47 protein-coding genes and 3 pseudogenes (2 of these 50 cut by a window edge) are annotated in these 57,671 nt (G+C 42.4%); 22 read left to right on the top strand and 28 right to left on the bottom strand.

The features are described from left to right. The 11 genes from RMZ95_RS10275 to RMZ95_RS10225 form a co-directional block, all read right to left on the bottom strand. A protein-coding gene (locus tag RMZ95_RS10275) for a glycosyltransferase family 2 protein (RefSeq protein ID WP_322686781.1) crosses the window boundary here: on the bottom strand, positions 1-955 show its 5' portion. Its footprint begins 218 nt before the window's first position; 955 of the gene's 1,173 nt are visible here — the first part of the coding sequence; its start codon is at positions 953-955; its stop codon lies beyond the left edge, outside the window. 26 nt (positions 956-981) lie between these two features. Further along, positions 982-2,118, bottom strand: a complete 1,137-nt coding sequence (locus tag RMZ95_RS10270; RefSeq protein WP_322686782.1) for a glycosyltransferase family 1 protein — start codon at positions 2,116-2,118, stop codon at positions 982-984. 69 nt (positions 2,119-2,187) lie between these two features. After that, complete coding sequence (locus RMZ95_RS10265; RefSeq protein ID WP_322686783.1) at positions 2,188-3,381, bottom strand: hypothetical protein; 1,194 nt, start codon at positions 3,379-3,381, stop codon at positions 2,188-2,190. A gap of 2 nt (positions 3,382-3,383) precedes the next feature. After that, entirely contained in the window at positions 3,384-4,580 is a 1,197-nt protein-coding gene (locus RMZ95_RS10260; protein WP_322686784.1) for a hypothetical protein, read from the bottom strand. A gap of 5 nt (positions 4,581-4,585) precedes the next feature. After that, positions 4,586-5,854: a hypothetical protein gene (locus tag RMZ95_RS10255; protein ID WP_322686785.1), complete on the bottom strand. Its 1,269-nt coding sequence runs from the start codon at positions 5,852-5,854 to the stop codon at positions 4,586-4,588. 16 nt (positions 5,855-5,870) lie between these two features. After that, on the bottom strand, positions 5,871-6,566 hold the full coding sequence (locus tag RMZ95_RS10250) for a carbohydrate deacetylase (RefSeq protein WP_322686786.1): 696 nt from the start codon (positions 6,564-6,566) through the stop codon (positions 5,871-5,873). Between the two features lie 56 nt (positions 6,567-6,622). After that, on the bottom strand, positions 6,623-8,434 hold the full coding sequence (locus RMZ95_RS10245; RefSeq protein WP_322686787.1) for an ABC transporter ATP-binding protein: 1,812 nt from the start codon (positions 8,432-8,434) through the stop codon (positions 6,623-6,625). Next, complete coding sequence (locus RMZ95_RS10240; protein ID WP_322686788.1) at positions 8,431-10,221, bottom strand: ABC transporter ATP-binding protein; 1,791 nt, start codon at positions 10,219-10,221, stop codon at positions 8,431-8,433. The genes RMZ95_RS10245 and RMZ95_RS10240 overlap by 4 nt, the downstream gene beginning before the upstream one ends. 96 nt (positions 10,222-10,317) lie before the next feature. Next, positions 10,318-10,884, bottom strand: coding sequence for a hypothetical protein (locus RMZ95_RS10235; RefSeq protein WP_322686789.1), 567 nt, complete (start codon positions 10,882-10,884; stop codon positions 10,318-10,320). Between the two features lie 24 nt (positions 10,885-10,908). Beyond that, a complete protein-coding gene (locus tag RMZ95_RS10230) occupies positions 10,909-12,960 on the bottom strand; it encodes a glycosyltransferase (protein WP_322686790.1) in 2,052 nt (683 codons plus the stop codon). A 434-nt stretch (positions 12,961-13,394) separates the two neighbouring features. After that, positions 13,395-15,734, bottom strand: a complete 2,340-nt coding sequence (locus RMZ95_RS10225) for an NACHT domain-containing NTPase (protein ID WP_322686791.1) — start codon at positions 15,732-15,734, stop codon at positions 13,395-13,397. Between the two features lie 1,098 nt (positions 15,735-16,832). Between RMZ95_RS10225 and RMZ95_RS10220 the strand changes: the two genes are divergently transcribed. From RMZ95_RS10220 to RMZ95_RS10205, 4 genes are all read left to right on the top strand, one after another. Then, positions 16,833-17,300: a DUF4870 domain-containing protein gene (locus RMZ95_RS10220; RefSeq protein WP_322672471.1), complete on the top strand. Its 468-nt coding sequence runs from the start codon at positions 16,833-16,835 to the stop codon at positions 17,298-17,300. Between the two features lie 169 nt (positions 17,301-17,469). Next, positions 17,470-18,567: a Gfo/Idh/MocA family oxidoreductase gene (locus tag RMZ95_RS10215; RefSeq protein ID WP_322672472.1), complete on the top strand. Its 1,098-nt coding sequence runs from the start codon at positions 17,470-17,472 to the stop codon at positions 18,565-18,567. A 7-nt stretch (positions 18,568-18,574) separates the two neighbouring features. Further along, entirely contained in the window at positions 18,575-18,820 is a 246-nt protein-coding gene (locus RMZ95_RS10210; RefSeq protein ID WP_322672473.1) for an HNH endonuclease, read from the top strand. A gap of 35 nt (positions 18,821-18,855) precedes the next feature. Beyond that, complete coding sequence (locus RMZ95_RS10205; protein WP_322672474.1) at positions 18,856-19,101, top strand: hypothetical protein; 246 nt, start codon at positions 18,856-18,858, stop codon at positions 19,099-19,101. Between the two features lie 70 nt (positions 19,102-19,171). Here RMZ95_RS10205 and RMZ95_RS10200 read toward each other — a convergent pair whose 3' ends face one another. Then, positions 19,172-21,913, bottom strand: a complete 2,742-nt coding sequence (locus RMZ95_RS10200) for a DUF3536 domain-containing protein (protein WP_322686792.1) — start codon at positions 21,911-21,913, stop codon at positions 19,172-19,174. 532 nt (positions 21,914-22,445) lie between these two features. On the opposite strand from RMZ95_RS10200, the gene cax reads away from it, so the two are divergent. After that, positions 22,446-23,537 (top strand): calcium/proton exchanger, encoded by a 1,092-nt coding sequence (cax, locus tag RMZ95_RS10195; RefSeq protein WP_322686793.1) that lies wholly within the window; start codon positions 22,446-22,448, stop codon positions 23,535-23,537. A 305-nt stretch (positions 23,538-23,842) separates the two neighbouring features. Continuing rightward, on the top strand, positions 23,843-24,979 hold the full coding sequence (locus RMZ95_RS10190; protein WP_322686794.1) for a serine/threonine-protein kinase: 1,137 nt from the start codon (positions 23,843-23,845) through the stop codon (positions 24,977-24,979). Between the two features lie 426 nt (positions 24,980-25,405). On the opposite strand, the pseudogene gndA reads toward RMZ95_RS10190, so the two are convergent. Further along, a pseudogene (gndA, locus tag RMZ95_RS10185) lies at positions 25,406-26,827 on the bottom strand (NADP-dependent phosphogluconate dehydrogenase); the annotation flags it as partial. 215 nt (positions 26,828-27,042) lie between these two features. Here gndA and RMZ95_RS10180 point away from each other — a divergent pair. After that, a complete protein-coding gene (locus RMZ95_RS10180; protein WP_322686795.1) occupies positions 27,043-27,780 on the top strand; it encodes a Ycf66 family protein in 738 nt (245 codons plus the stop codon). A 53-nt stretch (positions 27,781-27,833) separates the two neighbouring features. On the opposite strand, the gene RMZ95_RS10175 is transcribed toward RMZ95_RS10180, so the two are convergent. From RMZ95_RS10175 to RMZ95_RS10155, 5 genes and pseudogenes are all read right to left on the bottom strand, one after another. Beyond that, positions 27,834-28,253: a hypothetical protein gene (locus tag RMZ95_RS10175; RefSeq protein WP_322686796.1), complete on the bottom strand. Its 420-nt coding sequence runs from the start codon at positions 28,251-28,253 to the stop codon at positions 27,834-27,836. Next, entirely contained in the window at positions 28,246-28,464 is a 219-nt protein-coding gene (locus RMZ95_RS10170) for a hypothetical protein (RefSeq protein ID WP_322672480.1), read from the bottom strand. The genes RMZ95_RS10175 and RMZ95_RS10170 overlap by 8 nt, the downstream gene beginning before the upstream one ends. Positions 28,465-28,760: 296 nt before the next feature. Further along, positions 28,761-29,342, bottom strand: a complete 582-nt coding sequence (locus RMZ95_RS10165) for a pentapeptide repeat-containing protein (RefSeq protein WP_322688085.1) — start codon at positions 29,340-29,342, stop codon at positions 28,761-28,763. A gap of 285 nt (positions 29,343-29,627) precedes the next feature. Further along, positions 29,628-30,653, bottom strand: a complete 1,026-nt coding sequence (locus RMZ95_RS10160; RefSeq protein WP_322686798.1) for a diguanylate cyclase — start codon at positions 30,651-30,653, stop codon at positions 29,628-29,630. An 887-nt stretch (positions 30,654-31,540) separates the two neighbouring features. Continuing rightward, positions 31,541-31,773, bottom strand: a pseudogene (locus tag RMZ95_RS10155) (heavy-metal-associated domain-containing protein). 272 nt (positions 31,774-32,045) lie between these two features. On the opposite strand from RMZ95_RS10155, the gene alaS reads away from it, so the two are divergent. From alaS to RMZ95_RS10120, 7 genes are all read left to right on the top strand, one after another. Continuing rightward, positions 32,046-34,688: an alanine--tRNA ligase gene (gene alaS, locus RMZ95_RS10150; RefSeq protein WP_322686799.1), complete on the top strand. Its 2,643-nt coding sequence runs from the start codon at positions 32,046-32,048 to the stop codon at positions 34,686-34,688. 435 nt (positions 34,689-35,123) lie between these two features. After that, positions 35,124-36,359, top strand: coding sequence for a tryptophan synthase subunit beta (gene trpB, locus RMZ95_RS10145; protein ID WP_322686800.1), 1,236 nt, complete (start codon positions 35,124-35,126; stop codon positions 36,357-36,359). Between the two features lie 31 nt (positions 36,360-36,390). Next, positions 36,391-37,548, top strand: coding sequence for a class I SAM-dependent methyltransferase (locus RMZ95_RS10140; RefSeq protein ID WP_322686801.1), 1,158 nt, complete (start codon positions 36,391-36,393; stop codon positions 37,546-37,548). A gap of 135 nt (positions 37,549-37,683) precedes the next feature. Continuing rightward, complete coding sequence (locus RMZ95_RS10135; RefSeq protein WP_322672486.1) at positions 37,684-37,965, top strand: hypothetical protein; 282 nt, start codon at positions 37,684-37,686, stop codon at positions 37,963-37,965. A gap of 434 nt (positions 37,966-38,399) precedes the next feature. Further along, entirely contained in the window at positions 38,400-38,930 is a 531-nt protein-coding gene (locus tag RMZ95_RS10130) for a CAP domain-containing protein (RefSeq protein ID WP_322686802.1), read from the top strand. Positions 38,931-39,557: 627 nt separating this feature from the next. Then, positions 39,558-40,106, top strand: coding sequence for a CAP domain-containing protein (locus RMZ95_RS10125; RefSeq protein WP_322672488.1), 549 nt, complete (start codon positions 39,558-39,560; stop codon positions 40,104-40,106). An 89-nt stretch (positions 40,107-40,195) separates the two neighbouring features. Beyond that, positions 40,196-40,825, top strand: a complete 630-nt coding sequence (locus tag RMZ95_RS10120) for a ribonuclease H-like domain-containing protein (RefSeq protein WP_322672489.1) — start codon at positions 40,196-40,198, stop codon at positions 40,823-40,825. A 577-nt stretch (positions 40,826-41,402) separates the two neighbouring features. Here RMZ95_RS10120 and RMZ95_RS10115 read toward each other — a convergent pair. Both RMZ95_RS10115 and RMZ95_RS10110 read right to left on the bottom strand, forming a co-directional pair. Then, positions 41,403-41,849, bottom strand: a pseudogene (locus RMZ95_RS10115) (rhodanese-like domain-containing protein); the annotation flags it as partial. Positions 41,850-42,934: 1,085 nt separating this feature from the next. Then, positions 42,935-43,072: a hypothetical protein gene (locus RMZ95_RS10110; RefSeq protein WP_322672490.1), complete on the bottom strand. Its 138-nt coding sequence runs from the start codon at positions 43,070-43,072 to the stop codon at positions 42,935-42,937. Positions 43,073-43,113: 41 nt separating this feature from the next. Here RMZ95_RS10110 and RMZ95_RS10105 point away from each other — a divergent pair, with 41 nt between their 5' ends. Further along, entirely contained in the window at positions 43,114-43,818 is a 705-nt protein-coding gene (locus tag RMZ95_RS10105; protein WP_322686803.1) for a response regulator transcription factor, read from the top strand. Between the two features lie 217 nt (positions 43,819-44,035). On the opposite strand, the gene pdxA is transcribed toward RMZ95_RS10105, so the two are convergent. Next, entirely contained in the window at positions 44,036-45,169 is a 1,134-nt protein-coding gene (pdxA, locus tag RMZ95_RS10100) for a 4-hydroxythreonine-4-phosphate dehydrogenase PdxA (protein ID WP_322686804.1), read from the bottom strand. Positions 45,170-45,374: 205 nt separating this feature from the next. Here pdxA and RMZ95_RS10095 point away from each other — a divergent pair, with 205 nt between their 5' ends. The 6 genes from RMZ95_RS10095 (at position 45,375) to RMZ95_RS10070 (ending at position 50,239) form a co-directional block, all read left to right on the top strand. After that, on the top strand, positions 45,375-45,479 hold the full coding sequence (locus RMZ95_RS10095) for a PetM family cytochrome b6-f complex subunit 7 (RefSeq protein ID WP_094344256.1): 105 nt from the start codon (positions 45,375-45,377) through the stop codon (positions 45,477-45,479). Between the two features lie 281 nt (positions 45,480-45,760). Next, complete coding sequence (locus RMZ95_RS10090) at positions 45,761-46,759, top strand: SDR family oxidoreductase (protein ID WP_322686805.1); 999 nt, start codon at positions 45,761-45,763, stop codon at positions 46,757-46,759. 128 nt (positions 46,760-46,887) lie between these two features. Further along, on the top strand, positions 46,888-47,805 hold the full coding sequence (locus RMZ95_RS10085; RefSeq protein ID WP_094352564.1) for an NAD(+) kinase: 918 nt from the start codon (positions 46,888-46,890) through the stop codon (positions 47,803-47,805). A 352-nt stretch (positions 47,806-48,157) separates the two neighbouring features. Continuing rightward, complete coding sequence (gene nblR, locus RMZ95_RS10080) at positions 48,158-48,844, top strand: response regulator transcription factor NblR (RefSeq protein WP_099103317.1); 687 nt, start codon at positions 48,158-48,160, stop codon at positions 48,842-48,844. A gap of 151 nt (positions 48,845-48,995) precedes the next feature. Then, positions 48,996-49,502, top strand: a complete 507-nt coding sequence (locus RMZ95_RS10075; RefSeq protein WP_322686806.1) for a DUF192 domain-containing protein — start codon at positions 48,996-48,998, stop codon at positions 49,500-49,502. A gap of 509 nt (positions 49,503-50,011) precedes the next feature. Further along, a complete protein-coding gene (locus RMZ95_RS10070) occupies positions 50,012-50,239 on the top strand; it encodes a DUF2949 domain-containing protein (protein WP_292736094.1) in 228 nt (75 codons plus the stop codon). 311 nt (positions 50,240-50,550) lie between these two features. Here RMZ95_RS10070 and RMZ95_RS10065 read toward each other — a convergent pair whose 3' ends face one another. The 6 genes from RMZ95_RS10065 to RMZ95_RS10040 all read right to left on the bottom strand — a co-directional run bounded on the left by RMZ95_RS10065 (position 50,551) and on the right by RMZ95_RS10040 (position 57,057). Continuing rightward, a complete protein-coding gene (locus RMZ95_RS10065; RefSeq protein WP_322671398.1) occupies positions 50,551-51,705 on the bottom strand; it encodes an alanine--glyoxylate aminotransferase family protein in 1,155 nt (384 codons plus the stop codon). A gap of 1,212 nt (positions 51,706-52,917) precedes the next feature. Continuing rightward, positions 52,918-53,067, bottom strand: a complete 150-nt coding sequence (locus RMZ95_RS10060) for a hypothetical protein (protein WP_322686807.1) — start codon at positions 53,065-53,067, stop codon at positions 52,918-52,920. A 58-nt stretch (positions 53,068-53,125) separates the two neighbouring features. Then, positions 53,126-53,257, bottom strand: coding sequence for a DUF5615 family PIN-like protein (locus tag RMZ95_RS10055; protein WP_322686808.1), 132 nt, complete (start codon positions 53,255-53,257; stop codon positions 53,126-53,128). A gap of 3 nt (positions 53,258-53,260) precedes the next feature. Continuing rightward, entirely contained in the window at positions 53,261-53,587 is a 327-nt protein-coding gene (locus RMZ95_RS10050) for a DUF433 domain-containing protein (protein ID WP_322686809.1), read from the bottom strand. A gap of 183 nt (positions 53,588-53,770) precedes the next feature. Next, on the bottom strand, positions 53,771-56,416 hold the full coding sequence (gene leuS, locus RMZ95_RS10045; protein WP_322686810.1) for a leucine--tRNA ligase: 2,646 nt from the start codon (positions 56,414-56,416) through the stop codon (positions 53,771-53,773). Between the two features lie 263 nt (positions 56,417-56,679). Next, positions 56,680-57,057 (bottom strand): hypothetical protein, encoded by a 378-nt coding sequence (locus tag RMZ95_RS10040; protein WP_322686811.1) that lies wholly within the window; start codon positions 57,055-57,057, stop codon positions 56,680-56,682. A gap of 122 nt (positions 57,058-57,179) precedes the next feature. Here RMZ95_RS10040 and RMZ95_RS10035 point away from each other — a divergent pair, with 122 nt between their 5' ends. Then, a complete protein-coding gene (locus RMZ95_RS10035) occupies positions 57,180-57,368 on the top strand; it encodes a hypothetical protein (RefSeq protein ID WP_322686812.1) in 189 nt (62 codons plus the stop codon). 17 nt (positions 57,369-57,385) lie between these two features. On the opposite strand, the gene RMZ95_RS10030 is transcribed toward RMZ95_RS10035, so the two are convergent. Beyond that, positions 57,386-57,671: the 3' end of an alpha-ketoglutarate-dependent dioxygenase AlkB gene (locus RMZ95_RS10030; protein WP_322686813.1), read on the bottom strand. It continues 386 nt past the right edge of the window; 286 of the gene's 672 nt are visible here — the last part of the coding sequence; its start codon lies beyond the right edge, outside the window; its stop codon occupies positions 57,386-57,388.

Raw genomic sequence — 57,671 nt, 5'->3', positions numbered from 1 at the left:
TAAAGGGGATTGTTTGAAAACCTTTGATGATTTCGTTACCGTTCAGGCGGTCTTCATCGACCAAGATAAAAGATTCCTGTGGCAATATCAGAGTTTTGAGTTTTTCTCTTACCTCGTACAGATGACCAATGTGATTTCGCTCTACGGCAAAACTTAAGTCTCCGTACAGTGAAACCAAGTTCCATTTTTTTTGAATACGCTCGAGGCTCTTGGCGGATTGTTCAAGATCCCATCTCATGAAAAAATAATCGAGGTCTTCTGGATGAGGAGGATAAGGGTGCCAGAAATGAACAACAGATTTCGGCTCAAAGACAACTGGAATTTTGGCATTATATAAAGCCAAACTAGAATCGAAATGATCTAGAAAAATAACATCTTCATCGAAAGGAGAGACTCGATCAAAAACACTTCGACGGTAGAGCCGACAGTGAGCCTCTCCAGCTAACTGTATCGTCCGGCGATAAGTTCCGCGATCGAGTTGCTGCTCGCTCGTGGCTGGAAGGACTTCCCATTTAACGCCGTCGGCTGTTTGTACTGACCGAACCTGACCCTGGTTTGGGTCCCAATGAACGTTTGTCGCTCCTAAAGGCCCCTCAATAATCCGGGGCACAGCTACATCAGCTGGTTGTTCTTCGCAGGCAGCGATCAGATGGGATAACCAACCTTCCTCAACAAGAACATCATTCTCAACGAAGCACAAAAAATCATCGTTAGCTTCCTGAATTACCAAGTTTCTTAATTGGTTGGGCTGCAAATAACAATCTTTGTAAATGACTTTGACATTACTGCGACCTTCTAATACCTGTTCCATCTGCTGCCAATACACTTTCGGAGTATTGCAGTTTACTACAATCAGGTTAAACGGGATGTGGGTGTAGTTGAAAATTCGCTGTAAAGATTCAGCTGCTAAGGTAAATTGTTCGCGAGGAAAGAATCCGATAGTTACTGTTGACATAATATATCTCCTATACTCAATGACAGTTAATTCATTGCCGCCTCTAGCAGAGACGAAAGAACTTTATCTGAGTCAAAATATTCCTCTGCTAACCTGCGTGCTGCATACTTGTGTCGCTCATAGTCAGCGTTGATGGCTTCTACACCTTTGACTGCCTCCTGTTGGTCGCAAAAAGTTAAAATCCCTTCTTCGATCGGCAACCAATCGCTTAAACCTGTGTCTTGAACTAGAATTGGCTTACCGGAAGCGAGATAACAAACGCTGCGATCGCTAAACCAGCCACCTTTGGTAGCAACATAACCCTGTTTTGCGACTCCAAACTCAGCGCGGGATGCTTGGACAAATTTCTGGTAAGATTCTGGTGTAAAGGAGGCAATCCATCCGGGAATCACCTCCCAGCCATACTGTGATAGTTCATCGGGAAAGCCACCGCTTAAAGCAATCCGAAATTGCTGTTTGGTGAGTTGCGGTATATCTATAAATTTTAAAAACTCTTTATCCTTATTGCCGTAGGTGACTCCTTCGTATACCACCTCTCGATAACTGTGCCACTGCATAATCGAACTGAAGTGGGTGTTATCGTTTTGAGTCACTGGCCAGTAAGACAGTGCGACTGGAGGTAATGTCTTTTGCCAATGCCTACCGTTTGTGGGAATAAGACAGTCCTCAGCACCAATGCGTTGCCCAATCGTGAAGAGGCGATCGCAACGTTCAATTGTCTCTACTAATTCCGAATTACCGCTAGCAATCTTAATCTGCGTAAAACCTGGATCGGCGTCAATGTAGATGCGGCGCTGCGGCCATCCATACTCATCTCTCCAAACAGAAAGTGGAGAGCCGCGAACAATCATTAAATCAGCTTGGGAACAAACATCGTTAAACTCGTCAACTGCCATCCCTATTGAGCGAGAGCCAGCGCGATAAATCCATTGGTTTGCAAAGCCAAGCGGTTCCAGGCAGTTTGTCACATAATTGCTGGGATAGTCTAACTCGGTTGTGAATTCTTCAGTCTGCCAGTTATAAACCCACGACTCTAACCCGCATTCTTCTAAGTAGAAGATATCATGTCCAAGCGCACGCAGACCCAGGAGGTATTGCAGGTCAGACCAGGCGTTGCCTCCTATGGGAAACCGACCAATAGCACTAGCAAAAATAATAATCATCCTATTTTAAATTTGTTATATGTTTTCATTAGATTTATTAGCTGATGATTTTTCCTTCTCCAGAGGCAGTCAGACTCGAAATTGAGATAGATGCGTGCTTAAAACTGTTTCCAGTAGTCGAGGTAGCACCACTTTGTAACTAAAGAATTGTTCGGCTAATTCCCTTGCTGCCTGACAGTGAGCTAGATAATTTGTATTGACGCGCTCGATGCAATCTACCGCTTCCTCCAAAGATGAAAACGCCAACACACCTTGCCCCGTCGGCAGCCAATCGCTAAATCCGGTATCTTGTAAGATGGTGGGACGACCAGCAGCGAGATAACAAACACTGCGATCGCTAAACCAACCGCTACGGGTTTTGACATAAGCTTGTTTGGCAACGCTAAATTCTCCACGGGAGCCAGTCAGATAAGTTATGTAGATTGACAGACTAGCGCTAATTTCCTTGCCATCTCGAACTAACCAACCTGCTGCCTTTAAAGATTTCGTAACCTCTGCTATTTCTGCATCCTTGCCAGCAAGAGCGAGTTCGAGTTTCTGCGAACAGTGGCTAGGGAGTTCCAGCAAACGCATGAATTCTCGATCTTTCTGCCCATAATCCTCACCTTTGTAAGTCACACCCCCATAAGCATTCCAATTGGCAATTGTCGTGAATGGTAAATCTGCGCGTTCTGCGCCACTATCTTCGGGAATAAGTATCGAACTTTTCCATATCTCTGGTACAACGGGCGGTACAGTGGGGAGCCATTCAATTCCATCACTCGGTATGCCGCAATCCGGTTGTCCAATATTAACGCCATAACTAAAGTAGGCGTGATACTCGTTGCGACCTTCGGCAGCGAACGTCCCAATCTGGGTAAAGAATGGGTCCATATCGATTAATACTCGATGTTTGCATAAAAGAAATTCAGATAACCAGCAAACTCCACCGATATTTAATAACAGATCCGCCATCCTGAGCATCTGCTTTATTTCTTGCCAATCTGCACCGTAGACATCTCCTGTATCCCGATTTACATAGCAAACTGTTGCATTCACGCCATAACTGTGTATTAGCGTTTGGACTGCGTGAAGTCCAAAGCCTGGGTCATCAGTGTAATTGTGGGCGATGGGGTTATAGCAAGACCCAGCCCAGCCGCTTTCCTCCAGGTATAAGACTTCATGTCCCAAATGATGTAGCCCTAAAACATAATGAAAGTAGGCTAAGAGATTGCCAGCGACTGGATGTCGAATCATATATCCGCAAACAACAATGCGTGCCATGCTTAGAACCCCGCTCGTTCCATGAGACTGCCAATCACTTTCTCTGCGGCAAAGTACTCTGAGGCAATTTCACGAGCTGCCCGACAATTGCCTTGGTAGTCGCTTTCGATCGCATCCACTGCCGCGAGAATATCTTCCATAGTGTTGAATGCAAATAATCCCTTCCCTGTAGGCAAGAACTTGCTAAATCCTGTTTCTTGTGTTATTACAGGACGACCTGCCGCTAAATAGCAGACAGAGCGATCGCTGAACCAGCCAGTGCGAGGACGAACATACTGATCCTTTGTCACAGTGAACTCGCCTAGAGAGGCACAAATATAGTTACGATAGGCGATCGGATCGGATAATGCCCTAGCACAAACAATCCGCCAACCGTGATTAATCATTTCAGCTTCCTCTTGAACATTAATACCTTCAAGAGCAAGCTCAAGCGGTAGCAAAGATTTTGTTGGAAGGTCTATGAAACGCCGGAATTCTCGGTCTTTGCGCCAGTAATACTTCTCTCCCTGCCAAAGGATATCATTGTCCCAATGCTCCCAGTTTGAGATAGTTGTCAGAGCTGAGTCCAAAATTGGTGGACTATCGGTAAACCACCAATCGAGGCAAACTGGCGGTCGCGTCGGATGCCACTGGTATCGATCGACGGGTACAAGACAGTCGGGCGCTTCAAGATTCTCGCCATAGGTGAATAAGTAATTGTAAGCATCAAGTTGCTCAATCTTTTGAGCGTCATTCTCAGCTACTTTAATCTGATCGACCATCGGATCGGTTTGTAAATATATAAGACAGGCTATATCGTCGTGCTCACTACGTAGGGGATGGTATCCACATAGATTGATGACTGCATCCGCTTCCTTGTATAATTTTGCCAATCCCATTAAGTCACGTGCTCCCAGGGTTGCATCTCGCACTCCTGGAGGACGGAAAATCCAACGATCGCCCAAACCGATACTATCCATGTATTGGGCAAGATAGCGCACATTTGCTGAATATTCTGATGTATGCCAGCAGAAGGTAATGGGATCTAATAGTTCGCTATCAGTATCCTCGACGTACCAGACATCGAAACCTAATCGCCGCAAGCCTGCTAGATAGTGGAGCACTTGCCAAGTCATGCCTCCAAATGGGAAGGATGCTAGCATTCCCCAGACGACGACTATTCCCCGATTAGCAGGCGGATAGTCAAAAGAAAGGATCATTGGGTTCACTCCATCGATCGTTGAAATTTAAGAGCATAGTTAAGGATGCCATTCAAAGTTTGTTTAGCTTCAAAATATGTTTCAGCAATTTCCCTTGCTGCTCGACAGTGCTTTTCATAATTGGTATTTATTGTTGCTAAAGCATCAGCTGCTTCACTAAGCGTCGAGAACCGGAACATCCCCTCGCCATCGGGTAGAAAGGAACTCGATCCAGTATGTTGAACAACAACAGGTTTCCCGCTTGCTAAATAGCAGAGGGTGCGATCGCTAATCCAGGCATTTTGAAACTTCATGCATGAAGGTTTAGCGCAACTAAACTCTCCTCGCGACATTTGGATGTAAGATTGATACCTATCTGGACTGCTAGCCATTTTGTAGGCATGACCCACCCGCCAACCATAGCTCTCCAGCACTTCTCGATCCTCTGCGTCTCCTTTATAATCAGTAACATCAGACGGTACGGTATTGTTAGCTTGCCAGCTTTGCTCTTTTCTGCTTTGGTCATCTTCCACGTCTCCCTCACCCAGGCACAGCGCCAGCTCAAGCACTTGGTCGGTTAAGCGCGGTAGTTCCACAAATTGCATGAAGGAAACTCGCTTGTTGTTCTCGTAGCAGATATCCTGCCCGTCCGTAATCCATTCCCCTTTGCCACCATTGCCCCACCAACCGGAGACAGTCGTAAATGCTTCGCTGTTGGGATTGTAAACGTATGGCCACAATTCAAGACATACTGGTGGTCGAATTCGCATCCAAGTCAAACCACAATCCGAAAACTTAGCGCTAGGTGTGCCGACAGTTTCACCAGTACTAAAGTAATAATCGTGTGGGGGTACGACGAGCTGTCCAACTGTTATCCAAAATTGTAATAAACCTGGATCGATATCTATTAAAGCAGTCCGTCGAAAACATGAAAGCAAAGCTGGATGAATACCATAGTAAAAATTTAGTAAAAGGTCTGCTTGCCGAAAGATTGCCTGTGCCTTTGATGACCAAACTCCGACGTATTCATACTCGCTGCCACGATCCGATATCGCCTTCTGGTCTGAATAAAGGATGACCTTTCCACTCAGTCCATAGCGTTCCATACGTTGATAAAACGTAGAAAGCATAAGTTTATCCTGCTCTCGATCGCCGCTGCTGTGGAAGCGCTCTAGCCAATACACCTCACATCCCAACTGGCGCAGCCCCTGCACATATTGCATATAAACCCAGAAATGACCCCCTCCTTCTGGAAAGGTCACGACGTTTGATGGGGAGATGACAACGACAGACATAATACTTCCCTCCCAACTAAGCTGATAGGTTTGCTAGAAAATTGGCGAGTTCTCGAAAGCCTATAAGTTGGATCTGGAGTTCTGTGAGCTTGCTTCTGATGATTGGGCTGCAAAGCGTTTGTAATTCCGTTTCTCGCTCGATCGCATAGGTTGATGAAAACTCTGGATCGACGTAACCTGGATGGCAGCTCAATTCAGTAAACCCTTCCTGAACTTCGGTTTCTAGCATTTGGACTAAATTTTCCACACTAATCTGCTCCAGGTGCGTCTCTCCATCCCATTGCCCATAAAAGCTGGGGAAATAACGAACCGGAGAGTGTTCTCTTAGTGGCAATCGATATTGCTGCGCCAAATTAAGGAAGTGGGGCAGTAATTGAGGAGAGCGATGGATGTTATGATGCGAGTCAAGATGAGTCGGTAGACGCCCTGTTAGCTCTTGAAAGCGTTCCAATTGGCGATTTAGTTCGGCACGGCATCGATCCAAAGTCGTGAGATCGAGTGCTAATTCTCCATCCTCGGTTGTGATATTTATATGCAAACCAACGCTCAGTTCGGGTAGTTTACGGCTTAAGATAGCTGCTTCCTCACTCGCTGGCATATTCACCATTAAGCTCGTGCTAGTTAGGACTCCCTTACAGTGGGCTTCAACAATGCCACTGTTAATTCCTTGACTAGCACCAAAATCATCTCCATTAACAATGCAATACTTCATGGATCAAACTCTTTAAACAGAAATCTTGCTAGTTTTCTAACCACCTGTTTGCGAATTCACGATCGCAGATCGCATGGTTGAGTTGAGCCGAAGTGTAATTTATACAGCTTCTTGTAATAACCATTTACCGCTAGCAACTCCTCGTGAGTTCCCATCTCTACTACTTTCCCCCGCTCCAAAACTACGATTCGGTCAGCTCGTTGAATTGTTGAGAGGCGATGGGCAATGATAAACGTAGTCCGTCCTGCCATCAGTCGCTCTAATGCCTCCAGCAGCAGAAACTCCGTTTGAGCATCTAGGGCAGAGGTGGGTTCATCCAGAATTAGCACTGGAGCATCCTTGAGCAGGGCGCGGGCGATCGCTAACCGTTGTTTCTCGCCTCCTGAAAGTGTCGCTCCGCGTTCACCAATTACCGTGTCATAACCTTGAGGTAATCGTTGAATAAAGCTGTCAGCATTGGCAACTTGAGCGGCTTTGACGATCGCTTCCCGGCTAGCATTAAAGCAGCCATAGGCAATGTTCTCAGCAATAGTTATCGGCAGTAAAAACGGCTCTTGCAGTACCAGGGCAATCTGCTCGCGCAAGTTTTTGACTGGCACGCTTTGGACATCCACCCCATCAAAGAGGACTCGTCCCTGCCAAGGATCAAAAAACCGGAGAATCAGGGAGACTAGGGTAGTTTTGCCAGCACCCGTTGCGCCTACGAGTGCGATCGTTTCTCCCGGTCGCGCTTCTAGGGTAATTTCTTGAAGGACGGGATAGTTCGGTTCGTAACCAAAGGTGACTTTCTCTAAACATACGTGTCCGCTTCCTCCGACTGGACGAACTGGCAATGGTCTAACATTAGGAGCATCCTGCACCCCATCTTGAGCATCTAAAACCTCTAGCACTCTCCTAGCGCTAGCAGCTGCCGCCGCAAAACTCGACGACATATAAGCTAGAGTTGCCATCGGCACGTACAAGGAGGCGAGATAAGAGAGGAAGACCAGTAAAGAACCAATTGAGAGCGATCCATCCAAAACCTGGAAGCCACCATAAGCCATGATTGCTGCTGTTCCAACTGCGGTTACGCCACCCACCCCAACTTTGAATTGCATTTGGGCAAGGATAGAGCGTACATAAGCTTGCAGGGCTTTTTGAGACAGGTAGCGAAAGCGCTGATCTTCGTATGCTTCACGTCCGAATGCTTGAATAATCGGTATTGCTGTCAAGGTTTGCTCGCTGAGTGCGACGATCTCACCTTCAAACTGTTGATACTGATAGGTTCGTTCAGTCATGGGCTGGTTAAAGACCCAAATTAGTAAGACTATTAAAGGAGCGATCGTCAGCGAGAGCAGTGAAAGCAGTTGATTAATCTGCCACATCACGCCGAACATTGCGACCAAATTCACCAGAGAAGTAAGCACGGGCAGAAAAACCCCCATTGCCAGATTCTGAATACAGATGCTGTCAGTCATTACCCGCCTGACCAGATCGCCAGCACGTTGTTGGTTGTGGAATCTCAAAGAAAGATGCTGTAAGCGATCGAATAGTGCTGCTCCCAAGTCATAAACCATCTGGCTGCCAACACCAGCTCCAACATATTCCTGTATCAGCCGAACTCCCTCACTGGATAAAAATAAAACGATTGTGGCAGCTGCTAACCAACCGAGCAACTGCATATCGGATTCACTACCAGGCAAGGTTTTGAGCCAAACAACGTTATTTGGTAGCGATTGATTGTTCAAGACGCAATCAACGATCAACTTCAAAGGCCAGGGTTTGAGTACATTTAGCCCGACATTAATCAGCATTAGCAGCATGACAAAGGTGAGTTTGCGCCAACGAACCAGGGCGTAACGCGCCAGTCGCAGCCACCACAGTTTCATAGAACGGCCTCCTGCGGCGGTTTGGAAAACTGCAAGGAGTGCAAACGCTGGTAGAAACCACCGATAGCCAGCAACTCTTGATGCGTTCCCATTTCCACAACCTTTCCCTGCTCCAGAACTACAATCCGATCTGCTCGTTGAATCGTGGAAAGTCGATGGGCAATGATAAATGTAGTCCGGCCTTCGATCAGGCGATCTAAAGCTTCTAGGAGTAAATTCTCAGTCTGGGCATCCAGGGCAGAAGTGGGTTCATCGAGAATCAGTACTGGCGCATCCTTGAGCAGGGCGCGGGCGATCGCTATTCGCTGTCTCTGTCCCCCAGAGAGGAGCGCTCCTCTTTCACCGATCGGGGTATCATACCCTTGGGGCAACTGTTGGATGAAGTCGTCTGCCTTAGCCGCTTTGGCTGCTGCGACAATCTTCTCTAGGCTTGCTTCTGGACATCCGTAGGCAATGTTCTGTGCCACCGAGAGCGGCAGTAAAAACGGCTCTTGCAGCACCAGGGCAATTCGCTCGCGCAAGCTTTTGAGTTGCACATCTCGGACATCCACCCCATCAAAGAGGACTCGTCCCTGCCAGGGGTCAAAAAAGCGGGGAATCAGAGAAACCAGCGTACTCTTACCAGCACCTGTCGCGCCTACCAGTGCGATCGTTTCTCCCGATCGCGCTTCTAGGGTAATTTCTTTGAGGACGGGATAGTTCGGTTCGTAACCGAAGCTAACTTTCTCTAAACATACGTGTCCGCGTCCTTCTGTTGGACGAGCTGGCAATGGTCTAGCACCAGGGGCATCCTGCACTCCATCTTCAGCATCCAAAACCTCTAACACTCTATCTATATTGGCATCTACAGACTTCAGGCTGCCGTAGATGCCAAATAGACCCTTAAATGCTCCTTGTATAGATTGTAGGTATGCTAAAAAGACAAGCAAGCTACCGATACTCATAGCCCCCAATAACACCTGCTGTCCGCCCACATACAGAACGATCGCAGTACCAATCGTTGTCACAGTACCATTGGCCACACCGTAAACACTCTTGAGCAGAGTTTCGCGTTGTGAGAGAACAACTGCGTCTGCCGCTAAATGCTCAAACTGCTGGGTATTGTAACTCTCTCTACCAAATGCCTGAATCATCGGGATTGCTGTTACCGTTTGGTGGACAAAACTGGTGAGGCGGGACTGGGCTTCCCGGTTAAGTTTTGTCCGGCGCTTGAGTCGGGAACCAAAAACAAGGGCTGAACAGCCCATTATTGGGGCTACGAAAAGCGAAAGCAGCGTTAGTAAAGGACTTAGATTCCAGGCGACGAGGCTAATAGTTGCTAGCGTCAGCAGGTATTGCACAGGTGAAATCAGCAAAGCACCGCTTAAGGTATAAACGCAATAGGTATCTCCGGCTAGACGGCTGAGGGAATCACCCACAGTCCGTTGGCTATGGAACAGCAGTGAAAGGCGTTGCAAACGATAGAACAGTCTTTGGGCAAGTTCGTAGACCATACCTTGCCCAGCAGCGCTCCAGGCCCAGCTAAGGCTAGTTTCCAAGGTAGCGTTTAAAGCATAAAGTCCAAGGCTACAAACAGCGGCGACAACAACCAGCAACGCTGGTGTGAGCACCAAGTTAAAAGTCTCCAGGAATGAGCGAACCGGCGGGGGGATGACTGCCTGGCCGAAAGCATAATCCACCAAGATTTTCATTGGCCAAGGTTGAAGTGTGGCGGTGGCACAAGTGCCAGCCGTGAGACCGAGGATTGCGATTAAGGTACGCCACTGGCGCAGCGGATATCGGAGCATCTGCCCGTATCGATGCATTATTAATTCGATCTCTTGCCTCACTTGCAGATTTACCTCTCGTCTGGTCATTTGCTTACTGGAGTACCAAGACGTTTGTCATGGCTGTAATATTACACTTTCTGCGACAGACTGGTTGTTGGTGGTTTGTATTGGCAGCAAGTAAACTCTTTTGGCAACAATCTCCAGTACTTGGTAAAGAATACGTCCCAACTGGAAGTTCTGATATAGGATGACAGTGGTGTTTAATATACTTAGTACAATTGTAAGTTTTGCTACTTCTGGTATTTCCAGAACGATCGCCACAATTGCCAAGAGACAATAGCCAACCATTGCCATCATGGCTAACTGTGACATTCTCAAGGCACACCGCACCCGCAAAACTCTGTTGTTACCTCCATGATTTTCAGTACATACTTTCAGCTGAACTTTTGACCAAATTCCCTGGTAAATCTCTAAATCCCAGTTGCTCCAGCCTCGATCCATGACAATGAAATATTTGTGAGCTAAGAGTAAATCCATTACTTTTTGCAGCAGATTCTCCTTCTCGATTCCTCCTTCTGTCCAATAGGACAACTCATAGGCGCGATCGCGCCAGGAAATATTTACTTTGTGCGCTGGCGAATCAAATTGAATTAAATCTGCTTGAGTTAGTGTTTGAGTCATTTTTTTTAATGCTTCTATTTTTATTTACAGTTCATCAAACTTTATCGGCTCGGCTTTCTTAAGTTCCTCGATCCGCCATTTATAGCGTTCTATACTACGTACAAGCGGCCCCAGGTAAATCAGTAGTGCCACCAGCAACCGTGCCCTTCTTTTGAGAAAGCGAGAGTCAATCCGCGCTTGTATAGCACCAGCTACACACCAGCTAAAAGAGATAAGGAACATTGCTGCACCCAACCAGGGGCGATCGCCAGATAAAAGCGCAGACACCAAGAGGATAAAAGCTGCGACATTCCACTCCAGTGTCAGTGGCAGGTAAGAAATCAGAGACGAGGAAGGCTCGTACAAGGTTTGAAACAGACCGCGACCAAACACCCCAGAGTAGATAATTGGTTGACCAATACGAAGAAATGCCGATAAATCTCCATAGATTCTCCCCAACCAAGAAGGCTGTCCCAGAAGGTTAAAGCGATAGGGATGCTGAAAATAAACGAGCGCTTCTGCCTTGCCATAACCTTGCTGCTGTTTGAGATAGGCTGCTACTGTATTTCGGCGAAAATGCCATACGATTGCCGTTGGGCTAAAACCAATGGTGTAACCTCGATCTTGCAGTCGCCAGCAGATATCGACATCATCCCCAGCAGTACGAAATATCGGGTTGAAGCCGTTAATTTCTTGTAGAACCTCCCGACGAAAAGCCATGTTACAGCCAGCAATATGTTCGGCTACTTCATCACTCAAAAGTATGTGGGTAGGTACGCCAGGTGAGACAGCAACGCAGGCGGGAACAAGAGAGTCTTCCGGGGGAGATAAGTTTGGCCCGCCTACGGCAGCTACACCAGAGGAGAGATTGGCGACCAGATAGGTGAGCCAGTCTGGATCTGCCATACAATCAGAATCGGTATAGGCGACAATCTCGCCAGTTGCGGCGGTCATACCAACGTTGCGGGCGACGCTTAATCCTTTATTTTCTTGGCTAATTAGCCGTACAAAGTCGTAACGCTGAGTAATTTCTAAAGTGCGATCGCTCGATCCATCATTAACTACAATGACTTCATAGTTGGGATAGTTGAGTTCTTTGAGAGAAGCTAGACAACTATCCATCGTGCGTTCAGCATTGTAAGCGCAGACAATCACTGAGACTTTAGGATACTCAGGTAGCGCTGGCGGTAGAGGCGCTGTGTAATACTGCTGAACTGTCTCGAAGGCGGGCTTTTTGAGCCGTTCGGCGTCAACTAGACCAAAAGCCCAGTCCTGTATGGCATATCCGCCGGTAAACCATTCATCCGTCCAAGAAAATATTATTGTCCCGGCTGCTCCCATCTCAAAACTAGAGGACAGCTTTTGAGAGAGAATTTCGGCTTGGGCTTGGGTTCCTTCACGCATTGAGTCAACGCCAAACTCACTCAGCACTAGAGGTTTATCCTCGGCTAGGTTATGGAGTCGTGAGAGGTAGCGGCGAAAATCTGTTTCCCGATGCAGGTAAACGTTAAAGCATGAGAAATCAGTAAAGTCAATATTTAAATACTCTGTAGAGGGGTAATTGGCATAGCTCACCAAACCTTCGGAATCGCAGTCTTTTGCTACCACCATTAACTCTTTAATAAAAGCTCGAACTGGTTTTGCTCCATGCCATCGGACAATATCTGGAGGAATTTCATTGCCCACCAAATAGGCAAAGGTAGCGGGATGATTCCGGCAAACTTTAACTCCTTGAACAATGCAGTTACGGATTTCTGCTTTTACAGCAGAAGAGTTAAGGAAGGCAATATGCTGAGACCAAGGTATACCAATTAACAGTCTCAGACCAGAGATTGCAGCTAGATCCAACAGCCAATCAGGTGGAACAGTATAGGTACGCACACAGTTAGCCCCCATTTCTGCCATCATGGCGAAATCTTTTTCCACAACTGATTTTTCTGGAAAAGATTCACCGTGGCTACCAATGGAGAAAGGGCCGTAACTAACTCCTTTAAGAAAAAACTTTTTATCCTTAATAAAGAAAAACTTACCTTTTGCTGTGACTACCTCGCCTTGTGCAAGTGGTTCAGCACAGAAGCCAGAAGGTGTTGAAGTCAAGTTTCGCAAATTACCCCCGACAATTCCCTGCAAATTTATTTCCTTGTTACTGAAACGCTACGTCAATTGGCTCAAAAAAAGAAACACACATATACTTTATTCAATGCATTGGCAGCATATTTTGCGTTAGTACCACCACAATCGCTATTAATTAACAACATTGCAATATTTAATACTGTGTCAGAAGTACGTTTGCGATCGCGTTTACGAAAATGTATGAATTAACGTATACTTTTAGTCCAGTTTTGTATCCAGTTAGTCGATCAAACTAGCAACGTTAGTTACTGAGTCAGTTCAAAAATGTGTAGTTGAATACATAGATTCAGCGTTCAATTTCAGCCAATGAACGAAATTTTGCTAAAAATTTTATACTACACATACTGACTCGGAAAAGAGTAGTTTAAAACTTCTTACTACTATCCTTCATAAAGCTGCTAGCTGCCGTATTTCATCAATATTTTAGGGGTGGGTAACAATAACGTTGCTAAAAGACTCTCTGGTACGGTGGGAGTTACTTTACAAGCACTATTAAGGCAATCTACTAATAACTGACTGGCAGTGTAGTACTGCTTGAGTATTTCTTTGTGCTCCTCGCTGAACTGCCATTGATGACCAATGTTGCGACACTGAACTATCGTCAACCTCAAATTATTAGCCCAAGTTTGACCGTTAGCATTCCACCATTCTTTTAACTTTTCTCTGCCTTGAACTGGGGTTGGTAATTGTTCTTTGAGTTTTTGCAAAGAATGCTGTAACTCAGGGTGACAGACAAGAATTCGGTCATCAGAAAGAGCAAAGTTTAAAGCCAAAACTCGATCTAAAGTTGGCTCGTTAGAGAGGGCAACGCTTAAGTGAAGGGCACACTGAAGAGTTATATCTAGAGCTAAATCAGGGGTAAGATTGCTAGTAAGTCTGAGATCGATGCCAAGGGAAAAAGCCAAGTCATTAGTCAAGCTCAGATCGTCGAGAAGTTCTAGGGTTAGATAAAAGGCACGAATAGCTACTCTTTTATGACTAGACTGAACTGAAAGAGACTTATGGTTAAGCCAGTTGAAGAAATTTTCTAATTGCCGATCGAAGGCGACAAGCCGATCGATATGTTGCTTCATTAATTGCAACACACAAGTGGGATTATCCAACATCCCAACGGTTAGTAAAAAAATTTTCCGCCAACGTGGTTCAGTTAAATGACTAACCAGATCGATTAATTTTTTTTCTAATATTTGGGGGTTAGCCCTAGTAACAATATTTTTAGCTGTTAAATACTCCTGAAAAGCTATATGCGAAAACGAGTAAATTCCCTGCGCCTGCTCTATTAGTAATCCATGTGTCTCAAGCAATTTTAGCACTGCTTCACTGTTGAGTTGCAGCATACCAGGCTCAGTTTGGGCTATGGGTAAGTTACAGAGGTAGTCCGTAATGTATTGCTCGACAATACTTTGTGTGAAAAAGTAATGACCTTGTTTAAACGTACTAGCAGCAATTTGACTCAGCAGTTCAATCTTCTGAGCTAAAGACAAATGAAGATAAATTTCATCTCGTTTAATGTTCCTCACTTTATCCCAGCGATTGAGCAAAATGTCCAATCCTTGTCTGTAAAATTCGACCCTTCTAATTGGAAAGTCCGAGCCAGCTTGAAACACACAACAAGCCAAATTAAGCAAAAGTGGTCTGACAGCTAGTTCTCGAATTTGTTGATTCTCTAATAACTGTAATTTTTGCACGAACTGACAAGCTAAGGCTTTTCCTTTTTCGATGGAATTTTTGCTAACGTTGACAAACCAATTTTGCACAAAAGCCTCAATTTGAGAACAATCAAAATCAGCAATTTCAACATCGCTAAATTCTTCAAACTGATACTGTTGATAACCGATACGACATGTTAGAATTAATTTATTTTGGTAATAGGTTGCAGCAAAACTGCGAATTTTAGTGATGATTTTGGCGTTATCATCTTCTGGAATCTCATCTAAGCCATCCAGTAGAATTAATATTTTGCCACTAACTAGTAATGTTTGAATTTCTTGGTCTGAAGCACCGCAGTTGGCAAGCTCTTGACTAATATAGTTCAATAAACTGTAATTTCCGGATTCTCTAGCATCCTCGGCAAAGTTTTTCAAGCGAATAAAAATTGGTATCCGGTCTGATAGTAATTTGCCTTGATTGCATTGCATGGCAATATACTGTAAAAACGTAGTTTTACCAGACCCTGGTTTACCTAGTACCATGAGTTTGGGATAGGTGATAACTGCTTGAATTGCAGAAACTCGTTCTTGATAAAGTTGATTAAAAGCAAAACAGTCGAACTCTTCGGGAATGAAGCTTTGTAGGTCGAGGATATCTACCCATCTTCGACTTGTAATATTATTCAGAATATTGGTGCTGACATAAATTTCTTCTAGTTGAATTGGTCGATCGATATCTAACAATCTGGTAGTGCCACATTGGCATTTAATCTTATCACTTAGACGCGATCGCAACATTTGCACTAAGCTTTCGGTATCTTGGCAGTTTTCCCATTCTTGGTTGTTTTCTGTCAGTAGCTTCTGATTGGGTAGTTCAGCAATATCTTGCCAATCTAAACCGAGTCGAAAGCATATTTCCATAAAGTTCTGACGCTCAATCGGCTTGCCTGTAAAAAATTTCCAGATTGGTTGCCGAGTCTCAAGTCCTATCTCGCTAGCTAAATATTCTTGCGTCCATTCTCTAATTTTAAAAGCCTTTTTTGCTTTCTCAATACCTACAATAGATGCTTTCAACGAACGTCGTGCCATAAACCAGTTTTTTAATCTCCAGTTATTAACTTAAGGAAATATTTAATTAATTAATTATTGATTCATAATTATGTCACTTTCATGTTTAAGTTTTATCAATTTTTTTTGATATATTTAAATAAAAAATTGTAACCAACGTAATCGATGTAGTTGCACTGATATTTATTAATACGATCGGTTTAATTACTGGCTTTTAAAACTAACTAATTTATTTCGGGGCTTTCTTCCCTCTTATGGCTTATATTTTACCTTTCTTTTGAAAAAAATGTTTTTTATGATTCGTGATTTTAAATACGAATTAAAACAATTTAATTGAAAGTAGGAAAAGTAGGAAAGGTAGGAAAAGTAGGATAGATATACAAATTCAAGCAAACTCATCTGATATAACTTATACGTTAAGTCATACATCCTCCTGAACGCGATCGCAAACAGATTTATTGGATTCATCCTTTATTTAGAAAAACCTTGCTATTAGGTATCCCAAAAGATAGTTGCTATTTTCGCCAGTACTGAATGTAAACTTTCAGACTATTTTCAGATTGCGATCGCGTTGATGAAATTCTCAAAGGTTTTACGTCAAAAAGCTACGCCAAGGCCATCTTTAGCAGTGCAATCTGCGAAACTTTATGCCAAAAGAGGGAAGCAAAAAGCCCAAAAACCTCTCTTATCTGCATCTCTGCGATCTCAATGATAAGTTTTTAAGCGGACACGGTATCAACTAGCTACGCCTACGCAGGTATACTTAAAAGTTGTGAATTATACCACAATCTGAACCAAACAGTTGTGTTTGCTACTTCGAGTTGCTTAACCTAACTATGATAGAAGTTGCACTATAGGACTCATATTTGATTTCTGAAAAAACTCACTCAGTACACCTTTATTCCTATCTTCCCAGTCCCCAGTCCCTAGTCCCCGATCCTTACGAGTAATCAGGAATCAAATAGGATTGCTATATTACCAGGAGAAAACATAACCTGGCAAATAAAACCTCTTTTCGTCAATTATCACCGAGAAATACTCAGATTTTAACTTTGGTGGCTTTTTTATAGATAATTATAGTGGGGAATTATCAGCTAAATCCACTACCAATAAAAAGCCATGAAAGAAAAACCTAAACAACAAATCCGTATATGGGCGATGTTGTGTCATCTCTCGGCTTTGCTAGGGTGGATATTATTGGGTTTTTTGGTATTTATTGGCATTCCTTTATATATACCTTTAAATATTTTGCCTCCATTCATAATTTGGCACTTTAAAAAATCTCAATATCCTTGGATTGATTTACAAGGTAAGGAATCCTTAAATTTTCAAATTTCTTTAACTTTTTATACTTTTATTGCGATTGCAATATCCTTAATTTTAGTAGTAACTAGCTTGAGTCTAGCAGTGACTACTAATGGTTCAATTAATCAAATAAAAAATACTTTAGATAATTTATTAATTATACTTATGTCATTAATTTTATTCAAACTGTTACTACAATCCTTTGTAGTGACTTTTGCTGCTGTTAAAGCTTACAATGGCGAGCATTATCGTTACCCCTTTACAATTAGAGTTTTACGATAAGCCTATCTGATAGTATACTAGATTCAAAAGAGCGATCGCTAGATGTTATCAACTCAATAGCAACCGCAAAGCAGGAGGAAAATATTGCTGATAAACTTTGATACAACTACATATTAGATGTGAATTATAAGTAAATAATAAGTTGCATAAATATGAGGATAAAAATTAGATGATTGGAGTTGCGATCGCAGGCACTGGATTTGGTCAAAAAGTCCATATACCCGGATTCCAAGCACATTCTCAGACTGAGGTAGTTGCTGTTTATCACCGCGATATAAATAAAGCTAAAGCCATAGCAGAATCCCATAATATTCGTCACGCTTCCGACTCACTTGCAGATATTGTGGCATTACCAGAAGTGCAAGCCGTCAGCATTTCGACACCGCCTTTTTTGCATTATGAAATGGCAAAAACTGTACTGCAAGCTGGCAAACATTTATTACTAGAAAAACCAACAGCTTTAAATGCATTTGAAGCGAAAGAACTTTATCAGTTAGCTAAAGCAAAAAGTGTCATTGCAACTGTAGACTTTGAATTTCGCTTTGTACCAGCATGGCAATTGTTTGCAGAATTATTGTCAGAAAAATATGTAGGTGAGTTACGCCTGATTAAAATTGATTGGTTAGGTTCTTCTCGTGCTGATGTTTCACGCCCTTGGAATTGGTATTCTGAGAAAGAGAAAGGAGGCGGTGCATTGGGATCTTTAGGTTCTCACGCCTTCGATTATATTCACTGGTTATTCGGGCCAGTGCGTAGATTAAACGCTCATTTAACTACTGCTATTCCTACACGAGTTGACCCGATTAGCGGGGAATCTAAAGCAGTGAATACAGATGACAATTGTATATTAACGCTGGAATTAGCCAATGGTACACCTTGCCAACTTTCTATCAGTGCGGTTGTTCATGCAGCAAGAACGCATTGGGTAGAAGTATATGGCGATCGCGGTACATTAATTGTAGGCAGTGAAAATCAAAAAGATTATATACATGGTTTTCGTGTTTGGGGTTCCCAGCCAGGTAAATCTCTAACAGAAATAGAAATACCGAATCGGTTAATTTTTCCCAAAAATTATGCTGATGGCCGGATTTCAGCATTTATCCGCGTAGTAGACCAATGGGTGCAAGGAATTGACCGCAATCAGGAAATTACACCATCACTACGCGAAGGAATTTATTCTCAGCTGTTGATGGATTTATCTCATGAATCGCATCAAAAAGCAAGTTGGGTAGACGTACCTAGCTTGGAAAGATTTCTGAGTAACTAGAAAACAAATGAGCAAAACTCCCCGGATTCGTATCCCACCGGAAGTAAAAAAATACGTTTTACAACGCGACCAATACCAGTGTCAAAGCTGCGGTAAAACTACTATAGAAACTCACCTCAGCATCGACCATATCATTCCCCTCGTCCGTGGAGGTCAAAATGATATCAGCAATTTACAAACCCTCTGTCTTACCTGCAATCAGCAGAAAACAGATAATATTGACCCCCGCTTCCGGCGATATTTTCAGCTTTAGGCTACAATAGTACGGGCTATTCGTTTCTTATTTCTATGCCTGAAAATCACAATAGCAATTCTCGAAGATTCCCCAATATTAAAACTACAATTCTTTACCTCTTCACCTTCATGACTGTTTTAGTAATAGCCTTTCCCTGGCTATATGAGGTTAAAACTAAAGCTGGGATCAATATATCACGTAGCCGCCACGCAGGAACCTTTTTTGAGAAACATACCTTCGGACTTTTTAGGTGTGAGTGGCTTTATCCCTACCATTGCGATCGCTCTCACGTTAGGTAAAGCAAATTAAAAAGAGAAGGGGAAATTTTCCCCTTCTCTATGCGTGAGATTTTACCGTGCGTCCCTACATCTATTTCAACTGATTTGAGATCGAGCTAACATCAACGGCTAATTTTTTACCCAACTTGAGCAACTGAAGACACTGATTATCTCCTTCATTCCCAACGCTAGTAATACACACTGGTGCTATCTGACTTTGCAGACAACTAAAGTATAGTTCCTGCGATCGCTGTAGGGAAATATGAATATTTAGTTGATCCCCGACATCAATCAATCGCTCCAATAGTTGGATATCTGCATTAAAGCTATCATTGGCATCGTGCAACAATTGCCAGAGCGATCGCGCAATTAACTGTTCTAACATTTCCTTCCCGTCGGGAATATTCAGCCGACAACGCAGATGTTTTGCTTCAGTAGCGATCGCCTCTAATTCTAAGATGTGATTCCAACTTTTTTGGGGATCGGCAATCTCTTGCTCAAGCGATCGTAATGTCATCAGACAGCGATGCCCTAAAGCAATATCTGCTGCCACCTGCAATTCTTGCGGTACTGCGATTTCATCGCGATGAAACGCCATCAGCACACCGTAATTATCACGGTAGGCCTGAGTATATAACTGTCCTAAACGTGCCAGTGTTTCCTGGCTCAACAGCCGCATAATCCGGTGGCGTTCTTCAGCAAATAGATTTTGCAAGTTAAAAGCTTCTTTTCCAAATAGCTGTGTCATCGCCAAGATCGTATGAGCCGCACTAGCTTGTTTTAGCGCCCCAAACAGCTTTTCTTTTAATTTGCTGTAGTCACGCCGCCCAGTAAATTGTTGAATACCACAGTGGAAATCCCAGCCTCCCAAATGTAGGACTGCAAATACCAAATGCTCACTTTCCCAAGTAATCTCTGATACCAGCTTTAAATTTCCCACAGCCAGAGTTAGCGATCCCATACGTTGCAGTTGGTAATCTAGCTCATTGGCAGCATAGCAATAAACCCGCTTCTGGTAACGCTGAGACTGTTTGTCAGCAGCATCTTTTCTCGGTAGAGAATTATGTGTTTCTGCTGGTTTCTGATTGGTAAACAGGGAAGTAATGGCGTAATGGGCTGCAACTTGCTTAAAGCCAAGTTGGGCAGTTAACACTAGTTGTCGATAAATTTCCGCACCGTGTTTGAACTGATCCACATTACTGGGGGCTAAACCAAGATGTTTGACGAAGCCTTTTTCTAGCTGCACGCCGGCCACTTCCCCTGCCAATTCCAAAGCACGGGCGGCATAGCGCAGAATTTGTGTCCCTTCTGGACGGGAAATTTCTTCAAAAAACCAGCCACAACTAGTGAACATCAACAAAGCATGACGCTGCATTTCTAACAAGCGCAAAGCGTCTACTTGTTCAGCTGCGGTTAGTTTGTGGGTTTGATGACGGGCGAGAAAACGGTTGACATTGCCAGCAGAGCGATCGCGTATTACTTGGATATATTCATCTCGCGCTAGCCAGGGATCGCGAAATAACTGTCTACCATGTTCTGTATACACTTCAGTTAGCCGATCCCGCAGCCAATTTAGAGCATCCCGCAGTGGACGACGCCATTTCTGATGCCAAACTGAGCCTTCCCCACCGCAACCACAGTCATCCTCCCATCTGCCGACACCGTGGGCGCAACTCCAGGCTGTGACTGACTTTAATTCCACTTCCCAACTGGGAGAATTTAAGCTCAGGTAGTGGGCGAAGTTCGTCACCGTCCAACCCTGTTGAGGAAAGTCTTTGGTAAAGGCGTAGGCTAAAGTTTTCTCAGTTCCCTTTTTGTGATGTCCGAAGGTTTCTCCATCTGTCGCCACAGAAATCAACTGTGCCAGACGATGATCCCCACGTACTGCCGAACCAATACGTCCGGCAAAGTGACTGGAATTATAAACCACATCACTAAAACCCATATCCCGCGATATCGGCCCGTCGTAAAAGAAGATATCAATGTAGGGCAATTCTTCTGTACTACTATCGTTGGGGCTAGTGGCGATCGCCTCCGGCGGGGCGTAGCCCATCGCACTCAGAGGTGAAGATGAAGTATCTAGCGTCGGCTTCAAATAACAACGATAGGGACGGGTGGAATCAATCTGACTACCGCCGACTTCGATCCATTCAGGATGGGGACGATCTGGAGTCGGGAGGGGACGGCAACGTAGCGCTTGAGACGGTGCAAGGACAATGAAGCGAATACCTTCAGCAACAAGAGCTTCTAGGGTGGCGTAGTCTACAGCCGTTTCTGCTAACCACATCCCTTCGGGATCGCGGCCAAAGCGGGAGCGGAAGTCTTCTTTACCCCAGCGAATTTGGGTATATTTGTCGCGCTCGTTCGCCAGAGGCATGATGATGTGATTGTATACTTGCGCGATCGCATTGCCGTGACCATGCAAGCGTTGGCTACTCTTGGCATCCGCCTCTAAAATGCGCTGATAAACCTCCACATCGTAGCGTTCTAGCCACGACATCAGCGTTGGGCCGATATTAAAACTGAAATACTCGTAATTATTGACGATCCCCACCACTTCACCTTGGTCATTTAAGACTCTGGCAAAGGCGTTTGGACGATAGCATTCCCAATGAATCCGCTCATTCCAATCATGGAAAGGTGCAGCGCTCGGTTGGCGTTCAATTGCGTCCAGATAAGGGTTTTCCCTTGGTGGCTGGTAAAAATGACCATGCACCGTCACATAAACACCATTAGCCTTTCTCAGGGGATCGGTTTCGTGAGCGTTTTTGGGATCTGAATGTAATGTTAACGTTGAGCCAGAGCTAGCTGGCATTTCAGCAGCAGAAGTCATGTATATTTATCCAAAACAAAAAACTTACAGTTGCACCGAAAACATTGTGCGTAAACCTTTCTCCAATGGTTTGAGCGCAAAATCCGGTATAAACAACAACTATGAAATCTAACTAAATTTTTGACAAATCTTCCTCATTGTAGTGGCAAATCTGCGTTATCGCACAGCCCTTTCCCTAAAGGCTTAAATGTAATTAGCCATTGAACAAAGACTCAGTTAGGGGTTTCCTCGTTAGTAGCGCCAATTAAAATTTTAATTGTCTTTTAATATATTAAACCCCATTTTTGGTGTAATATTTTGGCTCAAATTCATAGTTTTGCAACAAAAGATTACGAAAACTCATTATATCGCAATTTTGCTTTACACAACATCTGCAACGGTGAACGGAAAACAGTACAATTTCTGAATTGCTCTACAGGCGGTTGAGAGTATCCTATGGGAGTGCTGAATGAAAGTGATTGTTAATTCAACACTCCAAATTTGAAACTTAGGATTGCTCGCTGTGAATGATACCCTCAACTTAAGACAACAAATGTCAATCAAAAACATTATTCTTTTCGCTTTACTTCTGTTTATCCCAGTTTCCTTAGCAGCCCACTTTCTGGAGTGGGGAGAATTGGCAGTTTTCATTACAGCCGGATTAGCCATTCTGCCCTTAGCAGCTTGGATGGGTACAGCGACAGAAGAAATTGCTGTCGTAGTTGGGCCATCGCTGGGGGGCTTGTTAAACGCCACCTTTGGCAATGCTACAGAATTAATCATTGCCTTAGTAGCGTTGAACGCTGGGTTAATAGATGTAGTCAAAGCTAGTATCACGGGATCGATTATTAGCAACTTACTACTAGTGATGGGTTTTTCCATGCTTTTGGGAGGACTGCGCTACAAAGAACAGACATTTCAGCCAATTGTGGCGCGGGTGAATGCTGCTTCGATGAATTTGGCAGTGATTGCGATTTTGATGCCAACAGCAATGAACTATACTTCTCAAGGAATTAACGAACAAACATTGCAAAATCTTTCTATTGCTGTTGCCGTAGTTTTAATCTTGGTTTACGCCCTAACGCTGCTATTTTCGATGAAAACCCACTCCTATTTATATGATGTGGGTGTTGCGGAAACAGAAGAAGAGGAGATTCCTCATAAAAAACCAAATATGATGTTGTGGGTTGGCGTGCTGCTAGTATGTACCTTACTAGTAGCACTTGAGTCAGAAATGTTGGTCGATTCTCTAGAAGTGGCTACATCTCAGCTAGGTTTAACGGCGCTGTTTACAGGGGTGATATTAGTTCCCATCGTCGGTAACGCGGCTGAACACGCTACAGCAGTCACCGTGGCGATGAAAGACAAGATGGATCTTTCTCTTTCGGTAGCTGTGGGATCGAGTATGCAGATTGCCTTATTTGTTGCACCCGTGTTAGTTATAGCAGGGCGGGTATTGGGGCAACCAATGGATTTGGATTTCAAACCCTTTGAATTAGTCGCTGTAGTTGTGTCAGTGTTGATTGCCAACAGTATTAGTTCCGACGGAAAGTCTAATTGGCTGGAAGGCACTTTGTTATTAGCTGCTTATACAGTGTTGGGGTTCGCCTTTTACTTCCATCCAGTTATGGAAGGTATGGGGTAGTTAGCAGGACGGAAGTTAGAAAGAGGAAAAGGGGCAGGGGGCAGGGAGCAGGGGGAAACCCTATAAATAAATTTACTTTCTCTGTACCTTTTTATTTCTCCTAAAAAGTTCGTAGTAAGGAATTTAGTGCTTATCTTCTAAGCACGCTTTGTGCTTAGTACAAACCCTCAAAACGAGCTTATTGTACTAGTTAGTAGTGCGACGCCGAATAGCCCGTCGTAGAGATCGCTCATATTTTAACGGATTCGCAAAAGTCTCCACCCTTAACGCCAGTAAAATAAAGAGATATAAGAGCGATCGCCTATATGAGCTACTGCCTTAACCCCCATTGTCCTAAGCCTGAAAATCCGAATCATGTCAATTTTTGCGTGACTTGCGGTGCAAAATTACTCCTCAAAGAACGTTACCGTGCTATCAAACCAATCGGACAAGGTGGTTTTGGCAAAACTTTCTTAGCCGTAGATGAGGATAAACCCTCAAAACCACGCTGTGTAATTAAGCAATTTTATCCTCAATCCCAAGGCACTAACACTCTTGCCAAAGCTGTAGAGTTATTTAATCAAGAAGCGGTGCAGTTAGATGAATTGGGCAAACATCCCCAAATTCCCGAACTACTGGCATATTTTACCCAAGAAGCTCGGCAGTATCTTGTACAAGAATTTATCGACGGGCAAAACTTAGCTCAGGAATTGGCACATAGAGGTGCTTTTAGTGAAATAGAAATTTGGCAACTATTAAACGATTTATTATCAGTTTTACAATTTTGTCACGCCAAACACGTAATTCACCGCGATATTAAACCAGAAAATATTATTTTACGCGAGAGCGATCGCAAACTAGTATTAGTAGATTTTGGTGCTGCTAAATCTGCCACTGGCGCGGCCTTAAATAAAACTGGTACTACTATTGGTAGTCCAGAATATGTTGCCCCGGAACAAATGAGAGGTAGGGCTATTTTTGCTAGTGATATTTATAGTTTAGGTGCGACTTGTATTAATTTATTAACAGCGCGATCGCCCTTCGATTCTTATGATACCAGCAACGATACTTGGGTATGGCAGCAATACTTACAAACTCCCGTCAGTAATCAGTTGAGTCGCATTCTCAACAAGATGCTAGAAAGTATTCCAATTCGGCGTTATCAAACAGTAGATGAAGTTCTCAAAGACTTAAATCAACAGCCACAAGTAGCAGCAGCAGCGATTGCACCAAAGCCTATCTCTCAATCACCACCAAATTCTCCACCCGCTTTTTTATCGAAATCTCCTAGTCAACTTGAGAAAGAATTAGAAGAAATGAAAACCCAATTTATGGGTAGTAGTAAACCTCAACCAAATAAAATACAGCCACCAAACCCGACACCTCAGCCTTCTAGTAAAAGCAAAATAGATGAAGAATTAGAAGAATTAAAAACCAAATATCTTGGTAATAATAACTCTTAATATTAAGGTAGTGAAAAAGACATAAGCTGTTATACATCTAAGAAAGCACATTTAGGCAGCAGAGAGGCAGAGGAACAAGAGAGAAAGATTGATGCCTTTTCTCTAAAATGAAAAATATGCAAGTTAATTAAACCTCTTGCATAAATCAAAAATAAAGAACCCCACCCCGCATTTGAGTAAGACAAACACTCCCCTCCTCGCAAGCAAAGAGGGATTGGGGGTGGGGTGTTAAGGACTTTTGCAAGAGGTCTAATGTGTATTAGCTTAAGAATTAACAGTGATAACTGAACAAAAAAAGTGGCTCTTTACAGAGCCACTTTAAAATTTACAATTTAAAACTCTCTAAACTTTTGGAGAAGTTGTAGGTGTTGTAGGTGTAGTTGGTTCTGAAGTTTGCAGCTCTCTTGGTGTGGAAGTTTGCACTGATGCTTCAGAAATCGGTGTCCATTCGGTGTGGAAAGCTCCGGGCTTATCAAGTCGCTCGTAGGTGTGCGCCCCGAAGTAGTCGCGTTGGGCTTGAGTGAGGTTTTGGGGCAAGCGATCGCGTCGATAGCTGTCAAAATAATCTAATGACGCACTGAATGCTGGCACTGGAATTCCCAGTTTTGCTGCTGTTGCCAACACTTCCCGCCAAGCTGTTTGTCTGTCGAGAATCGTCTGCTTGAATTCCGGGGCTAATAGCAGGTTAGGTGGCGCTGGATTTTCGTTAAATGCCTTCTTAATCTTATTCAAAAATCCAGCACGAATAATACAGCCACCCTTCCAAATCCGTGCCATTTCACCTAAATTCAAGTTAAAATTATAGGTTTTTGAAGCTGTAGCTAGCAGTGCCATGCCCTGAGCGTAAGAACAGATTTTCGAGCAATACAGGGCATCTCGCACCATGTTGATAAAGGCTTTGGTATCTCCCTCATACTTGCCAGAAGGGCCTGTAAGTATCTTGGATGCTGCTACCCGTTCTTTTTTGAAGGAAGACATGATCCGGGCGTTCACCGCTGCAATGATTGTTGGTACAGAAACACCCAAATCCATTGCAGTTTGCACTGTCCAGCGTCCGGTTCCCTTTTGCCCTGCGGCATCAACAATCAAATCGACTAAGGGTAGATTTGTTTCTGGATCAATGTAGGGGAAAATCTTTGACGTAATTTCAATCAAAAACGAATTGAGTTCGTCGGTAGTGTTCCATTCGGTAAAAACTTCGTGTAGCTGATTATGGTCTAGTCCAGCAACATTTTTCAGCAAGTCGTAGGCTTCAGCAATCAGCTGCATATCGCCATACTCAATGCCGTTGTGTACCATTTTGACGTAGTGACCGGCGCCACCAGGACCACAATAGGTTACGCAAGGACCATCGTCAACTTGGGCAGCAATTTTATTAAAAATTGGCGATAGATACTCGTAGGAGCTTTCTGTACCTCCTGGCATGAGTGAAGGCCCATTTAGCGCACCTTCTTCACCACCGCTGACACCCATCCCGATAAACCGAAGTCCAGCCGGTTCTAGTTCCTGAGTGCGTCGTTCCGTATCTTCAAACCAAGAGTTGCCACCGTCGATAATGATATCGCCTTCGTCTAACAAAGGTTTGAGTTGAGCAATCACCGCATCCACTGGCTTACCAGCTTGCACCATCACTAGAATTTTGCGGGGACGTTCCAATAAGGCAACGAATTCTTCTAGAGTAAAGGCGGCTTTGACGTTCCGTCCTGGCGCACGCTGCGCCATAAACGCATCCGTTTTTTCTCGGGAGCGGTTGTAAACTGCAATTGGGAAGCCATTGCGCTCTACGTTTAGAGCGATGTTCTCACCCATAACGGCTAATCCAATCACACCAAAGCTTTGTAGTGTCATAAAAAATTTCTGGCTAACTCTTGCAGATCCTTTTACTTTAAGGGTAGTCCGATATTTTCCCTTCTCTCCTAAAGAAGACCTTAAGACTTGAATAAATGACAAAAATCCACAACTAACAGGGATAATTAATTTTAAATTGTATCTAAATCAACAATTGACTGGCAAAATTTGCAAAATTGAAATAATTAAAGGACGTAGTAAGGAGTAACCAAATAATGCTGGCATATGTCCTAGCTTTGGTGGTCGGTCTTGGTAGTTTAGCCATTTACATAGCAGCTTTCTTTTTCCCAGAAATCCACCGCAAGAATGACTTTATCTGGAGTGGTGTAGGATTATTCTACGCCTTAGTCTTATGGGTGTTTGCACCACGCATTACTGGGGGTTTGTTGCTCGGTCATGTGGCTAGTGTGGCTCTTTTGGTCTGGTTTGGCTGGCAAACTCTATCATTACGTCGGCAATTGACCCCGCAGGTACAACAAACCCAAGTACCCAGTGCTGAGACAGTAAAAACTGGCATTCAGGAACAGGTGAATAAGTTGTCGCTTCAGGAACGGCTGGGCCAGTTGCAAAAAGGTCTGGGTAACACTTTCAGTGGCGCGAAAGACAAGGTGCAGCAGACTGTGAGTAAAAAGACACCCACAACCCCTAAATCTGAAGATATTATCTCTGTAATGTCAGAGAAACCTGCTGTTGAGATTATTGACAAAACTATTGTCATACCAGAACAACCAGCAGAGGAGACAGTTACTACCGACACCAAAGCAAAAACCGAGAGTGTACCGGAAGCGATTCCCCCACATCCTCCATCTCCTGAATTGGTGGAAGCAGCGCAACCAGATTTTGAAATCGAGGATAAGCAACCGATTCCTGTAGAAGAAATTGCGCCGGATGCGGTACTCGCTCCCCCAGCAGAAACGCCACCAGAACAAATACCGCCTAATCAAGGTAGTTGAATTCAGTGAAACCCAACGTTAACCTAATATAGTGTTGGGTTTCACTATTTCCATCAGGCTATTTTAGAGCTAATTTCAAACGCTAATTCAGAACGATAGAAGCACACATCAAACGCTAAAAAGAAATTCATGTGTCCTAAAATCAATGGGGCATTTCTATCTTTTGTCCAAGCAAAAGCTAACTCTACTGTCGGAAATTGTTCAACATTCGCCATCAACACCAATGCCCTCGCCTCAAACCTAGCCAGATTACCACCCAATGGAACGGAGAGTCTTTGACGTTCCCAAACTGCTCCCAGCCTTAACCCGATTTCGTAGGGCAATACGTTGACAGTAGAACCAGTATCTAGTAGACCTGATACACTTACAGAACGATTATGATAAGTGAGAATTAGCGGTAGATAAGGCAGCGTACTTAATGCACCGAGTTCTGGATTTACCTCAGTAAATGCAAATCTAACTTTATCAACCATGTGTTGCCGCTTTTTCTTCTGCTAATGCCTTCGCTAAAACAGCAGCAGCTTCAAAAGAATCATATAAGCCAAGACTAGCTATTTTGTCTTGAGCATCCAATGGGACTAAACTTGATTCCTTTAACAATTCGGTTGCCAGTAAATGCATTAGTAAAAGTTTATCAGTGTGGGATAATTCTTTAAGTAGCGGTATAAGTTCGGTAAGAAGCATAAGTTAAGGCTTTAATGAATTTAGATAATTAGATAAATTTTAGAGCATAGTATGGGGGATGCTTGCAAGATACTGTTCTAATTCTGGTGGCAAGTTCAGGGTTAAGGTCATAAGTCTCTTTTGAGTGACACCATACATTTATTCAAGAAAAGATTGAAAAAAACAGAAAAATATTTTGGGATGAGAAAGGCGATATACCTGATGACTTTGCTGCTGGATTGTCTGCTTCTCTCATGGCAGAAGAAATTAGCGATTCAAAAATTTCTGACAAATTTTTACTGAATAATTTTTACTCCTTACCCACTCCAACGGTTAGCAGTGATAATACTGCCGTCTGGCATAGTGGTGTTATGGAGAATAACAGTATCATGACTGTCAAAACTCATATTGGTGACATTCATCAAATTGGTATTGGTAAAGTCAACATTCCTGAAAGAAACGTTAGTCAAATCGGCACCAGTCAGGTTAGCATCCCTCAAGATAGTATCTTCCAGGCAAGACCGATACAAATCAGCACCACTGAGGTCAGCCCCCGTCAGATTAACGCCCTCGAAAAGAACAGTCAGGGAGGCATCTCTGAAGTCAGTCCCAGCGAAGTTAGCACTTCCTCTTACGTAAACACTTTCCAACTTGGCTCTTCTCAAATCAGCCCCAGCGAAGTTAGCACCAACCAATTCCGCATTATCCAACCTGACTCTAAACAAATTAGCACCACTCAAATTGGAACTGATGAGATTAGCACTACTCAAATTGGCAAAACTCAAGTTAGCTCCAGTAAGATTGATACCACTCAAGTCAGCCCAACTCAAATCAACCCCAGTAAAATCTCTTTCCCCAGCAGTATATCGCTGCAACAACTCTTCAGCAGTTATCCTCATGTATATACCTCCGCACTAATCAACACATATAAAGATAACCCACTCAACCTGTGGCAATCACTATTCGACCCCACCTTCAACACCACTGTTTAGACTATCTTTAATTCTCAGTATTCCCAAACAGAGAACGCCGTCTAACTAACACCAGGATATTTATGTAGAATTAAATGTATGAATAAAAACTTTAATTCAGGCGATCGCACTTTTGAAAGTAAGATTAGTATCCAAATAAATTATTAATTTGAGCCGTTTATGACTCAATGTCTGATTAGACGCTCCTAACTTTCACGAAGAAACAACTTTCAAATGTGAGCCATGATGAGATAGGTAGCTGGAGTTAATCACCCGATTACGCCCAGATGTTTTAGCCTGTAACAAACATTGATCGGCACGATGCAGCAGACTCTCTCCTTTCTCGTCATCCTCAGCTTGCAGAGAGGCTGTACCCAAACTAATGGTGACATTAATTGTCAGTTTATTGTTGAGTGCAAATGGTTCGTCGCTGACTACGCGATTGAGACGACGTGCTACTAATAGTGCTTCGTCATCGGTAGTGTTAGCTAGAAGAATTACAAATTCTTCGCCACCATAGCGGAATGCTGTATCTTGGCAGCGCAGATTGTGGCGCAAACGCTGACATAATACTTGCAAAATGCGATCGCCTACTAAATGCCCATGAGTATCGTTAACTTTCTTAAAATGATCTACATCCAGAATAATCAAGCTCAAGGAAGTTTTTTGAGTCCTGGCTCTTTGAATTTGTCTGGGTAAGTCCCATTCTAAAGCACGACGATTATTTAATTCTGTCAAGGAATCGGCTAAGGCGATCGCAGATAACATATCATTTGTCCGAATCAAATCTCGGTATTTTTGTGCTTTCCGCAAACCAACTGTCAATTGAGCAAGTATTAGTCCATGATTGGCAGTCAACTCTGCCAAGCTATAGTCTGTTTTTTCTTCAATAAGATGCCAAATATATGCATCGGCTCCTTGCTTTAGTGCCGCAGCACTCATTTCCAATTCCCTATGCCAACCTTTATTTCGCTCAGTAAGCTGCTGGGAACGATCCTCGAAAAGAATACAATATATCCACGATAGTTTTGTTTGATCTTTCAACCAACCGCAGAGTTCCATACTACTATCCAGGCTAGCCTGCACCAGGATTATATCGGGGGGTGTTGTTTTAATCCGCGACACTGCTCGATCCAAATTGTCTATAACTTCTACACTAAAAGCAGTCGCATAACGGATCTGATCTGGAAGTGTGGCGATAAAATTATTTTTTCCAAAGATCAGAATAGAAATATTCATTGCTTTATTTTTTATCCTATTTAAATTTTAAATAAATTCACTTGGGTAACTACTGCTTTCGTCGTCTAATACTAAATATTATGTTTTAGGCTCAATTATATTTTTTCATCTTGTTTTTTAAGCATCGATTAGATAGTGAAATTCCAAACTTAATCTCATTTGAAGACTTTATGTTTACTACTACCGTTTCGGAAAGATTCCTCTCTAATAACTAATGTCTTCTTTACAGTTTATTTTTGAAACAGTAAAAATACTGAATATTATTTAAATGTATAAAAACTATGATTGTGGTTTCTTAAGTACTATTCACATGATGAAAATACCGAAACAAATAGTTTGTAATAACCATTGCATTAGGTAAACAAATTTATTTTCAAGTAAAAAAATAAAGAAAATATAAAAATTTTTAATTGAGTTATAAAATCCGAAATTATATTATGCAATTCAAAATATTATTTCCCATAAAAACTTTTAGCTTTTTTATTTATAAGCTAGGGTTAGATCGCATATTAAGAAAGTGTTGAAAATAATATATAATATACACCGCAAAACTATATCCTGCTATGTACAGGAGCTTTTTGGGGCTTACCTCCCATCGAAATAAAGACAGAAGTTGTTGGGTAAAAATTTATAATTTAATTAAAATTTTGTCCCCAAAAAACAATGCGTTAGCAGGAGAAATAAAATATTTCTGCCGAAGTCTTATCTAGATTTGCCTATTTACTTAATTCACGTCTTTTTTATTTGCTGTAACATCATAAATTTAGAAAACAAAGCTAAATAAAAAAATTATGTCAAAACCTGCTACTAATTTGGGGAAGTTATTTCTATTCCGCCTTTCTACAGGCGGAAAATATAAAAAAATTTTGTTAGTCTCGCTTGAGATATTAAAGTCTAAACTTCTTCTGTGAAAAGCTGGAATCCGATCGATAACCTTCTCCAGCGTAACCACCAGCAGCAACAATTACCTGTTTGATTGACTCCTCAGAAGCTTCGGACTCCACCGTGACAGTTTTAGCGTTAATATCGACATCCACTTTGACTTCAGGTTCTGTAATCTAGTAATTATTTTTGCACATCCCTCAAAAGCAATATTTGATACTTTCAGTTTTAGTGCCATTTGCTACCTCAGTATGGGATTTTTAAAGTATTTCTTAATGATTAATTTTAAGCCTTGAAATGCGATGTTTACGACGGGCTACGCCTATGGACATCCTGCCAAAGTGAGATAGTAGCTTAATAGCATCCTAGTAACTGCATATGTATCGCCCAATGGCAGAATTCGCTGGCAGTAATATGAAACAAAATGCAAGAATATATAAAGCTATTTATGAAAATACACCTACCTAGTGCCGCTACGCCTAAGTCTCAAGTCTAAAGTTAAAAACACCTATGTCTTCAAATCCCCAGTACCTAAGCGGTAACGAAATTCGCAACATATTTCTCGACTTCTTTGCCCAACGGGAACACCAAATTCTCCCAAGTGCCTCCCTCGTGCCAGAAGACCCAACTGTGCTGCTGACGATCGCGGGGATGCTACCATTTAAGCCAATATTCTTGGGGCAGCGCACGCCAGAATTTAAACGGGCTACGACTTCGCAAAAGTGTATCCGCACCAACGACATTGAGAATGTTGGACGCACCAAACGGCATCACACCTTTTTTGAGATGCTGGGTAATTTCAGCTTTGGTGATTATTTTAAAGAACAAGCGATCGCTTGGGGTTGGGAAATCTCCACGCAAGTCTTTGGCTTTTCCCCCCAAAATCTCGTCGTCAGCGTTTTTGAAGATGATGATGAAGCCTTTGGAATTTGGCGCGATCGAATCGGTGTGCCGATAGCGAGAATTAAACGCTTGGGCGAAGATGATAATTTTTGGGTATCCGGGCCGACTGGGCCTTGTGGCCCTTGTTCCGAAATTTATTACGATTTCCACCCAGAACGCGGTGATGAAAATATAGATTTAGAAGACGATTCCCGGTTCATCGAGTTTTACAATCTCGTGTTTATGCAATATAACCGGGATGCGTCAGGCAATTTAACGCCACTGCAAAACAAGAACATCGACACCGGGATGGGTTTGGATAGAATGGCGCAAATTCTCCAAAAAGTGCCCAATAACTACGAAACTGACCTGATTTTCCCAATTATCCAAACAGCAGGGAAAATTGCTGGTGTTGATTACCACAGCAGTGATGAAAAAACTAAAACTTCCCTAAAAGTCATTGGCGATCACGTTCGTGCTGTCATCCACATGATCGCTGATGAAATTCGCGCTTCCAATGTCGGACGCGGTTATGTGCTGCGGCGATTAATTCGGCGGGTAGTGCGTCATGGGCGATTAATTGGGATTTCTGGTGAATTTACTACCCAAGTTGCTGAAACTGCGATCGCTCTTTCCGAATCAGCTTACCCCAATGTGCGCCAACGAGAAGCAGCAATTAAAGCTGAGTTGCAACGGGAAGAGTCTAATTTCCTCAGAACTCTGGATAGAGGCGAAAAACTCCTAGAAGAAATCATTCAAGAGGTGAAACAACGAGGGGAAACTCAAATTAGCGGTGAAAGTGCATTTACTCTTTACGATACCCACGGTTTCCCCTTTGAACTTACTCAAGAAATTGCTGAGGAAAACAACTTAACAGTTGATGTTGATGGATTCCAGAAAGCAATGCAAATCCAACAACAAGGAGGTAGAGGCGCACATGAAACCATCGATTTAACTGTACAAGGTTCCCTCGATAAATTAGCAGAACACATCCAAGTCACCGAGTTTTTAGGTTATACCCAATCGGCAGCGACGGCAAAAGTCGAAGCGATTTTGGTAGAAGGTGTTTCTCAAGAGGAAGCAGAAGCGGGGACAGAGGTGCAAATTGTCCTTGACAAAACGCCATTTTATGGTGAATCTGGGGGACAAATTGGCGATCGCGGTTATATCTCTGGTGATGGTATTGTTGTTCGGGTAGAAGACGTGAAGAAAGAATCTGATTTCTTTGTTCACTTCGGACGCATCGAACGCGGTACACTGCGCGTAGGCGATCGCGTCACCGCCCAAATCGATCCGGCTTGTCGCCGTCGCGCCCAAGCAAATCATACCGCAACGCACCTATTGCAAGCGGCATTGAAAAAAATTGTTGATGAGGGGATATCTCAAGCAGGTTCTCTGGTTTCCTTTGATAGGTTGCGCTTTGACTTCAATTGTCCCCGCGCATTAACAGCAGAAGAAGTCCAACAAGTTGAAGAACAGGTGAACACTTGGATTGCTGAGGCTCATGCTGCGAAAGTGGAAGTATTACCAATAGCCGAGGCAAAAGCTAGAGGTGCTGTTGCCATGTTCGGCGAAAAATACGGAGAGGAAGTGCGCGTGATTGACTTTCCTAGCGTATCAATGGAACTATGCGGTGGGACTCACGTAAGTAATACTGCTGAAATTGGCGTCTTCAAGATTATCTCGGAAGCTGGCGTGGCTTCTGGCGTGCGGCGGATTGAAGCTGTTTCGGGGCCAGCAATCTTAGATTATCTGAATCTGCGGGATAAAGTAGTTAAAGATTTGAGCGATCGCTTTAAAGTTAAACCCGAAGAATTACCAGACAGAATCACAAGTCTGCAAAGCGAACTGAGAAATAGCCAGAAGGAACTAGAAACCTTAAAGGTACAGCTAGCGATCGCAAAATCAGACAGCTTACTACAAACAGCCCAAACCGTAGGCGATTCTAAAATTATTGTTGCCCAATTAGAAGATGTCGATCCAGAATCATTGAAAACCGCAGCCGAACGATTGTTGCAAAAAATCGGTAATGGTGCAGTGGTACTGGGTTCTGTTCCTGAAGAAGGAAAAGTGAGTATAGTTGCAGCTTTTAGTCCAGAAGTGAACAAAAAAGGTTTGCAAGCTGGTAAATTTGTGGGTGCGATCGCTAAAATTTGCGGTGGCGGCGGCGGTGGAAGACCAAACCTAGCCCAAGCCGGCGGACGCGATGCAAGTAAATTACCAGATGCATTGCAACAAGCGGAAAGTGAATTAAAGTCCGCTTTGGGTTAATCTCTTCCTGACTTTTCGCGTCATCTGGAAAAGAAGAGGGCAAAACTTAATCCCATTCCCGACGCGGGAAGAAAACTACAGTTTACTCACAAGTTCTTTGACCTGCAATGCCATTGTTAGTCGAAACAATGGCATTACTCTTGTTCCCATCTTCTGCATGAGAATATAACGGTTCTCAATTGTATGAAATACAGACCTAACCCCCAGCCCTTTCCCTACTAGCGTTGGGGAGTAAGATTCAAAGCCTCTCTCCTAAAAGGAGAGAGGAATGGAAGTGAGGTCAAACTGTATTGCATCCAAGCGAGAAACGCTATAAGCAAAGCTTCACCAAGCTAAGTCTTTAGGACTATTATTCTCCTATTCCCAATTCCCCATTTCCCAGATATGCTTCAGACTTTTCTATAATTAAGTGATTCCCGTCATCAAAAACAGCCTGTGACTACCACTCCCCTATCTCCAAGTTCAACTGCTCAGGTTCCAGATACACTCGGCCGCTTCGGACGCTTTGGCGGTAAGTATGTACCTGAAACGCTCATGCCTGCCCTAGCTGAACTAGAAACAGCTTATCAGCAATACCGCAATGACCCTGGTTTTCAAGCAGAACTACAGCAGTTGTTACGAGACTATGTAGGACGTGCGACACCATTGTATTTTGCTGAACGCCTGACTGCTCATTATGCTAGACCCGATCGCACCGGGCCACAAATTTACTTAAAACGTGAAGATTTAAATCACACTGGCGCTCACAAAATCAATAATGCTGTTGGTCAAGTATTGTTGGCGAAACGCATGGGTAAGCAACGGATTATTGCCGAAACGGGTGCTGGACAACATGGAGTGGCTACAGCTACAGTTTGCGCTCGTTTTGGGCTGGAATGCATAATTTACATGGGCGTTCAGGACATGGAACGCCAAGCTTTAAATGTGTTTAGAATGCGGTTGATGGGGGCAGAAGTGCGTCCGGTGGAGGCGGGAACCGGAACTTTGAAGGATGCTACTTCTGAAGCAATCCGCGATTGGGTGACAAATGTAGAAACAACTCACTACATTCTGGGTTCGGTAGCAGGGCCTCATCCTTACCCGATGATGGTACGTGATTTCCATGCAATAATCGGCGAAGAAACTCGCGCCCAAGCAATCGAAAAGTGGGGTGGATTACCTGATATTCTCTTGGCTTGTGTGGGTGGTGGTTCCAATGCGATGGGACTATTTTATGAGTTTATTAATGAGTTTTCTGTACGCTTCATTGGGGTTGAGGCAGCCGGCGAAGGTGTCAATACCGAAAAACACGCCGCAACCTTGACAAAAGGACGAGTTGGTGTATTGCACGGAGCAATGAGCTACCTGCTGCAAGATGAAGATGGGCAAATCATTGAGGCACACTCAATTAGTGCGGGGTTAGATTATCCTGGTGTGGGGCCAGAACATAGTTATTTGAAAGATATTGGTCGCGCTGAATACTATAGCGTGACGGATGCCGACGCTTTGGCGGCATTCCAGCGATTAGCGAAATTGGAAGGGATTATCCCGGCATTAGAAACAGCCCATGCGATCGCTTATCTCGAAACTCTCTGTCCTCAACTAACCGGCAGTCCTCGGATTGTAATTAACTGCTCTGGACGTGGTGACAAAGATGTACAAACGGTAGCCAAATTATTATATCCAGCGTAAATATAGCTCAAATTTTTGGGAGGAAGCAATCATGGCTCAACAATTCCAACACCCAATGTTACCGCAACCTACTCACGACGAGTTGGCACGCCAAAACTTTGTGCAAACTATGAAAATGCACATTTTCAAGAATGTCACTCCTGGTAATAAAGAAATTTATGAAAAACTAGCCAAGCCGAAGTTTGAACAAGAACATCAGCGCCCTCCCGAAAATCGTTATGAAATTCGGGAAGTAATGCAGCACGAACCCTACTATCGCTGGACTAGTGCCCTGAAGCGCATCAACCAGGAAATGTTATGGGATGCTGTAAATGCCAACGTTGACAGAGAACTGCCTGAGTTGATTGAGCGCGCCAAAAATAAGGGTGGTGAACTGGGTACTTTAACACTCGATCCAAATTTTCAAATACCTGCTTATCAAAAGGCTGTAGACATTCACTGTATGCCCGGAGGATATCACGGTGAATTCACTGCTGATGATGTCGCAGCCGGTGCAACCTACGATCGCGGCGCTTACGTTTATGGACTAGGTTGGTTGGGGCCGCTCAACGATGATATGGGGCTATCTTTAGTCCAAAACTACCTTTTAGCAGAGTTTCCCAACTTTCGACCGAGAAAAATCCTCGATATGGGATGTTCTATTGGCAATAGCACATTACCTTATGTCGATGGTTTCCCAGATGCAGAAGTCCATGCTATAGATATAGGCGCATCTATACTGCGTTATGCTCATGCAAGAGCCGAAGCCTTGGGAAAACGAGTACACTTCTCTCAGCAAAATGCCGAACATACTAACTTCCCTGATGAATCATTTGATTTAGTGGTTTCTCACATTTTGCTGCATGAAATCCCTCCGTCATCTGTGCGTAAAGTTATGCAAGAGTCTTATCGTCTACTGGCTCCTGGTGGCATGATGATTCATCTAGAAGCACCCCTTTATCGTCACATGGATGTTTATACACAGTTTATTTATGATTGGGAAACCGCTAACAACAACGAACCTTTCTGGAGTGCTGTACGCGATTTAGATTTGGTGCCGCTAGTTACTGAGGCTGGTTTTGCAGCAGATAAGACATTCGAGAAATTTGTCCCGAATGGGGCATGGAAAGCAAAAGAAACTAATGGTATGTTTCAAAATCGTAACTCAGCCACCCAAGGCACGTGGTTTGTGGTTGCTGCAACTAAGTAAGCAGAGAAAATTTTGTAATTCGTAATAGGCTATGGCCTGCTACGAAGACAATAATTTGTAATTGGGAAAGTCAGATTTTTTCTGGCTTTCCTCATTTTGTATGTCTAGTCTTATTTTTGGAGAATTGGTATCAGGATGACAAAAATAGCCAAGGGTAAACGACCTGTTTACTTAGAAAATCCGCAAACTGATAAATTGTTAGCGATCGTCATGGCCTTGACTGGTGAGGTGTCCGTGCTGCATGAGCGGCTAGACACCATCGAACGATTGCTAGAGGTGAAAGGTATTTTATCGACTAGTGAAATTGAAGCTTACGAACCGGATGTCAAAGTAACCAAGGAACGGGAACAGTGGCGTGCAGAATATATTGCACGGGTGTTGCGTGTGATACAGGAAGAGGTAGAAACCTTGAAATAAAGCTAGTTAAAATTACGTAGAAAAATGGCTGAATAAATCCAGCCATTTTTTATGCGACATTCCGCATATTCAACTTTCACAATCGGTTTTTACTGTTTTTATCATATAAATAAGCTATTTAATATACTTAGGTACAGTAAAATAGCTGAATTTATGAAGATGAATAAGCATAATCTAGAACTCATAAATTCAAAAAAGTCTAGTAATTACACTATATAACAGTTTAAATGCGGAATCTTGAATAAAAAGAATCATACTAATGGTAGAAGACAAATATTGATTAAATAGTAATGATTTTGCGTTAAATCATGCAGTTAAACGTTTACTAGTAGTTTTTGAGCAAAAAAGCCCACAATTAAAGCAATTTAGACTTATAAGCAATTTGTCACATTGATATTCATTGGTTACATTGTCTAAAACTTTACTGAAAACAAATGATCAAACAAATAGTTTACAGCGTTGTTTTAGGCACTCTTGCTCTCAGTAGTGGAGCGATCGCTACTTCTGTAACAAATCCAACTTGTACGCCTGTGTCTTCAAACGTATCGAATAATACTAATCAAATTGCAGCATCTAGTACGGATATTGCTGCTCTAGAACAGTCGATTTTTAACCAAATCAATAACTACAGAGTTTCCCAAGGGCTACCAGCGCTAACTCGTAATTCTGCTATGGATAATCAAGTTAGGCTTCACAGTAAGAACATGGCTAATGGTACTGTTCCCTTTGGACATAATGGATTTTCACAACGTCTTAATGCAACCGGTGTTTCTTACAGATCGGCTGCTGAAAATGTCGCTTACAACCAGGGATATGGCGATCCTGCCACAATGGCTGTTCAAGGCTGGCTCAAAAGTCCAGGGCATCTTGCTAATATCAGAGGTAATTATAATCTGACGGGGATTGGTGTTGCTAAAAACAGTCAAGGCGCAATCTACTTCACACAAATGTTCATTCGCCAATAGGTTGGACGCGATGTGCAACTTAATATTCTGACCTAACTTCCATTGCTCTCTCCTGCAAAGAGCTATCCATTACCCGGATCTTTTTCAAAATTTGTGAGAGTATTCACTCACGTTTTTTATAACCCTGATTCGTTCGTCGTTAATTCCCAATAAAAACCTACTTTTAGCGAGAAGATTAAGAGCTAACTTGTCAAGTATGCCACACACCGAGCGTGTCAAGATTGTAAAGAAAGATGTGACTAATGGATAGCCTGCAAAAAGAGAGAGGCTTTGAATTTTACCTATTTCTGATTGTTAGGCAAGGAGATTAGGTTTGAGTAAAAATTGTACATAGCGTTAGATTTGGTAAAGTTTAGGTTTTTTCGTAAATTCCCCAGACTTTAACCTGTTAGTAAAGCTTTTGCTAGATAATTCATGAAAATCTGAAATTATTAGCCAAATTAACCATGATTTTCATGAAGTTGACCTATTGAAGTACTGACAATTGGAAATTATTGTTTGTGTTACTTGTAAAGGATGTAGCCAAATTGCCGAAATTCATCATTACTTAATAGTATTGTGGTATATATCCTTGGAACAATAGGGTAGAGTAGAAGTCTTATATCTCTACACATTACGCAATTCTCCATGTTCCGACAAACTGCTTTTGGCATCGCTTTAAGTGCGCTTGTCCTTGCTAGTGGATTAACGACTGCTCCGATACCAAATCATACTTCTACGAATACATCCACCCGTAATAAGCTGTTGTCGCTTTTTTCTAGTCAAGTTGCAATATCGACTCCTACTTTTAAAACTACTGAGCTAGAAAAATCAGTATTTGACCAAATTAATCGATATCGGGCTTCTAAAGGGCTGCCAAAGTTGACTTTAAATGCAAATTTAACTCGACAGGCAAGAATTCATAGTCAAAATATGGCTAAAGGTAAAACCCCATTTAGCCATCAGGGATTTGAAGGGCGAGTCAAAGCTATTCCGATTCGCTACAACAGTGCAGCAGAAAATGTTGCTTTTAACCGGGGATATAGCAACCCCGTAGAGGAAGCTGTTACTGGTTGGATCAAAAGTCCCGGACACCTAAAGAATCTTAAAGGAAATTACAACTTGACTGGAATTGGCGTTGCTACTAATAATCAAGGCGAAGTCTACCTAACACAGATGTTTTTTCGCACTAGGTAGATTTAATTTTTGATTTTTTTGCACAATAATAATGTAGTGTCTGACAAGACTTTTTTCTGCTGGACACTGCTATTATTTTTGAACAATTGATGACATTACTAGATTTTCAGGTGAGCGATCGCGATCTCAGTGACGCAGCCCTTAGCGAGTATTTAGAATCTACAGCGATCGCAGTTGATACAGAAACGATGGGATTGCTGCCGTTGCGCGATCGCTTGTGTCTCGTCCAGCTGTGCAATCTTGAAGGGAAAGTAACTGCAATCCGCATAGCTAAAGGACAAGCTGACGCCCCCAACTTAAAAAAACTCTTGGAAGCAGTCAATGTCGTGAAAGTGTTTCACTTTGCTAGATTTGACTTGGCCACTTTGCGAGCCAATCTGGGTATTCAGGTACGGCCAATTTTTTGCACTAAAATTGCCAGTAAATTAGCCCGTACTTACACAAATCGCCACGGACTCAAAGACGTGGTACAAGAGTTAGAACAAGTGGAACTAGATAAAAGCTCTCAAAGTTCTGATTGGGGTAACGCCGTTAGCTTATCTGAAGCTCAACTAAGCTATGCTGCCAACGATGTACGCTATTTACTTAGTGTGCAGCAGAAGTTAATACAAATGCTGAAACGAGAAGAACGTTGGCAAATTGCTCAAGAATGTTTTGAGTTTCTACCAACTATAGTTTCCTTAGATTTATTGCAATTCAAGGATCTATTTGAACACTAATCGAATAGGGAATAGTGACAATAAATTTTTATTGATCGTCAATTCCTACTAGTTATATGTCAAGTTGAAATTGATAGATAAGCAGGTTCGTAGTAAGTACTAAAGTCGTTATTTTTTCCCAGGCACTAAAGTGCTTACTACAAACCCTTATACTAAATTACAGCAGATTTCAAGTTAGTGGAATATACAAAGGTTAGTCTCAAAGCCAGGTATATATAAAGCCTCTTTTACTTTTGGATTCTGACGCCTTGGCGGAGCGTCTTTGGCTTTGCTCCCGAATTCTGAATTCTGCTGTATTTTTTACCTAAGAGCCAACATTGGAATCATTGCTGTCTCTAGAAGTAGATTCACTAATGCCTTCCTTGAGGTTACTTGCTTGCTCTTGAGCGCCTTCCTTGAGGTTACTTGCTTGCTCTTGAGCGCCTTCCTTGAGCTTACTTGCTTGCTCTTGAGCGCCTTCCTTGAGGTTACTTGCTTGCTCTTGAATGCCTTCCTTAAGGTTACTTGCTCCTTCTTGAATGCCTTCCTTAAGGTTACTTGCTCCCTGTTTAATGGAATCCGTGACGCTAGTACCGCCCTTTTGCAGATTTTCTTCGTGGTTTTTTAGCCGATCTACAACATTGTACTCATCTGCACCTGCGGCAGTTTTTGATTCAACAATACCTTCTGTTGGGCCGCCGATCGCCTTCCATGCGCCAAGACCACCTTTGAGTTGGGAGACATGCTCAAATCCATTAGAACGCAGTTGTTGTGCGGCTTGGGCAGTGTCTTGTTCATTATCACCGTAAAGGTAAATGTCACGGCTCTTATCTAAAGAAGCTACTGCACGCTCTACCAATTCATCTGCTGGCATTGGCATTGCCCCCATGATGTGACCTTCGTTGAAGGTAGCGCGATCGCGCACATCCAGGATTGTAAAAGCTGGTTCGCCCCATTCCAGACGACTCTTTAGGATATGAGCATCAGTTTGTGCTTCTATTGGTGGTTGTGGAGGAATGATGCCGCCGACTAAGTTATTAACCATAATTTTTCCTTGTTGACGATGTTAATAGTAATTTAGCGAACTGAAGATATTCAATTGATCTTTCTCTGGTATGAATATTTTCAAACTCTCTCCTCAGATAGACGAGTATTTTTCCGAAAATCAACCAATTAATCAATTGTAAATAATGCCCTTTGAGAGTATGAATAGACAATATTTTCTTTAAATCTAATTTAATATATTTGAAGTTTATCTTTTTTTGATATTTTAGTTATTTAGATATTTGAGATTTTACTGAATTCCTCATCAATCGATAAAATATTAGTTTTAAATAAAAAATATTTAGCAATAAAATAGTAATTGATACCTTTTTACTAACAGCGATCGCTAATAATAATATCTCCTCATTTCCTGCCAAACTTGTAGAGTTATATACAGCAGATTAGAAGTTTGTGAGGTACATAAGTTAAATCTGTTAAGTAGGCAGACATAATTAAATATAAAATAAACTCCTAGTTTGTAGTGAGCATTTTATTGCTCAGAGCAAGGATTATTAGGACTAAAGTCCTTACTACAAACTTTAAATTTATTTCTGCCTAGATACTTACCCAAATACAAAGGGTGTTTTACTTCTTAATTCTGCTGTCAGCAGTACTATTGAAACAAGCTCCTAGCAAGTTATTGACATCATAATATTGCTAGAGCAATTCTTGTTGCTATTGTTTTTGTCTGTTAAAGCTGGTTTTGACGCCCTATATACCTTCTGGTGATGCTTTCAGTCTTTTTGTCATAGCTCAGGCTGAAACTTGTAGTATAGTATATGCTTAAGAGGGCAGCTACATGTAAATGCACCAGGGTAGATTTTCGTAGACCTTCTTCAAGAGAACATACCTATTGGTTATAGTACAGTCGAGTAAGTAAGAGTTGAGAATCTAGATTGGCTGATAAGTTAGTTTCTCAGCCTTTGTAGAGACCTAATTAACCAGGGAGTGCATTACTCTTTTAAATTTGTAGCAATTACCGTCGCTTCTGGATGTGTCTTTTGACTATTTGCGGTTACGGAGATGGCTTTTAATTACACTTATTCCAAACGTAAAAATTTAACATTATACAATACAAATTCAAAATTATGCAAAAATCATGCCATAATTATAAATTTTATTGGCACTATCGTGGCTGAGGTTGCGATCGGCTTCATGGAAAATTAAATGTACACAAGTACTACAGTAGCGGTGGTACTCAACAGAAACACGTAAAGCTGGCACAACAGCAAATCGCCCAATCTACAATAGATAGCATTATGGTTATGGTTACTGCTACTACTACTACTCCCAAAATTCTGATCGTTGATGACGACTTCGGCGTCCGAAATCTTGTCTATCGTTTTTTAAGTCGGAAATATCAAATAGAGTCGGCAGCAGATGGTAGGACTGCTTTATCATTGTTTGAGCAATTCAACCCAGCTTTAGTAATTCTGGATTGGAATTTGCCGGATGTTACTGGTTATAGCCTTTGCCAAGAAATGCAGAGTCGTACTAATGTTTTAGTGCTAATACTGACTAGTAGGACTGACGAGGCTGATAAAATTAAAATCTTAAGCGCAGGTGCTGATGATTTCATGACTAAACCATTTAGTCTTGCAGAAGTTGAAGTTAGAGTAGAAGCTCTTTTGAGGCGGATACGCTACATCAATCCCTCCCCAACACAACGTATCGTTTTCAAGCAGCTAGTAATTAATCCAGAAGGCCGCGAGGTAACACTTAATGATAAAACTCTTCCTTTAACAGCACTAGAATTTAATATCTTACATTTTTTGGCAAGTCATCCTAATCAAGCTTGGAGTCGTCCACAGCTAATCCAAAAAATCTGGGGTTGCGACTATGTAGGAGATGGCCGGGTAGTTGATGTACATATTGGTCAACTTCGCAAAAAGATGGAAGTCGACCCCAGCATACCGGAGTTTATCAAAACTGTGCGAGGCTATGGTTATAAGTTTGAAGCACCCGACTAGAATACTAGTTTTTATGGCTACCACAAAAGTGCAAATAACACTGAAATAAAAAAGAAATGCTTAACTGAACCATATTCAGAACTGATTTGGTCGTGTCTTGAAGATTTTAAGCAAAGCTGCACTTAAAGATTATTTATTATAGCAAGGGACTGGGGACTGGTGACACTTCGACAAGCTCAGTGCATCGCTGGGGATTGGGTGAAAAGTCTTGTTGTGTCTAAGTTTTATCATCTGTTAATGTCCTAACCACGTTGGCTTGTGCTATATTTTTCTTAGCCAATCTTTGACTAACTAACTCAGCGGCTAAATGTATTGCTGCTTTCATACTCGTAGCATCAGCAATTCCCCTACCCGCAATATCAAACGCTGTTCCATGATCGGGTGAAGTGCGAACGAAAGGAAGACCAATAGAAGTATTAACTGCCCGATCGAATGCCATCAGCTTCACCGGAATTAAGCCTTGGTCGTGGTAAAGTGCTAAGTAGCCATCAGCAGGATTTTGTACTAAAGAATTTCCATACCAAGCTTGACCAGGTTTAACCCACATTGTATCTGGCGGTATCGGCCCATCTAACTGCAATTGCGGTCGATTTTGACGCTCTTGCTCCAACCAGGGAATTAACCAATCTTGTTCTTCATGTCCAAGTTGTCCCTGTTCGCCACTGTGGGGATTCAAACCTGCGATCGCAATTCTCCCTCTATATATACCAAAATCTTTCTCTAAACACTCCACCAGCAAATCCAGTTTTTGTGTCAATAACTGCGGTGTCAACACATCGGCTACTTGACGTAGGGGAATATGTGTGGTGGCTAGTAAGGCGCGGAGTGTCCAATTAGTATGAGGCGATCGCGCTACAAATAACATCCCAAAACGGTCAACACCTGATTTTTGTGCCAAAAGTTCTGTTTGCCCTGGATAATTATATCCTGCGGCCTTCCAAGCAGATTTAGCGATCGGCCCTGTGACAATAGCATCAAATTTACCAGCCAGTGTTTGAGCGATCGCATATTCCATATACGCAAAACTAGCTGCACCACTGGCTGCATTACCTATTCCTGAAATAATTCGATCTTTAATTTTTCCATCCAACTGCACATCGCTGACTGACAACTCATCTGGATTTGCCAAAGCTACTAAATTCTCAGTTAAATTCAGTTTGTAATAAATCTGTGCCAGCAAATCTCCGTTACCCACTACTGTAACGTCATATTTTTGATGAATTTCTGGATCGGCTAAAGCTTTCAAAATCACCTCCGGCCCAATTCCTGCCGGATCTCCGAGCGTCAGCGCCAAACGCGGACGATTCTTTTTCACAAAATTTATTAAACCACCTTGATTATTTTGATACATAAAAATTCTTCATAATTATTATCATCAAAATGTTCCAATTTACCCATCTTCCCTTCTACCAAGAATGGGGATTACCCCCCAAGCCAGTAAGGATTAGCTGCTAAACTAGTTTAAAATTGTTTACACAGGTCTAATCCTAGCAACTGTTGAAAAGCTTCTGGTAGACCTAGTTTACACACCAATTTGCATAAGGAGAATCACACTAATGGGCGGCGAAATTTTGAATGCAGCTCTATTGTCTTTCGGTTTAATCTTCGTAGGCTGGGGCTTAGGCGCGTTGTTACTGAAAATTCAAGGCACAGAAGAATAATTGAGTGCTGTTAGCGGAAAGCTAAGGTTTAGCCCGTGCTGAGTTAGAAGTACAGACGCGATTAATCGCGTCTGTACAAGACTTATTATTCTCCCCATTCCCTACTCCCTACTCCCTTTTTCATCGAAATGAGAAAAAAGCTTGTCCGTTAATCGGACAGCTATTTTTTCATGAGTCCATCCAAATAAATTGATTTTCTGAGAAAAGATGTAAACTTTTGTTTGCATAGGTTATTCTGATAACATTCTTTTCATAAAACATTAAAATTTATTACAACCCTGATGACTTTATTAATCGTCGGTGCCACTGGCACCTTAGGAAGACAAGTGGCTCGTCGTGCTATCGATGAGGGATATAAAGTACGCTGTCTTGTCCGCAGCAGTAAAAAAGCAGCTTTCCTTAAAGAATGGGGAGCAGAACTCGTCCCTGGAAATTTACGTTACCCCGATACCCTAGCGGAAGCTTTAGTTGGTGTAACCCAAGTTATTGATGCCTCAACCTCTCGCCCTACAGATTCACTAAGTATCAAACAAGTAGACTGGGAAGGCAAAGTAGCATTGATTCAAGCAGCAAAAGCCGCGGGTGTCGAGCATTTTATCTTCTTTTCAATTTTAGATGCTGATAAATACCCAGAAGTGCCGCTAATGGAAATTAAGCGGTGTACAGAACTATTCTTGGCTGAGTCAGGGTTGAATTATACCATCTTGCGGCTAGCTGGGTTTATGCAAGGTTTAATTGGTCAGTATGGGATTCCCATTCTGGAAGGACAGCCAGTTTGGGTAACAGGTAATTCTTCTCCCATCGCCTATATGGACACTCAGGACATTGCTAAGTTTGCAATCCGAGCATTGAGTGTACCAGAAACAGAAAACCAAGCTTTTCCTGTAGTCGGTACTCGTGCATGGAGTGCAGAAGAAATAATCAACCTGTGCGAACGCTTATCTGGAAAAGATGCCAGAGTAACGCGGATGCCAATAAACTTACTGCGTGCTGTGCGGGGCATAATGCGGTTCTTTCAGTGGGGATGGAATGTAGCAGACAGGCTGGCGTTTACAGAAGTATTGGCTAGTGGTAAACAGTTAAATGCTTCAATGGATGAAGTATACACAGTGTTTGGTTTAGATCCGCAACAAACCACAACCCTAGAAAGTTATCTCCAAGAGTACTTCAGCCGAATAATGAAGAAACTCAAAGAGGTAGACTACCAGAAAAATAAAAATAAAAAACAGAAACCTAAAAAAACTCCTTTTAAGCAATCTTCAAAAGCTAATAGTCAATAGTCATTACGAAACAGACATTAGTCGTAAAACCCTAGACTCTGGATATTTGACCTAGATTAATGACTACATGACCAAAATGTGTAACGATTACATAATACAGAGCATCGCCTAAACTTGGATATTTGAGTGTGCCGAAAGCAGGCATTATCTACAATGACGTTAAACCGATAGCGGGCCGTGTCGCTATTGAGTTGAAAGACAAGCTAACCGCAGCCGGTTGGAATGTATGTATCACATCGAGTATCGGTGGGATATTGGGCTACCCTAACCCGGAGAGTCCTGTGTGCCACACCCCCATTGACGGTCTGACACCCCCTGGTTTTGATTCAGATATGGAGTTTGCAGTGGTATTAGGGGGAGACGGCACTGTTCTCGCAGCGTCTCGTCAAGTAGCCCCTTGTGGTATTCCACTGTTAACAGTGAATACCGGCCACATGGGATTTTTGACGGAAACTTTCCTGAATCAATTGCCTCAAGCACTAGAACAGGCAATGGCAGGTGAGTATGAAATTGAAGAACGAGCAATGCTCAATGTCAAAGTGTTTCGGGATGATTCAGTGCTATGGGAAGCCCTATGCCTGAATGAAATGGTGCTACACCGGGAACCTTTGACCTCTATGTGCCATTTTGAAATTGCCATAGGGCATCATGCGCCAGTAGATATTGCCGCAGATGGTGTGATTGTTTCCACGCCTACTGGTTCTACAGCTTACTCATTGAGTGCTGGTGGCCCGGTGGTGACTCCTGGCGTACCTGTTTTACAATTAGTACCCATTTGTCCTCATTCCCTAGCTTCTAGAGCATTGGTCTTTCCAGATACTGAATCGGTCAATATCTACCCAGTCAATATTCCTCGGCTGGTAATGGTAGTAGATGGTAATGGAGGGTGCTATATCTTACCAGAAGATCGAGTATATATGGAGCGATCGCAATATAGTGCCCGATTTATTCGCCTGCAACCGCCTGAGTTTTTCCGAATTTTGCGAGAAAAATTAGGTTGGGGTCTGCCACATATCGCTAAACCAACTTCGGTAGAATTGCCATAGTTATTGAGCGTTGGGCATTGGGCATTGGGCATTGGGCATTGGGCATTGGGCACAAGAAGCAGAGGGGCAGAGGGGAAAAACTTAGTGTAACTTCTCCTCTGCTACTATGCCTCATGCCCAAGAAAGCTGATTTCCTTCCAGAATTACTGGTATGGATATGGAATTTGGAGTTAGTTATTAAGATTGCATCCGAGAATTCGATAGCTGACACCTGAACGTGCTAAAACATCCTTAACATCGCGTCAAATCAGGATTGCTACATCACTAAAAGCTCGTAATTGCACTTTATAACTGATGTAAAAATTTTCTTTGGAATATCTTTACAATCCCAAATCCAATATCCCAAATTGTTATGACAGTTGCTCAAAGTCCTTGTGTTTTGGTGATTGAAACCGATGAGAGCCTTGCAAATCAGCTTTCTTGCGATTTGCAAGAGGCCGGTTATGAATCAATTTTGGCTCATGACGCAACGAGTGGTTTACAACACTGTCGCGATCGCCAACCTGCTTTAATTGTTTTAGACCGGATGCTAGCAGGAGAATCAGGACTCTCACTGTGCAAAAATATGAGAAGCACTGGTATGCGATCGCCTGTATTGATTTTAATGGCAAGGGATACAGTTGACGATCGTGTAGCTTGTCTAGAAGCTGGAGCGGATGATTATATCCTCAAACCTTACCGCTCAGAAGACTTTTTGAAGTTGATTCGCCTCTACTTAAAACCCGATGTAGATACCACAGAGCAATTACGCTTTGGGGATTTAATTTTAGACATAGCAACTCGCCGTGCCATACACAACGGGCGACCAATTGACCTGACAATGAAGGAATTTGAACTATTAAAATTCTTAATGGAACATCCCCGTGAGGTATTAACCCGCGAACAAATTCTAGAAAATGTTTGGGGTTACGACTTTCTGGGTGAGTCAAATGTAATTGAAGTGTACATCCGTTACTTGCGGTTAAAAATCGAAGATGAAGGTCAAAAGCGCCTGATTCAAACAGTGCGAGGCGTAGGGTACGTTTTAAGAGAATCCTAGTATACTATAGCGGGAGTTTGCCTATCTCCTTGCCTCATTCCCAGTTTCGGATTGGGAATGTAAATTTGGGTGCTAGTGCCTTCCAGCCAAGGGGTTTTTCTGCCTACAACACTGTAAAATTGAAGTCTAAATAACAAAATCGAAAAGCTATATGACTCGTCGGCTAAGTTTGCTCTCGATAGTGCTGAGTATTTTTCTGATGGGTTGTTCTGTGCCAACAACTGCTAAATCTCCTAGCCCCACCTCTGATTCTAAAACTCCAGCACCAGAGAGTTTAGGTCAAAAACTACCAATTTCCGCTAAAGCCATTGTGCCGAATGGTACAACGATTCAATTAGAGGTAGCGCAGACGCCACAACAGCAAGCGATGGGGTTGATGTATCGACCAGCTTTACCAGATGACCGGGGGATGCTGTTTGGATTCCCTTCAGCACAACCAGTCAGTTTCTGGATGAAGAATGTACCTGTACCCCTGGACATGGTATTTCTACATAAAGGTGTAGTTAAATATATTCAGGCTGCTGCGCCTCCTTGTACAAGTGAGCCTTGTCCTACCTATGGCCCCAATACACCAATCGATAAGGTGATTGAACTTCGTTCTGGAAGAGCTGCCGAATTGAAGTTGAAAGTGGGCGATATTCTCAAAATTGAGTTTTGAAACTTTAGTGCTTTGCGGAGATAAAAACTTGGGTAATTACTCGGTTGAGAGCCTATACGGTCGAAATATATGTTTTTTTTGTAAAAAATGTCACTGTATGTGGTCAAATAGCACTTGTAACGCTACTATTTAAAAACTGTGGTAATAATGTAAAATTCTACTGTCTCAAACCGGAAATCGCAGTTTTCAGGTTTAGTCTCAAAAATATTCCCTTGGGCGTAAGTGTAAATAGTCGCCAATAAGAGAGTATAGGCTATGGAATCTTTATTACTACCTGTGTAATTAAATAAAACACAAAGGTAAATAAGATGAAGCCAATTTAATTAAGTAAAAATACTGCTTAATAAGCTAACGAATGATTTGTATGAGAATTTTATTTCTCAGACCATCTATAGGAAGCCTCTGTTGAAGGCGGATTAACAAAAACTGTGCTGGGGTGTATGGCCGAAAACGGCACAGTCACAGATGAAATACTAGCTACTGTCTACCGAGTAATGGTGAACTGATATATGACAATACATTCTGCACAAGGAGGTGAGATACAAATGTCACCATCAAAATATTCTCGGCTGATTCATTTTTTGCAAGAAGATTTGGCAATTTCCACAGCATCACTAGCGGTGGCACTTCGGCATCGGGAGCAAGACCCAGGTCCTTTGGCAATGATTCTTTGGCAATATGGGTTAGTTACTCTAGAGCAATTAGAACAAATTTATGATTGGCTAGAGACGGCGTAGGTTATAGCAATTTTGGCTTGTAGTTTTTAGACTTTGACTTAAAAGTTTCTACCAAATGCATATTAGCAAAATCTCAAACAATACTATTTATGCCAATTTTGGATGATACTAAGTTGCCAAAGTTAGTCTTGTTTGGTGTCAAAGATACAGTACGACTTTCTTCAAAGCAAATAATACTATCTAGGGCAACTTGGTGTTATTTAAAAGGATTGAGGTATGTGACATCAACTCTACCTTATGCAAAGGTTTCTACTCTATATACAAATCAAAAGAGCGAGTTGATAATTTAACTCGCTCTTTTGATTTATTACTCAGGACTGACTAAACACTTTAACTGCTGCTGCTATGCCAGAACCAGGGGTGAAATCTTCGTAGCCAAGTTCTGTGAGGGTAACTTCTAAGGATGCAATACAGCTAAGGATATCGCGATCGCTCACAAAACCCAAGTGACCAATACGGAAAATTTTATTGCTCAAATGATCTTGACCACCAGCTAGGGCAATATCAAAGCGTTTTTTCATCAATGACCGAATTTTATCGGGTTCAATTCCTTGTGGTGCTACAGCTGTAATCGCCGGACTAGCAGAATTATCTGCTGCAAGCAAAGGTAAATTTAACCCTTTTATGGCAGCGCGAGTAGCATTTTTCAGCCGTTCGTGTCGAGCAAATATTGATTCCAAGCCTTCCTCTTTCATGATTCGCAACGTGGTGTGTAACGCTACGATCAAGTTCACAGGCGGAGTAAATGGAGTTGTATTTTTGGCTGTGGCTTTGCGATATTTGCCTAAATCCAAATAATATTTTGGTAGCTTCGCAGTTTTGTAAGCTTCCCAAGCTTTGGCACTGACAGAAACAAAACCCAATCCCGGCGGAATCATATAACCTTTTTGGGAACCAGAAGCGACGATATCCAAGCCCCAAGCATCTACGGGTAGATTGAATGCACCCAAGCTAGTAACGGCATCAACGATAATTAAAGCTTCACCGTGTTCTTTAACGTGGCGGTTGATGGTTTCTAAGTCATTCAACACACCCGTCGAGGTTTCACTGTGGGTAATAATTACGGCTTTGATTTGCTTTTGGGTATCTGCTTGGAGTTTTTCGGCAAATACTGCGGGGTCTAAGGGTTTTCCCCATTCCACCTTAACTTCTTCTACATTCAAACCGTAGGCTTGACCGACTTCTACCCAGCGTTCGCCAAATTTACCATTAGAACCAACTAAAATGCGATCGCCTGGAGAAAGAAAATTAATTATTCCCGCTTCTACAGCACCCGTACCACTGACATTCAGCGTCAGCACATCACTTTGAGTTTGGTGCAGCCACTTGAGGTTTTCTGTCACCTCTGCCAATATGTTGCTAAATTCACTAGTACGATGCCCAATCGGATGCTTGGCTAATGCCAGTAAGGCAGCTTCTGGCACCGGTGTAGGGCCTGGAATCATCAGCATCAGCTTATCGTTCATGTGTCTATCCTAAAAGTCAAATAAAAGTCAAAATTGTGGGAAGTTGGTTAAGTCTGATAGCAAATCCTAGATATTCATCTATAAATTCCACTCAGATTGTCACCTGCATTGTTGTATATTTTCCAAATTCATAGGAAAAGTATCGTGGGAGTTAACGATCGGTCAGCTTGACCTTTGCAATTTATACCAGACTCCAACTCAGATAAAACCTCTGTTCCAGGCAATCTTACCACACACCTAGACGCCAGGTTAAGGTGTCTGCTCGTAGGCGAACGGCTATTTTAGCCAAGGATGAAACATCTATCTAGATGAGGCATAGGTACGATAAATTCTTAAAATCTACCCATAATCCACCTCAGTTGTTTTTATAGAAAAACGCGAAATCGTTTTGAACATTGCGGTAATTATCGCTGAAAAAGTTGTGTTTTGCTTCCATGAAAGAAGTAACTCCCTACACTATACAGAAGACTTGGATGTTACCGTTTGCTAAGAGATAAAAGATACCCAACCCAAACTTTTCAATCTATTTGGGTCAAAGATTTGTTCTTGGGTTGCCATTCTCTAAACAATACCTTCGTTTATGATTTATTTGAGTCAAAATCGCTTTGATACCAATATCCAAGCCTTTTCTAGGTTATTTGATAGCGACTAATTTGACGCAGAAGTTGAGATATCTATGCTACTAATTGCTGCACTTTTTGATACTGCACTTAGTAGTAAGCAATATCGACAGCGGGTAGTAATAAACTATAAGTTTTTATACTATATTTACAAAATTGCTACAATCGTGCTTAGTCTCCTTAGTTACTATTCACGGTGAGTCGTTTTTAACTAGTGTTCAGTTCATAAAGTGTCACTCACTAGATCCCCGGTATTCTGACAAAAGAGATATTCTTAGTTAGTGCAAGGAGTGATACCATTTCACCACATGTTTGTCACAAGTTATCCTCGTAATACTCCCTCCTTAGGGAGTGTTGCAGATTTCAAATGTTGCATCAAACGAGTGAGTTGGTATAAGCTTTTACGGAAAAGCGCTTGAGTAAGCAAAATTCTCAAGCGCTTTTTTGTGTATAAATAAAACAGTCCACCTCTCTGGACAATCGGATAGATGTTTTTAAATACACATATACCAGAGAAGGAACCTACTGGTATAAAAATTGTTGCAACATATACTTGATAACTCAAGCATTTGTGCGTACCATCAAAACCTTGTTAAGTTACTGGACGTACCACACGAATTAGTTTTCCTTGCAAAGGTTCTTCTTTTGCCACAGCCTCATCTATCCGTGCTGCAAATTGTTGCCAATTACGATTATTCGTGCAAACAAAAATACCGAAGTGGTTAGAATCACGACGATGCAAACGGATAAATTAACTCTGTTGATAGTTAATATTGAGCGTTCTTGACTTATGGCAAATGCTAGCACTTCCTCATCAGGTATACCTTGTCTGCATTTTCTGCTTCTTGAACTGTCGAAACATCATGCCCCAAATCGCGTAATAATTCCACAACTGGAAAGGGAAACTGCTCATCTGCGTAAAACCGTGCCATTGATTAGGCTACCTCATTACGCTCAATTGCCAATTCGATTTCATCGGGATGAGCTTCTGCATATACCCAAGCATTAGCTAAATCTGTAGCTGTAATAGTTGGATAGCTCGTCAAAAGGTCAGCATCACTATATCCAAGACCGCGAGCTTCCACAAGTACCCAAACAGGAATACGAGTTTTAGCGATGCGAGCCTCTCCACCACAAACTCTAGGAGTTTTTTCAATTCCTTGCCAATTGTTGCCGAGACTTTGAGCAAGTAACTGTATAGCCTGCAATTTTTCATCAGGACTGAGGGCAAGAAGTTGTTGTTCTAACTCTTTGAGTGTCACGGATGTAAATCCTCTGATGTTTTGTCAGGCTAAATTTACAATTTTATCAATTGCTAAGTACAAGATTTCATTAATTCGTAGCGAATTCCCTATGGTAAGGTGTTCGCGTAGCGTCTCGTAGAGAAGCGCATCTGCGTTTAAATTTCAACTCTCAATTTGCCACGATTTTATGCAAAACTGTACTTAGCTAACTACAAAATTCACCAACTTTCCAGGCACCACAATTACCTTTTTAATCTCTTTACCTTCGATGTAACGCTGGGCAATTTCTGATTCACGAGCATATTTTTCCAACGCTGCTTTATCTGCTTGTGCTGGTACTTGAATCGAGCCGCGAGTTTTACCCATAACTTGAATCACTAAAGTGATTTCATCAGCTATTAAAGCAGCTGGGTCAAATGATGGCCAAGTTTGAGTATGAACTGAATCACTTTCACCCAATAAATGCCACAATTCATCAGCAATATGTGGTGCAAATGGTGCTAGTAAAACCACCAAAGTGTGAATACCTTCTGCGTAAATTGGTGAATTTTTGCCGTCAGCATCAGTTAAGGCATTACTCAACTTCATCAATTCTGAAATAGCGGTATTGAATTGATATTCGTCTTCCACGTCTTCTGTCACTGCTTGAATCGCCGTGTGAATCGCCCGCCGCAATTCCTTTTCTACCTTAGTTAAATCAGATTGGGGTTTTTTATGGGATACCCCAGCCGCAATATAATCTGTTACCAAACGCCAAACCCGATTTAAAAACCGGAATTGTCCTTCCACATCGGCTTCATCCCATTCCAAGTCTTTTTCTGGCGGCGCTTTGAACAAGATGAACATCCGCGCTGTGTCTACACCGTATTTGGAAATTACATCTTCTGGCGCTACACCGTTGCCCTTTGATTTAGACATGGTGGCGTAGAGGCGTTGCAGTGGTTCGCCTGTTTGGGGGTCGCGCGGGTCGGCTGAATTTACCAGATTAGAAGGAATCCATTTATCTTTACCACCCTTATTAGGATTTAGGTAAGTTAAACCCTGCACCATACCTTGAGTTAACAAGCGTTGGAACGGTTCATCAAAGTTCAGTAACCCTCTGTCCCGTAGTACCTTAGTAAAGAACCGCGAATACAACAAATGTAAAATTGCGTGTTCAATCCCACCCACATACTGGTCAACTGGCATCCAGTCGTTTATTTTACTAGAATCGAAAACTTGTTGTTCATTCTTAGCGTCAGGGAAGCGCAAGTAATACCACGAGGAATCAATAAAAGTATCCATCGTGTCAGTTTCCCGCTTTGCTGGAGTGCCACAAGTTGGACAAGGTACATTTACCCAACTCTCTAACTGAGTCAAAGGTGAACCACCACGTCCAGTAAATTCCACCTCTTCCGGTAACTGTACTGGCAAATCTCGATCGGGAACTGGTACTATCCCACAGTTGGGACAGTGAATTACAGGTATCGGTGCGCCCCAGTAACGTTGCCGTGAAATCAACCAATCCCGCAAGCGATATTGCACCCGTACTTTACCAAAACCTTGTTGTTCGGCGTATTCAATTATTGCTTGTTTAGCATCAGTGGAAGTCATACCAGTAAAAGCCCCAGAATTAATTAAAATTCCTGGTTCAGTGTATGCCTGGTTATATTCAATTTGGATGAGTTGAGTGACTTCATCATTCTCTGATGTTGGAGTTAAGTCAAAACCTGCAACATCATCTGGGGAAGCTATGACAAAATCAACTGGCAAATCATAATTTTTGGCAAACTTAAAATCCCGGACATCGTGTGCCGGTACACCCATCACTGCTCCAGTACCATACTCATACAGTACATAATCAGCAATCCAAATCGGCACTTCTTCCCCTGAAAATGGGTTAATTGCCTTACCACCTGTGGGTATACCCCGCTTAGGTTTGTCTTCAGCAGTACGTTCCAACTCACTTTGATTAGAAACCTCTTTAATAAAGGCTTCTACCGCTGCTTGTTGTTCTTTTGTAGTGACGCGCTTTGTTAAAGGATGTTCTGGTGCTAACACTAGGTAGCTAACACCATAAACTGTATCTGAACGTGTGGTGTACACTCCAATTTTTTCATCTATCCCAATGATGGGAAATTCTAAGTAAGCGCCTATAGATTTGCCAATCCAGTTTGCCTGCATAGACTTGACGCGTTCCGGCCAACCTGTCAATTGATGCAAGTCGTTGAGTAATTCTTCAGCATAGTCGGTAATCTTGAAAAACCACTGGCGTAATAATTTGCGCTCAACTATTGCACCACTGCGCCAAGAACGTCCTTCGTTATCAACTTGCTCATTTGCTAGTACAGTTTGATCGATCGGGTCCCAGTTTACAGCCGCTTCTTTTTGATAAGCTAAACCTGCTTGCAAAAACTGCAAGAAAATCCATTGCGTCCACTTGTAATAATCTGGCGAACAGGTAGCGAGTTCGCATTCCCAATCAATAGATAAACCGAGACGCTGCAATTGTTGCCGCATCTGAGCCATATTCTGATAAGTCCATTTTGCTGGCGGTACGCCACGGTCAATTGCGGCATTTTCTGCTGGCAAGCCAAAAGCATCCCAGCCCATTGGGTGTATTACCCGATACCCTTGCATTCGCTTGAGGCGGGCAATCACATCGGTAATCGTATAATTACGGACGTGACCCATGTGTAGGCTGCCCGATGGATAAGGGAACATGGAAAGAGCGTAAAATTTTGGCTTGTTGCTAACTGTCGGTGTTTTATCTAAGCCAAGTTCTACCCATGTTTTTTGCCATTTTTCTTCAATTGCTGTGGGATTGTATCGAGAATCAACTGAATTTGGTATTTCCAATGGTTTCATGCCTATTACGCTTTATTTCTACTAATCCTAAGTATTTAGCTGTTTTTAGTACATATAAACTACTAAATGATTTTTATGTCTAGTAATTTTGAAAATTAAATTATAAAATAAATTTATAAATCTCCTGTATTTTCTATTCCTATCTATAACTTATATCGCTAAAGTTCTTAGGCTATCAGGGACAGTCTTTATTTACCTATCGGCAAGTTTTATAAAAAACTCCCCATTGCTGAGGAGTCCGTTAAGAATGCTGTAAGTGTGGACTACTGACTCACCAGTGCTATCACCTGTTCAAGCCTCATCTTAGCCAGATGTAAGTTCAGCAACCTTTCTTGCTCAAATCTATCTGGGTAACTCATTCGCCTACCTTCCAGTGTGATTCTAATCAGCGCTATTTGCTCATTAGTAGGTGTACCCATCTCATCTATCGCTGAACTAAAAACCTGTATAGAAGCAAGGGAAGGTGACTTTAACCCTCTCCCTACTTCCATCTGTTGAATCGCTAAGATCGGAAATGCTATTAAAGAAGTGATATAGCTTGGTTTGTACGCTGCACTCCCTGTAGGGCGAATACCGTATCGACGGCATAAATCCTGTAATTCAGGAACAGTCTTTATTTCGAGTTCTGAACGTGTAAACATAGAATTACCATTTCTCAAAAGTGGTATCGGTGGTGAACCATTTATCAGGTGAGGACACCACCGATTTAAAACTCTAATTGCTCGTTTGCACGCAGTTCAAGCTATATTTACATTTCTCAACAATGCCTAATCCTAAGGGTAGTCCAGAAAATTTAAAAAATTTCACCACAGACAGAGAGGAACCATTAACGACTACTATTAGTTTCCGTGCTACTGAAAAGATGAAGCAAGAGGTGAAAGCACAAGATGACCCTGCTGAATTCTGTAGAGAAGCGATTCAGAAAGCACTGGATGATAAAAAAGGAAAGTAGCACTTACACTTAATTGTTTAACTATTAATTACCCGGAAAGTTAAATTGATTCTTGGTTGAACCTGCTTCGATGTTTTGGGGATTTGATGCTGCCAAAAATGCTGTGTTGCACCTGCCATCAGAAGGAAGCTACCATGTATTAACTCAATTTCAGCTTTTAAATCCTGATTGTGTTTATGCCTAAACATAAACCTTCTTGCTCCGCCAAAGCTAACAGAACCAATTACTGGATTGTTCCCTAGCTCTGGTTCAGCATCTGTATGCCAAGAAATTCCATCCTTTCCATCTCGGTAAAGATTCAGT

Source organism: Nostoc sp. DedQUE07 (genome assembly GCF_034530975.2).
GTDB lineage: Bacteria > Cyanobacteriota > Cyanobacteriia > Cyanobacteriales > Nostocaceae > Nostoc.
The sequence above is the reverse complement of the archived record's forward strand: the minus strand, read 5'-3'. Positions and strand labels throughout refer to the sequence as shown.

Coding starts and splice junctions, on each gene's coding strand:
- RMZ95_RS10070 (WP_292736094.1), top strand. CDS start 50,012: ATGACAATACATTCTGCACAAGGAGGTGAGATACAAATGTCACCATCA.
- RMZ95_RS10135 (WP_322672486.1), top strand. CDS start 37,684: ATGACAAAAATAGCCAAGGGTAAACGACCTGTTTACTTAGAAAATCCG.
- alaS (WP_322686799.1), top strand. CDS start 32,046: ATGTCTTCAAATCCCCAGTACCTAAGCGGTAACGAAATTCGCAACATA.
- RMZ95_RS10130 (WP_322686802.1), top strand. CDS start 38,400: ATGATCAAACAAATAGTTTACAGCGTTGTTTTAGGCACTCTTGCTCTC.
- nblR (WP_099103317.1), top strand. CDS start 48,158: ATGACAGTTGCTCAAAGTCCTTGTGTTTTGGTGATTGAAACCGATGAG.
- leuS (WP_322686810.1), bottom strand. CDS start 56,416: ATGAAACCATTGGAAATACCAAATTCAGTTGATTCTCGATACAATCCC.
- RMZ95_RS10140 (WP_322686801.1), top strand. CDS start 36,391: ATGGCTCAACAATTCCAACACCCAATGTTACCGCAACCTACTCACGAC.
- RMZ95_RS10200 (WP_322686792.1), bottom strand. CDS start 21,913: ATGACTTCTGCTGCTGAAATGCCAGCTAGCTCTGGCTCAACGTTAACA.
- RMZ95_RS10245 (WP_322686787.1), bottom strand. CDS start 8,434: ATGAAACTGTGGTGGCTGCGACTGGCGCGTTACGCCCTGGTTCGTTGG.
- RMZ95_RS10215 (WP_322672472.1), top strand. CDS start 17,470: ATGATTGGAGTTGCGATCGCAGGCACTGGATTTGGTCAAAAAGTCCAT.
- RMZ95_RS10270 (WP_322686782.1), bottom strand. CDS start 2,118: ATGATTATTATTTTTGCTAGTGCTATTGGTCGGTTTCCCATAGGAGGC.
- RMZ95_RS10260 (WP_322686784.1), bottom strand. CDS start 4,580: ATGATCCTTTCTTTTGACTATCCGCCTGCTAATCGGGGAATAGTCGTC.
- RMZ95_RS10055 (WP_322686808.1), bottom strand. CDS start 53,257: ATGGCACGGTTTTACGCAGATGAGCAGTTTCCCTTTCCAGTTGTGGAA.
- RMZ95_RS10120 (WP_322672489.1), top strand. CDS start 40,196: ATGACATTACTAGATTTTCAGGTGAGCGATCGCGATCTCAGTGACGCA.
- RMZ95_RS10235 (WP_322686789.1), bottom strand. CDS start 10,884: ATGACTCAAACACTAACTCAAGCAGATTTAATTCAATTTGATTCGCCA.
- RMZ95_RS10265 (WP_322686783.1), bottom strand. CDS start 3,381: ATGGCACGCATTGTTGTTTGCGGATATATGATTCGACATCCAGTCGCT.
- RMZ95_RS10205 (WP_322672474.1), top strand. CDS start 18,856: ATGCCTGAAAATCACAATAGCAATTCTCGAAGATTCCCCAATATTAAA.
- RMZ95_RS10175 (WP_322686796.1), bottom strand. CDS start 28,253: ATGGTTGATAAAGTTAGATTTGCATTTACTGAGGTAAATCCAGAACTC.
- pdxA (WP_322686804.1), bottom strand. CDS start 45,169: ATGTATCAAAATAATCAAGGTGGTTTAATAAATTTTGTGAAAAAGAAT.
- RMZ95_RS10255 (WP_322686785.1), bottom strand. CDS start 5,854: ATGTCTGTCGTTGTCATCTCCCCATCAAACGTCGTGACCTTTCCAGAA.
- RMZ95_RS10225 (WP_322686791.1), bottom strand. CDS start 15,734: ATGGCACGACGTTCGTTGAAAGCATCTATTGTAGGTATTGAGAAAGCA.
- cax (WP_322686793.1), top strand. CDS start 22,446: ATGTCAATCAAAAACATTATTCTTTTCGCTTTACTTCTGTTTATCCCA.
- RMZ95_RS10065 (WP_322671398.1), bottom strand. CDS start 51,705: ATGAACGATAAGCTGATGCTGATGATTCCAGGCCCTACACCGGTGCCA.
- RMZ95_RS10125 (WP_322672488.1), top strand. CDS start 39,558: ATGTTCCGACAAACTGCTTTTGGCATCGCTTTAAGTGCGCTTGTCCTT.
- RMZ95_RS10095 (WP_094344256.1), top strand. CDS start 45,375: ATGGGCGGCGAAATTTTGAATGCAGCTCTATTGTCTTTCGGTTTAATC.
- RMZ95_RS10105 (WP_322686803.1), top strand. CDS start 43,114: ATGGTTACTGCTACTACTACTACTCCCAAAATTCTGATCGTTGATGAC.
- RMZ95_RS10210 (WP_322672473.1), top strand. CDS start 18,575: ATGAGCAAAACTCCCCGGATTCGTATCCCACCGGAAGTAAAAAAATAC.
- RMZ95_RS10090 (WP_322686805.1), top strand. CDS start 45,761: ATGACTTTATTAATCGTCGGTGCCACTGGCACCTTAGGAAGACAAGTG.
- RMZ95_RS10160 (WP_322686798.1), bottom strand. CDS start 30,653: ATGAATATTTCTATTCTGATCTTTGGAAAAAATAATTTTATCGCCACA.
- RMZ95_RS10240 (WP_322686788.1), bottom strand. CDS start 10,221: ATGCTCCGATATCCGCTGCGCCAGTGGCGTACCTTAATCGCAATCCTC.
- RMZ95_RS10250 (WP_322686786.1), bottom strand. CDS start 6,566: ATGAAGTATTGCATTGTTAATGGAGATGATTTTGGTGCTAGTCAAGGA.
- RMZ95_RS10165 (WP_322688085.1), bottom strand. CDS start 29,342: ATGAGGATAACTGCTGAAGAGTTGTTGCAGCGATATACTGCTGGGGAA.
- RMZ95_RS10180 (WP_322686795.1), top strand. CDS start 27,043: ATGCTGGCATATGTCCTAGCTTTGGTGGTCGGTCTTGGTAGTTTAGCC.
- RMZ95_RS10075 (WP_322686806.1), top strand. CDS start 48,996: ATGACTCGTCGGCTAAGTTTGCTCTCGATAGTGCTGAGTATTTTTCTG.
- RMZ95_RS10190 (WP_322686794.1), top strand. CDS start 23,843: ATGAGCTACTGCCTTAACCCCCATTGTCCTAAGCCTGAAAATCCGAAT.
- RMZ95_RS10220 (WP_322672471.1), top strand. CDS start 16,833: ATGAAAGAAAAACCTAAACAACAAATCCGTATATGGGCGATGTTGTGT.
- RMZ95_RS10040 (WP_322686811.1), bottom strand. CDS start 57,057: ATGTTTACACGTTCAGAACTCGAAATAAAGACTGTTCCTGAATTACAG.
- RMZ95_RS10170 (WP_322672480.1), bottom strand. CDS start 28,464: ATGCTTCTTACCGAACTTATACCGCTACTTAAAGAATTATCCCACACT.
- RMZ95_RS10035 (WP_322686812.1), top strand. CDS start 57,180: ATGCCTAATCCTAAGGGTAGTCCAGAAAATTTAAAAAATTTCACCACA.